The sequence below is a fragment of the Mesorhizobium sp. M0768 genome (assembly GCF_040320195.1).
In the GTDB taxonomy this organism is placed as follows: domain Bacteria; phylum Pseudomonadota; class Alphaproteobacteria; order Rhizobiales; family Rhizobiaceae; genus Mesorhizobium.
On record NZ_JAMYPD010000023.1, the window covers coordinates 1 to 56,563 of the forward strand.

The following is a 56,563-nucleotide window of genomic DNA, read 5'->3' on the forward strand; positions in this document are numbered from 1 at the left end:
GACTTGGAACAGAGGACCTTGCAGACCATCGACAACCCGTTCGGCACGAGGTTGTCACCCATGTCTTAAGTACAATCTGTTACCCATGTCTCCGGGTTGGACAGGACGGATATGGCGGAGGGAGTGGGATTCGAACCCACGGTGGGCTTGCACCCACGCCGGTTTTCAAGACCGGTGCCTTAAACCGCTCGGCCATCCCTCCAAGGTGATTTTTCAATCACTTAGGATATCGCGAGAGGAGCGGGTTCGAGCTGTCGGTACCGGATTGGCACCAGGACGTTCCCCGACCGGTTCGCGCTCCATTCCTGTAAAGCCGCATTCAACGCCAAGTCAACCGTGGCGGCCGCACCTTTCGGCGCGATCCAGGGCGTTGAGCAGCGTCATGGCGAGCTGTGTTTGTGCTGAGTGTGGAAAATCGTTTTTAAAACCCGCACGGACTATTAATCGTTGAGCGCTGATATGTTGGGCGCGTTAGGCACATATAAGTAAATCGTATTCTGGAGTTGATTTTGGCCGTACTTGGCGCTCTCCCGCCCGGTCTTCGCTGTAGACCAGTCCGCGAAACCGACTGGGAGGGAGTGGTTGATTGCCTGTGCAGGGGCTTTCCGGCGCGTAACCGGAGTTACTGGATACACGCTCTGACCCGCTTGTCGCAGCGGCCTGTGGTTGCCGAGTTCCCACAATATGGCTTTGCTTTGGAGCATGCCGGTCGGATCGTCGGCGTTGTGCTCACCCTTTATGCTCGCTATCACGGGTCGGAGAGCGAGGAAATTCGCTGCAATCTTTCAAGCTGGTCAGTCGATGCAGATTTCCGTCCCTATGGCGCCATGTTGGTTGCGGCGGTTCTCAAGCGGAAGGACGTGACCTACACGAACATTTCGCCTGCACAAGAGACATTGAAAGCCAACCGGGCGCTAGGCTTTCGGCTCTTCTCCAGCGGACAATTTACCTTCTTGCCGGCTTTAAGTTCGGCGCAGCGGTCATGTCGCGTGGTCGAAGTGCGTCCCGATCTTCCGGAATTGGCGATGCTGCCCGAGAGTGAGAGATACATACTCTCGGAACACGCCGCGCTGGGCTGCCTGTCGTTGATCTGCATTTGCGACGGAGCAGCGTTCCCCATGGTGTTGATGCCGCGCCGAATGTTGCACGGTGTTATTCGATGCCATCAGGTCATCTATTGCCGCTCGCTTGCGGATTTGAGCCGCTGCGCCGGCGCGATGGGGCGCTTTCTCTTGCGAAGCGGAATCCTGGTTTGCTTTGTCGACGCCAAGGAGCCGATTCCAGGCTTGGTGGGATGGTACCGCCCCAACAAGGGGCTGAAATACTTCAAAGGTCCCAGACCACCCGCACCTGGAGATCTGACGTTCACCGAACTTGTGATATTCGGTCCCTGAATCTGCGCTCGCAGCCACGCCAAGCCAGGGGCAAAGTGCGCCACGAATGGCGTTTCTGATCGATAAGCGATGATTTTCATGCCGATCAGCGAGGCGGTCCGTGCCACAATCTCGCCCGGTTCCGACCACAATCGGTTAATACGGTGATAAACAATTCCTGCGCACAAAAAGGATTGGGGTAGGGCGTCGCCGGCGTTTCTGGAGTGGGTGCTTTGGCATCGCTGACGTTCATGCTGCGGTGCCTTCGTCGATGCTATAGGGGACAATCAAAATATGCAGACCACGGCGCGCCCGCGTCTTCGTCGCGCTTCCGCTTTCGCGCTGTTTGCCTTGTCGGCAGCCTTTCTTGCAGCATGTGCCGGGCCGCAGCAAAGGGCGATGGTCAACAAGAAACCTCGCTCCAAGGAATATTTTTCCGAAGCCGAATACGGCGTGAAAGCCAGCCCGCGCGTCATGTTCAAGACGTCTCGCGGACGCGACCAGCTCGGCAAGCCCTATCAGGTGCGCGGCAAGTGGTATTATCCGAAGGAAGACAAACGTTACGCCAAGGTTGGCCTCGCATCCTGGTACGGTGAGGCCTTCCACGGCCGGTTGACGGCCAACGGCGAAGTCTACGACATGGCAGATCTGACGGCGGCGCATCCGACCATGCCGCTGCCGAGCTATGCGCGGGTCACCAACATGAAGACCGGCAGCTCGGTGATCGTGCGCGTCAACGACCGCGGGCCCTATCATGATGGACGCATCATCGATGTGTCGAAGCGCGCTGCTGAAATGCTCGATTATGCCAATGTCGGTACGGCCGAGGTGAAGGTCGAATATGTCGGCCGTGCGCCGCTCGAAGGCAATGACGGGCAGTATCTGGTGGCTTCGTATCGTCCAGGCAACAGGGCGCCGGATCCGTCGGACGGTCTGCCCAGCGGCGTCATGGTCGCGATGAATGGGCCGTCGCCAAGCCTGCCGGTGAGCGCTGCTGCCGTGCCGTTCCCCGGTCAGCTGACGAATTCCGGGCAGGGATCCGATGCACGGCCTGTCATGGCGGTGCAAGCATCTGCTTCGGGAGACATTGTACTGCCCGATTTCGGCCCGATCGTGCCGGAGCGTCCGGAGATCAACCTGCCGGCGCAATCGCCGTTCACGATGGCGTCGCTGTCTTACGCCGACGAGCGCGTGCAGCGCGCCTCCAACGCGTTTGCCGGGCTGGATGGCACCGGCATGTCGTCCGCCGAGCTTCTTCAATCGTGGAAGCGGCAAGCCCCTCCAGCCGGGTCGCCCACCGCCTATGTCGCGGCGGGTTCATTCGAGAATGCCGCCGAAGCGGAGCGTGTGGCTGCCCAGCTTTCCAGCTTCGGCAAGACCGAAATCCAGCGCTTGGAACTTGAAGGCAAGGACTGGTACACGGTCAACCTCTTTGCCGACGGTCGTGGCAGCCTGGACGAGATGCTCCAGGCAGCGTGGTCGCATGGTGCGCCGGATGCGCTTGCTGTACGCAACTGAGCTTGGGGCTGCCTGGGTTTTTCGCGCGCGATTGATCCGCCAGGCAAAAGCCTGATAGCTTCTGCCAACTTGCAAAAAGCGCCGGCTCACTGGTCGAACCTGATGAAATCTTTTCACCCTTTCACCGGGATTATGGCGCTCGGCCTGCTGCTGCTCTCGCTTGCGCAGGCCTCAGCTCAGCTTTTCGAGACCAAGGCCGCGCAGGCCTTCATGATCGATGCCGAAACCGGAACCGTGCTGTTTTCCAAGGACGCCGACAGGTTGATCCCGCCGGCCTCGCTGGGCAAGCTGATGACGATGGAAGTGGTTTTCGACGCCATCAAATCAGGGCGCATGACGCTCGATGACACCTTCGTGGTGAGCGAGAACGCCTGGCGCAAAGGCGGCGCTCCTTCGGGGACATCGACCATGTTCGCCAAGCTCAAGTCGACGATCCGGCTGGAAGACCTGATCCAGGGCGTGACCGTGCAGGCGGCCAATGACGGCTGTATCGTCATCGCTGAAGGGATGGCCGGGTCCGAAGCAAACTTCGCGGCGCAGATGACCGGGCGTGCCCGCCAGATCGGCTTGCAGAAATCGACTTTCGTCAATTCCACCGGTCTGCCGGCCGATGGGCAGCAAACGAGCGTTCGCGAACTCGCGCTTCTGGCGCTGCATATCTGGCGCAACTACCCGGATCTCTACCGCTATTACGGCCAGAAGGATTTTACCTGGAACAAGATTTCCCAGAGGAACCGCAATCCGCTACTGGCCATGGACATAGGCGCCGACGGGCTCGCGGTCGGTGCCAGCGAGCAATCCGGGTTCGGCATTGTCGGCTCGGTCAGCCACAACGGCACAAGGGTGATCGCGGCGATGAGCGGTCTGGCAAACGACCGTGAGCGGGCTGAGGAAGCGCGAAAGCTGCTCGACTGGGGCGTTCGCTCCTTCGAGAAGACTGAAGTATTCGCCAAGGACGAAGTGGTTGGCGAAGCCCAGGTCTTTGGCGGCGCCAAGTCCGGTGTCGCGTTAAAGGCAAAAGGACCGGTGCAGATCTTCCGGCCGATCACCAACCGCGACAAGCTCACCGCCAGGATCGTCTATGACGGACCGGTGGCAGCGCCGGTGGAGGAGGGGCAGCCGGTGGGTACGCTGCGCGTCTGGATCGGCGATACGCTGAGCCAGGAGACGCCGCTGTTTGCCGCCGAGTCGATCGGTGTCGGTTCGCTGCCGCAGCGCGCGCTCGACGCCGCCAAGGAACTGGCCGTCGGCTGGCTGCGTTAGCACCGTCGCGGTGGACCTTTTTTCCCGCCGGGACTATACGGTCCCCGAAGTATGGACAAAGGCTTTGGCGCGCGGATTTTTCATCACTTTTGAAGGCGGCGAAGGAGCAGGCAAGTCGACGCAGATCGAGCGGCTGGCAAAGAAGATGCGCGCCAAGAAATACGATGTGCTGGTGACACGTGAGCCGGGTGGCTCGCCGGGCGCGGAGGCGGTCAGGCATATCCTGCTTTCAGGCGCAGCCGAGCCGTTCGGCCCCAAGATGGAAGCTCTGCTTTTCGCCGCTGCGCGTTCCGACCATGTCGAACAGGTCATCCGGCCGGTAGTCGCGCGCGGTTCGGTCGTACTTTGCGATCGTTTCATGGATTCCTCGCGCGTCTACCAGGGCGTCACCGGCGGCCTCGACCCGGCATTCATGGACGCATTGGAGAAGGTCGCCATCAACGGCATGGTGCCGGACATGACACTGATCTTCGACATCGACCCCGCCGAGGGCCTGAGGCGCGCTACCGCCCGGCGGGGCAGCAGTGACGGACCGGACCGCTTCGAGAAAGAAACATTGGCCATCCACCAACGCCGGCGCGAGGCGTTTCTCGCGATCGCCTCAGCTGAACCCGAACGCTGCGTTGTCGTCGATGCCTCAGCCGACCTAGATGCGGTGGAGGATGTCGTTACCGCCGCGGTCTTCGCGGCTCTCGAGAGGATGATGCCGGCGCAAAGAAGGCAGGCGGCGCCAGCATGATTTTCGAACGCATCGCGCCCGAACAGCACGACACGCTGGACGGGGTGCCCGAGCCATCCGAGACGCCGCGTCTTGTCGGTCACCTGCAGGCGGCCAACATGCTCGCCACCGCTTACCGCTCGGGAAAGCTGCCGCACGCACTGATCTTTGCCGGACCGGTTGGCATCGGCAAGGCGACGCTGGCCTTTCACCTGGCGCATCATCTGTTGAAGCACCCGGCCTTCGAGCAGGCGCCGGAAAGCCTTGCCGTTCCAGATCCGGCTTCGTCGCTGTTTCGACAGATCGCCACCGGCGCGCATCCTTCGGTGCTGCATCTTACACGCCCGGTGAACGACAAGACCAAGAGCTTCAAGACAGTTGTCACGGTCGACGAAATCCGCAAGGTCAGCCGTTTTCTGTCGCTGACGTCGCATGACGGCAGCTACCGGGTGGTTATCGTCGATCCCGCCGACGACATGAACACCAATGCTGCCAATGCCTTGCTGAAGAATCTTGAAGAGCCACCCGCGCGCACCTTATTCATCCTCATCGTCCATGCGCCGGGCAGTCTGCTACCGACGATCAGGTCGCGCTGCCAGATGGTGCGGTTGGCGCCGCTCGATGCCGAGAGCTTGATGACGGTTCTGGAGGGCATCGAGCCGCCGCCACCGGAGGATCCTGCGGCGCGCGCGGCGCTGGCGGAGCGGTCAGGGGGCAGCGCGCGCAATGCGATCCTGTTGACGCAGTATGGCGGGCTCGAAATCGCCGCCACCCTCGACGCTCTGGTGATGTCCAAGAAGTTAGATGTCGCGGCGGCCTACCGTCTTGCCGAGGCGGTCGCCGGCCGCGACCAGGCGATCCCGTTCGAGATATTCAATCGCCGTGCGCTTGATCTGCTGTCGGCCGGCGCCAGCCAGGCCGCGCTCGCCGGCGATCTCGCGCGAGCCAAAACGCTGTCGGATACTTGGCACGCGGCTTTGAACGCTATATCTGAAACCGAGACCTACAACCTCGACAAAAAGCAGCACGCCCTGACCATGATCGACCGCCTGAATTCTGCAATGCGAATGTGACGGCCGCTGGCGTGGCTTTTGAAGCCCCTGAGTATTGATTCCCAATCAATCGCAGGAACTTCGAAGCCACCACATTGGCGTCGGATGGCAATTGCCGTTTCGATGCGATATCTCACCGCGACATCTTTCATTCAGACATTCATGACGGCTCATCCATGGCACGCGAAAAATACTACGTCACGACGCCGATTTTCTATCCGAACGGCAAGCCGCATATCGGCCATGCCTACAATGTCATCGCCAGCGACACGCTGGCCCGCTTCCAGCGGCTCGATGGCAAGGACGTCTTCTTCGTCTCGGGAACCGACGAGCACGGTTTGAAGATGCAGCAGACGGCGGACGCCGAAGGCCTGACGCCGAAAGCGCTTGCCGATCGCAACTCGGCGATCTTCCGCTCGATGCTCGAAGCGACCGGTTGCTCGAACGACGTTTTCATCCGCACCACCGAAGAGCGTCATTACAAGGCCTGCCAGGCGATCTGGACGCGCATGGCTGAGAATGGCGACATCTACCTCGACCGCTACAGTGGCTGGTATTCGGTGCGGCAGGAAGCCTATTTCGACGAGGCCGAAACCAAGGTCGGTGACGACGGCGTGCGCCGCGAACCGCTCGGCTCGCCTGTCGAATGGACCGAGGAAGAGAGCTATTTCTTCCGCCTTTCCGCCTATCAGGACAGACTGCTCGCGCTCTATGAGAACAGCCCCGAGTTCGTCGGACCGGCGGAGCGGCGCAATGAAATCATCAGCTTTGTCAAATCCGGCCTGAAGGATCTGTCGATCTCGCGCACCACATTCAAATGGGGCGTGCCGGTGCCCGGCGATGAGAAGCATGTGATGTATGTCTGGGTCGATGCCCTAACCAATTACATCACCGCCGCCGGTTATCCGGATCCGACCAATGAGAGATGGTCTTTCTGGCCGGCGAACGTCCACGTCATCGGCAAGGATATCATCCGCTTCCACGCGGTCTACTGGCCGGCATTCCTGATGTCGGCCGGCATCGAATTGCCGAAGCGCGTGTTTGCGCATGGTTTTCTGTTCAACCGTGGCGAGAAGATGTCGAAGTCGGTCGGCAATGTCGTCGACCCGTTCGCGATGATCGAGCACTACGGCCTCGACCAAGTGCGCTATTTCTTCATGCGCGAAGTGCCGTTCGGCCAGGACGGCAGCTACAGCCATGATGCAATCGTCAACCGCACCAATGCCGACCTTGCCAATGGCCTCGGCAATCTGGCGCAGCGCTCGCTGAAGATGGTCGCCAAGAACTGCAGCGGCGCGGTGCCAAAGCGCGGCGAACTGACCGAAGCCGACAGCGCCATCCTCGACCAAGCGGTGGGGGCACTCGCCGTCGCGCGAAAGGCGATGGCGGATCAGGGCATCCATTTGGCGCTGGCGGCGATCTTCGGAGTGGTGGCCGAAGCTGACCGCTATTTCGCCTCTCAGCAACCCTGGGCGCTAAGCAAAAGCGATCCAGAGCGTATGAAGACAGTTCTGTGGACGACGATCGAAGTCGTCCGGCGGGTGACGCTGCTCTGCCAGCCCTTTGTTCCGGGGTCGGCTGCTAAGCTGCTCGACCTGCTGGCGGTGCCGGCAGACAACCGTGACTTTGCGCATGTCCACGCCGACTATGCGCTGGTGCCTGGCACGGCATTGCCCGCGCCGGAGGCGGTCTTTCCGCGTTACGAAAAGCAGGACGCGAACGCCTGATGCTGGTCGACAGTCACTGCCATCTCGACTTTCCGGATTTCGCCGAAGAGCGGGCGGCCATCGTCGCCCGCGCCCTAGCGGCCGGCATCGGCCGAATGGTGACGATCTCGACGAGGGTGAAGCGATTTAACCAAGTGCTTGAGATTGCAGAGACTTTCGATGATGTCTATTGCTCGGTCGGCACCCATCCGCATAATGCGGCCGAAGAGCTTGACGTCACTGTCGATGATCTGGTGCGGCTCTCTGCTCATCGCAAAGTGGTGGCGATCGGCGAGGCCGGGCTCGACTATTTCTACGACCATGCGCCGCGCGACGCACAGGCGCGGGGCTTTCGCACCCACATCGCCGCGGCGCGCGTGACCGGTCTGCCGCTGGTCATCCATTCGCGCGACGCCGACGATGACATGGCTGATATCCTCGAAGAAGAAACAGGGAAGGGCGCCTTCCCCTTCATCCTGCACTGTTTTTCGTCGGGACGCCGGCTGGCCGAGATCGGCGTGGCGCTCGGCGGGTACGTCTCGTTTTCCGGAATCCTGACCTTCAAGAACTCCGCCGAGCTGCGCGCCGTCGCCGCCGATGTGCCGCGCGACCGTCTGCTGGTCGAAACCGACGCGCCATACCTGGCGCCGATCCCGTTTCGCGGCAAGCGCAATGAGCCCGCCTATGTCGCGCATACAGCCAAGGTGCTGGCCGAGACGATCGGCGTCAGCGATGCCGAGATCGCTGACATCACCACGGATAACTTCTTCCGGCTGTTCAGGAAAATGCCGCGCCCGAGCGCGCCGGGCGCCTGACGCATGAGCGACCGGTTACGTCTTACCGTCCTCGGCTGCGGCTCATCGCCGGGCACGCCACGCATCACCGGCGACTGGGGCAATTGCGATCCCGCGAACCCCCGGAACCGGCGCACGCGCACCGCAGCGCTTGTCGAGCGGATCGCGGCGAATGGCGCCCGGACCACGGTCGTCATCGACACCGGCCCGGATTTCCGCGAGCAGATGCTGCTGGCATCCGTCAAGCGCATCGATGCGGTGGTCTATACACATCCGCATGCCGACCATATCCACGGCATCGACGATCTGCGCGGCTTCGTGCTCGAGCAGCGCCACCGGATCGACATCCATGCGGATCAGGCTACCATGCTGCGCCTACGCGAGGCGTTCCGCTACTGTTTCGAAACACCGCAAGGCAGTTCGTATCCGCCGATCGTCAACGCCCATATCATCGACCACCACAGGCCGGTGGTGATCGCAGGCGAGGGCGGCGCCCTCACCCTCGAACCGCTGCTGCAGCTCCATGGCGACATCACCTCGCTGGGTTTCCGCATCGGCGGGCTGGCCTATTGCCCTGACGTCAGCGACTTTCCGGAGGCGACCGCCAAGCGTTTGCGCGGGCTGGACATGCTGGTCATCGACGCGCTGCAATACACCGTCCATCCGAGCCATCTGTCGCTTGGCCAGGCGCTTGGCTGGATCGAAGGACTGGCGCCGAAGAACGCGGTGCTGACGCATATGCATGTTCCGCTCGACTACGCCACGGTAATGGCCGAGACGCCGGCCAACGTCGAGCCTGCTTATGACGGCATGACGATCGAAATCCCTTACGAATCAGCGTGAAGGGCGAGGTTTTTACGGCTGGGTTCGCGGGTTTGGATCTCGCGGAGTGCTATCTTCACGCCACATCCAATCGGCTACGCCAGTTCCATAATCTATCTTATGCGACTAAAGGCTAGCATCCGTTGGCGGCGAGATTAGACCGGTCACTGTTAGACATTCGCAACAGCGCTGTGGAGGCAACGGGCATGCTAGGGTTGGGAATCATGAAGACGCTTCCGCTGCTTGCAGGTCTTGCCCTCACCCTCGCCTGCGCGATCACCGACGCGCGAGCTCAGGATGTCAGTCGTGCGCCAGGCGAGAACGACCTGGCTTTCGCCAAACGTGTTGTTGGGTTCGCCGACAATGCTGATCCGCACACCACAGCCGTGAGCTGGAACGGTCTCCAGACACTCTTCGTCGATTATCAGACCGCCGAGGACTATCCAGAACGCCCGCTCGTCGCGCTGCAACGGCTAGCTGACAACAGATATCGCGCAATCCAGGTCACGATCGGTGAACAAGAGGGCGACACACCGGACATAGCGCTGGGCCTCGCCAACGCCGACCACGACCCGGCAAAGGAACTGATCGTGATACTTTCCTGGGCTCAGATGCACTACGATGTCGAAGGGACGCTCTACGAAGTTCGCATCTTCCATGGCCCCAAGCCAGGCCAGAAGGCGCTGACTCAATTGAAAGCGAGCCGGAAGTTCGATGCCACATGCGATTGCCATTGGCGCGACGGCGCAACGAAGCGCTTCCGCTTCAAGACGATCGCAGCGGTCAAGGCTGAACTGAAGCGCCTGGGCTATTAGCCGCCGGCGAGGGCTCGCTTCCCGGATGTTGCCTTCGCCACCTCGCCTATGCTGACCCGCAATCGTCACCAGCCCCAGCACAGGCACAGGTCGAGTCGCTCGTCAGAACTCCATATCACCGAAGTCCCCGCCATTGTCGGAGCTGGCATCGCCTGCCTGATCGGCTTCGTCCGGCTGCGGTGTCGGCTGTTCAGCTGCCTTCGCTTCGCTGCCGCCAAACACGCCGGCGATCGCGTTGCCGAGCAGCACGCCGCCCGCCACGCCCATCGCGGTCTGCGCGGCGCCGGCAAGAAAACCGCCGCCTGCCCGCTGTGGCGTGTCCTGCGGCCCTTCAGTTGCAATGGAGGCGGTGCGCCCTACCCGCGGAACCGAGCCTGAGCGCCTGCCGCCGCTGCGGCCGAAGAAGCCGCTGAGCGGTCCACCGCCGGCCGGCTGCCGCGCCTGCTCCTCCAGTTCTTCTATGCGCGCCTGAACTGCGTTCAGGGCCTGCTCCTGAACCACGATCGTCTGGGCCATGTAATATGGCGCCCCAGGCTGCTGGGTGATCTGGTCCTGAATGAAGCGCTCTGCTTCGGCATCGCGCGGCGGCGCCTGGCGCTCGGCGCTTGCCAACCTCTCGAAGAGCTGTCCGATCGCTTGCTGATCGTTTCTGTCCATGATGTCCAACTCCGGTCTTGGTTCAACGCCGGCTATTCGCGCTCGCCGGTGAAGTTCAACAGCAGTTGGAAGATGTTGATGAAGCTCAGATAGAGCGAGAATGCACCGAAGACAGCGAGTTTCTGCTGTGATTCCGCGCCGAAGTTTTCCGCATACTGCTCCTTGATCGTCTGGGTATCCCAGGCGGTGAGGCCGATGAAGACGGCGATGCCGATCACAGAGATCGCGAATTGGAGCGCGGTCGAGCCCAGGAAGATATTGATGATGCTGGCGATCACCACGCCGATCAGGCCCATGATCAGGAACGACGAAAACTGCGTCAGGTCGCGTTTGGTCGTGTACCCGTAAAGGCTGGTCGCGCCGAACATGGTGGCGGCGATGAAGAAGGTGCGTGCGATGCTGGTGCCGGTAAAGACCAGGAACACGGAAGCCAGCGACAGGCCCATGACCGCGCAGAATGCCCAGAACATCGCCTGGGCGCCGGCTGCCGACATCGCCTGCATCCGAAACGAGAACAAGAGCACAAAGGCCAGCGGGGCCAGCATCACCACCCATTTCAGCGGTGTGGAGAAGATCGGCACGTAAAGGGCGGGCGTGGAAGCCACCACGAACGCGATCACGCCCGTAACGACGAGGCCAAGGCCCATATAGTTATAGACGCGCAGCATGTGCCGGCGCAGGCCTTCATCGTAGACAGCTCCGGCTCGGGCTCCGGCCCCGATATATCCGAGATTGTTCATGTGGTTCTCCTTCTTGCAGGTCGATCAGTAAAGCGTTTTGGCGAGCGCTTCGGCCGTGCGATCGAGACCGCCGACATCGCTGCGTCCGACGACCGCGTAGGCGATCTCGCCGATCTGGAAATAAGCCGAGGAAACTTCGCCCGAGGGAACGACGGTCGGCTTGACGACGTCGAATGTTCCGGGCCTGATCGCGAACAACGAGACCAGCCCCATCTCTTTCGTCTCGACAGCCATCTCGATGCTCGGTCCGAATTGCGATGGATAGATCTGCACGTCACGGACCGTCCAGTCCGCTGGCAGCGATGGCATCACGATCGCCGTCGCGGCGCGGATTTCGTCGGCATTGTAGCCGGGTGCTTCGGGTTGCGACGACATCGCCTCACGCACGAGCGTCGTGCGGTGCGCCCGGACCGCGTCCTCCACATAGGCCGGCGGATGGGTCGAAGCGACGACTTCCGTCACCGATATCGGTCCGATGAGGCCGTTCGCAAGCCAGCCGGCAGCGACGAAGACAGCGACTGCCGCAGCTCGCTGCAAAGCACCAAGGACGCGGCCGCGCGCCAATCCCCGCTCCAGCCGCCGTGCAGCATCGGCCGTCGCGGGCCGCGCCATGCCTTTCGATCCGGCAAGCGCCACGCGCAATTCGTCACGCATCCGTAAGTCGGACATCACCCGCGCGGCCGCGTCCGGGCGGGCCGAAAGGAACGCCTCGACCTCGATGCGACGAGCCACGTCCAGCTGATCGTCGACATAGGCGTCGAGATCGGCGTCGGTCACGGGATCGCGCAGTTGGTTCATGATCCACCTCCGACGATCTTCAGATGGCCTTTCGCGCGTGCCGGCACCGCGTCCTCCATCTCGCGCAGGGCCGCACGCGCCCTGCCGATGCGCGACATCAGCGTGCCAAGCGGCACGCCACTCACCTCAGCGGCCTGGCTGTAGCTAAGCCCCTCGATGGCGACGAGATGCAACGCCGAACGCTGCTCCTCCGGCAATTCGAAAAACGCTTCGCGCACCTGCGCCAGACGGACCGAATGTTCCTGCGGAGCCTGGACATTCGCCTCGGCGAGATAGCCGGCCTGTTCGATGCGCATTGCTTCGGATTTGCGGGACCGCAGACCGTCGATGAATGCATTATGGACGATCGACAGCAGCCATACGCGAAGATTTCCGCCGGAGCGGAAGCTGCCGCGTCGCTCATAGGCACGCACCAGCGCATCATGCACCAGATCCTCTGCATCGGCGCTGTCGCGCGTCAGCGAGCGTGCATAGCGGCGCAGCGAACCGAGCTGTCCCAGAATATCGAAGCGTGGCATCGGCCGTTTCATGTCCTGTTTACGGAGCAGGTCGGGATGTTAATCCCGCTCTCCCCGAAATTTTCTTACGGCTCGCCGCGTTCTCGTCCTGGGAGATATCGGGCCCGCTCTCGCCCGCCAGATAGTATCGGCCGCCTTCGAGGCAAACCGGCGCCGAGTTGGCGCATATGAAACTGCTGGCAAAGCACGGCCGGTTTGCGTATCACTCCGCCGCCAACGGAACCTTATCGATGTTCGAAAATCTCCAGCCCGCGCCTGCCGACAAGATCCTGGCCTTGATCGGCCTCTATCGCGCCGACCCGCGTCCCGACAAGGTCGATCTTGGGGTCGGCGTCTATAAGGATCGCGACGGCAAGACGCCGGTGATGCGCGCGGTGCGCGAAGCCGAAAAGCGGCTGCTGCAGGGCCAGGATACCAAGACCTATCTCGGCCTTGCCGGCGATACCGCCTTCAACGCGGCGATGGCCAGGTTGGTGTTCGGCCCAGCCGCCGACATGACGCGCATTCGTGCGGCGCAGGCGCCAGGCGGCTCCGGCGCGCTGCGGCTGGTAGCAGAGCTGCTGAAAAGGACCCGCACCGACGCGATGGTCTGGCTGTCGGATCCGACATGGCCGAACCACATGCCGGTGATGCGCGCCGCTGGCCTGCAGATACGCGAATATCCCTATTTCGACGCTGCTTCTGGTGCGGTTCGCTTCGACGACATGCTGAATGCATTGAGAACCGCGAATCCTGGCGACGTCGTATTGTTGCATGGCTGCTGCCATAACCCGACAGGCGCCAATCTAGACATCTCGCAATGGGCTGCCATTGCCGATCTTGTCGTTGAGCGCGGCCTGCTGCCCTTTGTCGACATCGCCTATCAGGGCTTTGGCGAGGGACTTGATGCGGATGCCGCCGGCTTGCGCCTTCTGGCGGCAAAAGTTCCGGAAATGGTCGTTGCCTCCAGCTGCTCGAAGAACTTTGCCGTCTATCGCGACCGAGTCGGTGCAGCGCTGATCATGGCGAAAGGTGGCGCGCAGGCGGATTTGGCGATGGGCCAGATGCTGTCGGCGGCGCGCGCCATGTATTCGATGCCGCCGGACCACGGCGCGGCGGCGGTGCGCATCGTGCTTGAAGACCCCGCATTGCGTTCCGACTGGGAGGCAGAGCTTGAAGAGATGCGGCTGCGCATGCTGCGGCTGCGCGTCCAGTTCGCCGAGGCGCTGCGGCGGCAGTCCAACTCCGACCGTTTCGATTTCGTCGCCAGCCATCGCGGCATGTTTTCCCGGCTTGGCCTGTCGGAGGCGCAAGTCGAGCGGCTGCGCGCCGAGCATGCCATCTATATGGTCGGCGACAGCCGCATCAACGTTGCCGGCCTGCCCGAGGACGGCATGGATGCGCTCGCCAAGGCGATAGTCTCCGTGCTCGACTGATGCTTTTGCTAACTAGGATCTTCCGGAAACCGGCTTCCACTTTCGTATCATGGTCTGGCGGCCCGTCTGTGGACAAGGCGCCCTCACCGGCTGAAGCCGTTGGCCGCACAGCCGTGTACAGGATAGCGTTTCCCAGATGAAACCCTCGAAAGACATTTCCCGACTGATCGAGATCATGGCAGCGCTGCGGGCGCCGGAAACCGGCTGCCCGTGGGATATCGAGCAGGACTTTTCGACAATCGCGCCGTACACGATCGAGGAAGCCTACGAAGTGGCGGACGCCATTGCGCGTGGCGATCTGGACGATCTGCGGGATGAACTCGGCGATCTCCTGCTGCAAGTGGTCTACCACGCGCAAATGGCCGAGGAGGCCGGCGAATTTTCATTCGGCGATGTGGTCCAGGCCATCACCACAAAAATGATCCGCCGCCACCCCCATGTCTTCGGCGACAACAAGGCGCGCAGCGCCGGCATGGCCAAGGGCATGTGGGAAAAGATCAAGGCAGAGGAAAAGGCGGAGAAGCGCAGTGCGCGCCTCACCCGTGGGCTCGACCCGGAAGACCATGGCAAGGGCTTTCTCGACAGCGTGCCGGTCGCCCTGCCCGCGCTGACCCGGGCGCTCAAGCTGCAGGAAAAGGCCGCCCGCGTCGGCTTCGACTGGAGCGAGGCGGCGCCGATCCTCGACAAGATCGAGGAGGAGATCGGCGAACTACGCGAGGCGCTGGCCAAAGGCGACACTGCGCCGATCAAGGACGAGTTCGGCGACATGCTGTTTGCGGTCGTCAATCTCGGCCGGCACCTCAAAATTGATTCCGAAGCGGCACTCAGCGGCACCAACGAAAAATTCCGGTCGCGCTTCCACTATGTCGAGCGGACGCTGCAAGCGTCGGGAAACAGCCTGGAAGAGGCGACACTGGACGAGATGGAAGCGCTCTGGCAGCAGGCAAAAAGCGCGAAGTAAACGCCTCTACCCGTTGTTTTGACGGCGCAATCGGCTTTCGATCTCCTGCCGAGCGCTGTGTGTAGCTTTAAGCGCGACGGTTACGCTGCCATCCTCATTGTCGTCGCGCGAGATGATGTCGCCGTTGCGGTAAAGCCAGTCGACGACGCCGAGTTGGTCGGGCTTGAGTGTGACGGTGAAGGTCTCCAGTTCGCCCGACATCATCGTCTCGATGATCGCCTTCAGCGCATCGATGCCCTCGCCGGTTACCGCCGATATGGCGATCGGCGGTGCCTTCTTGCCGTCAGCACCATCGGCAAGCAGCCGCGCCCGGTTGCCCTCGTCGAGCCGGTCGATCTTGTTCCATACTTCGATGACGCGCTTGCTATCGCGGGCATCGACGCCGAGATCGGCAAGGATGCGCTCGACATCTTCGGCCTGCGCGGCCGTATCGGGATCGGAGATGTCGCGCAGATGAATGACGAGGTCTGCCTCGACCACTTCCTCCAGCGTCGCCCTGAAGGCCGCGACCAGATGCGTTGGCAGGTCGGAAATGAAGCCGACCGTATCGGAAAGGATGATCGGCGTGCCGTGCGGCAGACGCACGCGGCGCAGCGTCGGGTCGAGCGTGGCAAACAGCATGTCTTCGGCCAGCACCCCTGCTCCGGTCAGCCGGTTGAACAGAGTCGACTTGCCGGCATTGGTGTAGCCGACGATCGCCACTACCGGAAATGGCACCTTCTTGCGCTTGGCGCGGTGCAGGTCGCGGGTGCGGCGCACAGTTTCGAGCTCGTGCTTCAGCTTGGTGATCTTGTCCTGCAGCACACGCCGATCCGACTCGATCTGGGTCTCGCCAGGGCCGCCGAGAAAGCCGGCGCCGCCACGCTGGCGCTCGAGGTGGGTCCAGCTCCGCACAAGGCGGCCTTTCTGGTAGTTGAGATGGGCAAGATCGACCTGCAGCGTGCCTTCCTTGGTGCGGGCGCGCTCGCCGAAAATCTCCAGGATCAGCCCGGTGCGGTCGAGCACCTTGGCGTTCAACTCTTTTTCGAGGTTGCGCTGCTGTACCGGGGTCAGCGGATGATCGACAATGACCACTTCCGCGTGGCCCTCTTTGACGATCTCAGCGAACTCCGCCACCTTGCCGCTGCCGAGCAAGGTCGCCGGGCGTGGATCGTTGACGGTCACCACCGCCGTGTGGACCAGGTCGAGGTCGATGGCGCTGGCGAGGCCGACGGCCTCGTCGCGACGAGCCTCGGCGGAACGGGTCAGGCGGGGGCGGTTGGTGTCGTCGTCGCCACGCGGCTGCCGGGTAAGCACCGGCACGATTACCACCGCCCGGGTCGGGCCGTTGGCCTCTGTCCCGGTCTGATGTGCTGGTTTTCCGCGAACGCGGCGGTCCGCGTCTTTCTCACGTGCCAATCAGGCGCCCTGGCTTTCCTCACCATCGAACATCTGAACCGGCTGGCTCGGCATGATCGTGGAAATAGCGTGCTTGTAGACAAGCTGGGAATGGCCGTCGCGACGCAGCAGAACGCAGAAATTGTCGAACGAAGTGACCACGCCGGTCAGCTTCACGCCGTTGATGAGAAAGATGGTGAGTGGATTTTTGCTCTTGCGAACTGAATTCAGGAACAGGTCCTGAAGATTTTGCGATCGTTCCGCCATTGTTCTTGTCTTTCGCCGATCCCCTTCGGTTTGCAGGCCAATGCGCCAAATTAGCCGGCACATGTCAAGCACGCAAACACCATCTTGCCGTCAGTAACGACAAGCAGAACGAGATATATTGATGTTCATTCCATCTGTGCGGTTATCAGGCTGGACTTTTTTCCGCAACGTCAAAAAAGGCCTGCCGTAATGAAACTGTTATCGAGCCCGGGTGGCCGTTGGCGACGGGAGCGCCATCGATCGCCACCACCGGCATGGCAATCGTGGTCGCGGAGCTGATGAAAACCTCGCGCGCGGCCTTGGCTTCGGCCACCGAAAAACCGCGCTCCTCGATCTTCAGGCCGAGCTTGGCGGCCACGTCGAACAGCGTCGTACGGGTGATGCCGCGCAGGATGCCGTGCTCGGCCGGCCGCGTCACCAGCACGCCATCCCCGGTGATGATCCAGGCGTTCGACGATCCACCTTCCTTGACGGTGCCGTCGACATCGACGAACCAGGCCTCCTGAGCGCCGGCTTCCTTGGCTTTCTGCTTGGCCAGCACGTTCGGCAGCAGGCCGACCGACTTGATATCGACCCGATCCCACCGGTTCTCCGGCACTGTGATAACCCGGATCCCGCTCTCGGCCCGCTTCGCGGCAGCTGCAGGATCGGCTTTTTTGGCGGTCACCACCAGCGACGGTTTCGTCTCCGCCGGCGGGAAGAAAAACTCGCGGCTGGCGACGCCGCGTGTCACCTGGACATAGACCAGGCCGTCGACGACATGGTTGCGGCGCACCACCTCGCGCATGACGAGCGGCAGCACGCTGCGCGTGACCGGCCAATCGATCGAGAGTTCGGCAAGTGAGCGGTTCAATCGGGCGAGATGGCGGGGCATGTCGACGATGAAGCCTCGTGCCACCTCGCAGACCTCGTAGACGCCGTCGGCGAATTGATAGCCACGGTCCTCGATATGCACGGAAGCTTCGGCGTGAGCGACGTAGCGCCCGTTCACATACGCAATGCGCGGCATGGCTAACCCCTGAAAGAAGTCCAGCTTTCTTATGCGATTCCAAGACCGCCGTAACCGATAATTGCGTGGGCCACGACTGGTTTGGCTGTCAGACGCCCAGCGACTTCAGCTTGCGGTGCAATGCAGAGCGTTCCATGCCGATAAACTCTGCCGTCTTCGAGATATTGCCGCCAAAACGGTTGATCTGGGCGATCAGATAGTCCTTCTCGAATTGTTCGCGCGCTTCCCGCAGCGGCAGCGCCATTATGTGCTGATCGGATTTGTTTGGAGTGCGCGGCATGACGTCGCCGATCTCGGCAGGCAGGAGATCGGCGGTGATCGGCGCATCGACATCGTCGCCGCGCGCCAGGATCATCAGCCGCTCGACATTGTTGCGCAACTGGCGAACGTTGCCCGGCCAGTTATGCGCCTGCAGCACCGCCAGCGCGTCGTCGCCGATGCGGCGCGGCTTGATGCCGGCCTGGCGAGCGATCTGCTTCATGAAATTGTCGACCAGATAAGGAATGTCCTCGCGACGCTCGGCCAGTCCCGGCACCATGACCGGAACCACGGCCAGGCGATGATAAAGGTCCTCACGGAAACGGCCGTCGGCGATCATGGCTTCCAGGTTCTGCGAGGTCGACGAGACGATGCGCACGTCGACCTTGACCCGCTTGGTGCCCCCTACCCGCTCGAACTGCTGTTCGACCAGCACGCGCAGGATCTTGTTTTGCGTCTCACGCGGCATGTCGGCCACTTCATCGATGTAGAGAATGCCGCGATGGGCTTCCTCCAGCGCGCCGACCTTGCGTTCGACGCCGTTCGATTCGGTGCCGAACAACTCGATCTCCATACGCTCAGGCGTGATGTTGGCGGCGCTCAGCGTCACAAACGGTGCACTCTTGCGCGCCGACAGTGCGTGGATGGCGCGCGCCGCCAGTTCCTTGCCCGAGCCGGAGGGGCCGATAATCATGACGCGGCTGTTGGTCGGCGCGACGCGCTCGATGGTCTGGCGCAATTGGCTCATTGCCGACGACATGCCGATGAGGTCGAAAGTCTCGCCGCTGCGCAGCTTGAGATCCGAAACCTCGCGTCTCAATTTGGAGGTTTCGAGCGCCCGTTCGGCAATGAGGATCAGCCTGTCGGCCTTGAATGGCTTTTCGATGAAATCATAGGCGCCGCGGCGGATGGCCGAGACTGCCGTTTCGATGTTGCCGTGGCCCGAGATCATTACCACCGGCAGGTTCGGGTGCATCGTCTTGATCTCGTCCAGCAAGGCCAGGCCATCGAGCCGCGAGCCCTGCAGCCAGATGTCGAGGAAGATCAGCCTGGGTGCCCGGTCGGCGACCGCCGCCAGCGCGCTGTCGGCATCAAACGCCGTGCGTGTTTCGTGACCTTCGTCGCTCAGGATACCGGCGACGAGTTCGCGGATGTCTTCCTCGTCATCGACGATGAGAATATCAGACGCCATTACCGACCTTTTCAGTTTCTTTTTCGTGTTCCGTCTTGCCCTCGCCGCGTACCGGAACGGTGGCGGCAACCGGCAGGATGATGCTGATCATTGCACCCCGCCCATCGTGGAAGTCCGCTGGTGCATCGTGCAATTCGAGTCGCCCGCCATGGTCCTCCACGATCTTCTTGACGATAGCGAGGCCAAGCCCGGTGCCTTTCTCGCGTGTCGTCATGTAAGGCTCGAGCAAGCGCTGCCGGTTCTCGCGCGGCAAGCCCCTGCCGTTGTCGATGACGTCGATTCGAATCGCGCCATTCTGACGCCCGGCTTGAATCCGGATTATGCCGTGCGGACGATCCTCTGCATCAAGTCCGTCGATGGCTTCGGCAGCATTCTTGATGACGTTGCCGAAAGCCTGCGCCATCAGCCGGCTGTCGAACGTGCCTTTGAGCGGCTCATTGCCGAAGACGCGCTCGAAGGTGATGTCGGCCCGGCTCACTTCGACCAGGAACGAGGCTTCGCGCAACGAATCGCGCAGATCGATGGCCTTCATTTCCGGTTTCGGCATGCGGGCGAACGCCGAGAACTCGTCGACCATGCGGCCGATGTCCTCCACTTGCCGGATGATGGTGTCGGTGCATTGATCGAAAACCTCACGGTCCTCGGTGATGACTTTGCCGTAACGCCGCTTGATACGCTCGGCCGAAAGCTGGATCGGCGTCAGTGGATTCTTGATCTCGTGGGCGATGCGTCGCGCCACGTCGGCCCATGCGGAGGAACGCTGTGCCTGGACCAGATCGGTAATGTCATCGACTGTAACGACGTAGGATTTATCCTCCGAACCGTCGTCGCCGGCTTCGATCGTGATCTGTACGTTGAAGGTCCGTTCAGTGCCGGCACGATAGAAGGTGACCTGTTCGCGATAGACCGGCTTGCCCGACTTGCGGCCGATCTCGAAGACGCGGCCGACATGCGGCAGCACGGCCGAAAGGTTCTGCCCAAGCGCTGCCGTGGCGGATATGGCCAGCATCGTTTCCGCCGAACGGTTGACGATGGTGACGATGCCATATGGATCGACGCCGATGACCCCGGCGGTGACGCCGGCAAGCACCGCCTCCGAAAAGCGCCGCCGCTCGTCGATCAAATCCTTGGCCGACAGGATCTCGTTGCGCTGCGATTTCAGCTCCATCAGCATCTTGTTGAAGGTGTCGCCGAGCGAGGCGACGTCACCGTCGGAGGGGCGGACAGGCACGGCCACGTCGAGATTGCCGGTAGCGACCTCGTCGGCCGCGCCGATGAGCTGACGAATCGGCCGCACCAGGCGGTCGGCCACCGCAATGCCGGTCCAGATGGCAGACAGGATGATGATCAGCGTCAGCGACAGATAGGGAAGCGCGAAAGCCACTTGCGAGGTGCGGCGATTGTCTTCGAGACCGCGATATTCGGCGGTGTTGGATTTGACGATCTGCCGTGCCTTGATCACCTCGGGATCGACGAGGCGGATGGTGTAGAGATAGAGCCCGTCGATCTCGCGCAGCTTGACGATCGCACCCATGATGTTGCGGGTGCGCGGCTCTATCAGCACCGGCTTGCCGTCGGCAGCGCTTGCCACGGCGCCCTCAGGCGGCTCCGGCATGGCAAAGTCCGCGTCGGTCTTGGCGCTCATAACGAAGGAACCATCGGGCTTGATGAGTGCTGCGTGCGCCAGCGAGCGTCCCACCGCCTCCTTGTTCATGAGATCGAGGAACCCGGTGCGATCGAGACCGTAGAGCGTGCGCGAAGCGTCGAGGTCGTAAGCCATCGACAACGTCGTGCCCTGAAGATTTCGCGCGTTTTCCTGCACATAGGCGTCGGCGATCGACAACGACGAATTGACGATCGTCTTGGTGCGGATCTCGAACCAGCGGTCGAGGCCGATGTCGAGCGTGATCGACGCGATGATCGCCACCATGATCGCGGGGATGGCGGCGACCAGCGCAAACATCGCGACTATGCGGACATGCAGGCGCGACGCAGCCTTGCCGTGCCGGCGTGCCATCAGGATGCGATGCACCTCGCGGCCGACCAGCAAGATCAGAAACAGGACGAACGCCGCATTAAGCGCAATCAGCGCCAGCGTCGTCCTCGCGTCGGGCGTGATCGGCGTCGCGCCGACCAGAATGGCGAAGGAGATCGCCGCCGTCACCAGCGCACCGGCAACGGCGATCACGCCCGGCAGCGCAAGCAGCCGGCGACCGTCTCGCGCGCCGGTATTGCTGAAAAGCGATTTGCTCAGTGTCGGTGCGTGCAGGGCCATGTCGCCGTCTAGAGCCAGTGATTGCGTCGGATGTATGCAACGCATTGTGGCGATTATGCAACAAGTGTGGCCGAGACGGAAATCTTTCGGCAATCGATCCCCTGGAAAGCGCTCTTAAAGGGATTCGTCTAGACCTGCCTGGACGACTTGTAGACGTTGACGCCGAGTTCGCGAATCTTCTTGCGCAGCGTGTTGCGGTTGAGCCCCAGCAATTCCGCAGCCTTGATCTGGTTACCGCGCGTTGCGGTCATCGAGGCGAGGACCAGCGGATATTCGACCTCGGAGAGGATTCGCTGATAGAGCCCGGCCGGGGGCAAGTCGCCGGCAAACGAGGCAAAATAGCGTTGCAGGAAATGCTCCACCGCCTGGCCGATGGAAAGGTCGTCGGGAATGAGGTTGCCGCCACCTGGAACGACAGGCCTTTCGCCGGTCTTCAACTCCGCCTCGATGATCTCCGCGGAGATCTCGTCCTGCGAATACAGTGCGGCCAGCCTGCGGATGAGATTTTCGAGTTCGCGCACATTACCGGGCCATGGGTAGCGCTTCATCAGCTCGATGCCGCCGGTGGAAATGCGCTTGGTCTGCAAGCCTTCACTGACGCCGAGCTTGAAGAAGTGGCGGACGAGGTCCGGAATGTCCTCCGAGCGCTCGCGCAGCGCCGGCAGCCTGAGCGGCACAACGTTCAAGCGGTAGAACAGGTCCTCGCGGAAAAGCCCCTGATTGATCAGCGTGCGCAGGTCCTTGTTGGTGGCAGCCACGATGCGCACGTCGGTCTTGATCGGCGTGCGGCCGCCGACCGTGGTGTATTCGCCCTGCTGCAGCACACGCAGCAGCCGCGTCTGCGCTTCCATCGGCATGTCGCCGATCTCGTCGAGGAAGAGCGTGCCGCCTTCGGCCTGCTCGAAACGGCCAGTGGAGCGGTTCTGTGCGCCAGTAAAGGCGCCCTTCTCGTGCCCGAATAGTTCCGATTCGATCAGGTCGCGTGGGATCGCCGCCATGTTGATGGCGACGAAGGGGCCACCACGACGACGGCCATATTCATGCAGCGCGCGCGCCACCAGTTCCTTGCCGGTACCCGATTCGCCCGAGATCATCACCGTCAGGTCGGTCTGCATCATGCGCGCCAGCATGCGGTAGATGTCCTGCATGGCCGCCGAGCGGCCGACCAGCGGCATCGTTTCAGGCGGCTCGTCGGCACGCGTATCGATCTTGGGCCGCCGCGGCTCGGAAAGCGCGCGGTTGACGATGTTGAGCAGTTCCGTCAGGTCGAACGGTTTCGGCAGATATTCATAGGCTCCGGTTTCGGAGGCCCGGATCGCGGTCATGAACGTGTTCTGCGCACTCATGACGATGACCGGCAGTTCCGGTCGCGCCTTCTTGATGCGCGGCAGCATGTCGAAGGCGTTCTCGTCGGGCATGACAACGTCGGTGATGACCAGATCGCCCTCGCCCGCCGCCACCCAGCGCCACAGCGTCGAGGCATTGGAGGTGACGCGCACGTCGTGACCGACGCGCGAAAGCGCCTGGTTGAGGACTGTGCGGATGGCCGCATCGTCGTCAGCGACGAGAATATTGCCGCGAACGGTCATTTGCGGTCTCCTTCACCGTCGTCGTCGGTGCCAAACTGGGTTTCTTTCCATGCCGGCATCAGGATACGGAAGGTGGTCCCGCGCGGCGTCGATTCGCATTCAATGATGCCGCCATGCTCGCCGACGATCTTTGCGACCAGCGCCAGACCGAGACCGGAGCCGTTCGGCTTGGTGGTGATGAAGGGATCGAACAGGATCGGCAGGATATCCTCGGAGACACCCGAACCGTTGTCGCGCACGCAGAATTCCAATGGCAGCGACACGCGGTCCTGTGTTCCGGGCACAGAAACGCGAATGCCCGGGCGGAAGGCGGTCGACAGCATGATCTCGCCCTGTGGATCGCTGCCGATCGCCTCGGCGGCATTTTTTACCAGATTGAGGAAGACCTGGATGAGCTGGTCGCGATTGGCAAAAACCGGAGGCAATGATGGATCATAATCCTCCAATATCTTGATCCGTTTGGCAAAACCGTTCTTGGCGATTGCCTTGACATGGTCGAGCACGACATGGATGTTGACGGGGTAGCGGTCGATCGGCCGCTCGTCCGAAAACACCTCCATGCGGTCGACCAGCGAGACAATGCGGTCGGTCTCGTCGGTGATCAGCCTGGTCAGTGCGCGATCCTCGTCGGACGCCGACAGTTCAAGCAGCTGCGCGGCACCACGAATGCCGGACAGCGGGTTCTTGATCTCATGGGCAAGCATCGCGGCAAGGCCGGTGACCGAGCGCGCCGCACCGCGATGCGTCATCTGCCGGTCGATCTTGTCGGCCATTGAGCGTTCCTGGAACATTACCACGACGGAGCCTGGAAATTCCGTCACAGGCGCGACGTAGAGATCGACCACCTTCTCGATGCCGAGCCGCGGCGACGACACGTCCACCCGGTATTCGTTGACTGGCGCCCGGCGCTCGCGCACCTGGTCGACAAGCGTCAGCAGCGGGCTGCCGAAAGGAATGAGCTTGTGCAGCGTGTTGCGGGCGAGCATCGTGGCGCTCGAACGGAAAAAATCCTCGGCATCGGCATTGGCGAAGGTGATGAAGCCTTGCGGATCGACCATGATCACCGGCCGACGAATGGTGTTGAGCACAATATGCGCGGCGTCCGCCATATCCGTGCTCTGTGTGACGGTGGCGTTCATGCCGCACTCCGCAGGTTCGCCGCTTCGGGAGCGCTCGAAAATACGTCGCGCAGCAAGGCTATGACGCGCCCAGGCTCGAAAGACGTGAGTATGGCCTTGCGCCGGTCGTCGCTTGTGGCGGCGTGGCGGTCGAGATACCAACCGAGATGCTTGCGCGCCTGGCGCACTCCGCTTTCCTCGCCATAAAGCGCCAGCATGTCTTCGTAATGGGCAATGACGTAGTCGGACAGCGCTTGCGGGCTTTCCGGCATGCCGGATACCGGCTCGGCCAGCGCGGCCGCTACAATGCTGCCGGCCGTCCAAGGCGCGCCATAGTGCGCGCGGCCGACCATCACCGCGTCGGCGCCAGACTGCTCGAGGATCGACGCTGCCTCCGCCGGCGATCCGACATCGCCATTGGCAACCACAGGGATCGAGACGGCCTGCTTGACGCGTGCGATGGCACGCCAGTCGGCCCTGCCCTGATAGAACTGGCAACGCGTGCGGCCGTGTACCGTCACCATCATTACCCCGGCCTGCTCGGCGCGTCGCGCCAGCATTGGCGCGTTGAGCGCGCCTTCGTCCCAGCCGAGCCGCATTTTGACCGTGACCGGCACGTCGACCGCGCCGACTACCGCTTCGATCAGCGACAGCGCGTGGTCGAGGTCTCGCATAAGTGCCGAACCGGCATAGCCGCCCGTCACCTTCTTGGCCGGACAGCCCATGTTGATGTCGATGATGTCGGCGCCTTCGCCGGCTGCGATTCGCGCGCCCTCGGCCATGTGCGCCGCCTCACGGCCGGCAAGCTGGACCATGTGGATAGGCAGCCCGGAATGACGGATGCGCAGGCCGGAACCAGCCCTGCCCTTTGCAAGCTCGCCGCTCGCCACCATTTCCGATACGACCAGCCCGGCGCCATGCGCATGGGCGCGTTGCCGGAACGGTTCGTCGGTGATGCCCGACATGGGCGCGAGAAATACGCGATTGCGGATTCTCACGCCACCCACATCCAGCGGCGAAGCCAATTTGGTCACATCAGGCATGCACAAAAACCAAGCACCTTCGGTTGCTGCACATTCTCTAGCCAGAACGGCGGCAATGTGCAACGCGCAATGTCGTGACATTAAGGCGCATTTGGGAAAAAAGGATCGCCGGATAGCATCAATCCTAGGTCTTCCGAAAGCGATACCACTTTTCGGGATCATGCGCTAAGCGTCTCGGCATGAGAGATGTGAGCGAAAAGCAAGCTGCGGACGACAAGGTCGCGGTGGTCATCGTTGCCGCCGGCCGCGGCGCGCGCGCCGGACAGGCCAATGGGCCGAAGCAGTACCAGCAGATTGGCGGCGGCGCCGTTATCGCACGCACGCTCGACGCCTTTCTGACGCATCCGAAAATTGGAGCTGTCGTCGTTGCTATACATGCCGAAGACGACGCGCTTTTCCGCCGCGCCGCCGGCGCGAACGCCGACCGTGTCGTCGCGGTGACTGGCGGTACGTCACGGCAGGAGTCCGTCCGCCTTGGACTGCTGGCGTTGAGAAGCCATGCGCCGGGCCGGGTGCTGATCCATGATGCGGCTCGGCCGTTTGTCGACGCGGAACTGATAGACCGCACGATCGCCGCCATTGGCGAGCGCCAGGGAGCACTGCCTGCCTTGCCCGTTGCCGATACGCTCAAGCGCGAAACGGCCGAAGGCATGATCGGCGAAACCGTGTCCAGGGCCGGGCTTCATGCCGCACAGACACCGCAAGGCTTTCCGTTCTGGCCGATCCTGGCTGCGCACGAAAAGGCTCATCATCTGGGCAAAGCGGATTTCACCGACGATGCGGCAATCGCCGAATGGGCGCATATTCCGGTGAAGATCGTTCCCGGCTCGCCGGATAATGTCAAACTGACCTGGGCACGGGATATTGCAATGGCGGATCAGCGGCTTTCCAGCGCCCCACGTTTTCCCGACATCCGAACCGGCAATGGCTATGACGTGCATGCGTTCGAGCCCGGCGACCATGTCACCCTGTGCGGCGTCGCCATTCCACACGACAGGAAGTTATCCGGCCATTCGGATGCCGATGTCGGTCTCCATGCCTTGACCGACGCCCTGCTGGCCACCTGCGGCGCCGGTGACATCGGCACGCATTTCCCGCCCTCCGACCCGCAGTGGAAGGGGGCCGCTTCACGCATCTTCGTCGAACACGCGGTGAAGCTGGTGCGCGCGCGCGGCGGGCGCATCGCCAACGCCGACATCACCCTGATCTGCGAGGCGCCGCGCGTCGGCCCACATCGCGAGGCGATGACCGAAGCGCTTTCGGCAATGCTGCGAATTTCGCGCAATCGCATCTCGATCAAGGCGACAACCAATGAGAAGCTCGGCTTCGTCGGCCGTGAGGAAGGCATAGCGGCCATCGCGACCGCCAGCGTTGTGTTTCCAGGGGATGTCCCCGAGTGAGCAATAGCGATCTCGCAGATGCCCTGCTTCAGGCCTGCCAGCAGCGCGGCATCATGCTGGCGACGGCGGAGAGCTGCACCGGCGGCATGATCATCGCCGCGCTGACCGACATCGCCGGCTCTTCCGCGGTGGTCGATCGCGGCTTCATCACCTATTCCAACCAGGCCAAGACCGAGATGCTCGGCGTCTCGGCCGCTACACTCGAGGCGCACGGCGCGGTCTCGCGCGAGACTGCGGTGGAGATGGCGGCCGGAGCCTTGGCGCATTCGCCGGCCGGGCTCGCCCTGGCGGTGACCGGCATCGCCGGTCCGGACGGCGGCTCTGCGGAAAAACCTGTCGGCCTGGTCTGGTTCGGCGTTGCCGTGGCTGGCCGGCCGGTGGTCAGCGAATGCCAGCTGTTCGCCGACAAGGGCCGTGATTTCATCCGCCGGGAGACGGTCCGTCATGCGCTTGAACTGGGTCTGCGCGCGCTCGCTGCGGATCAGGCCGTCGATGGCGCGCCGTAGATGATTTCGGCCCGTTTCTCGAACGCCTCGGAGAACATGCGGAAGGCGCGGTCGAACATGGTTCCCATCAACGCACCCAAAATGCGGCTCTTGAACTCGTAGTCGATAAAGAAGCAGACGTTGCAACCAGCGCCGTCCGCCGGGTCGAAGCGCCAGACATTGCTCAGATATTTGAAAGGGCCGTCGATGTATTTGACATCTATGGCGTTCTCGTCCGGCTTCAGCAGCACCTGCGTGGTAAAGGTCTCGCGGATCGCCTTGTAGCCGATGCTCATGTCGGCGATGAGCAAGGTGCGCCCGTCGCGTTCCTTGCGTGAGCGAACCGTCAGTGCCTCGCAAAGCGGCAGGAATTGCGGATAGGATTCGACATCGGCGACCAGAGCGAACATCTGCTCCGGCGTATGCGCAACGCGGCGATGGGCTTCGAATTGTGGCATAAAACCAGTGTTAGGCGGACTTTTTGAGAAACGCTTCGCGCGCCGCGCGCAACCTGGCAAAGTCGTCCCCGGCATGGTGCGACGAGCGCGTCAGCGGGCTCGACGCTACCAGCAGGAAGCCCTTGGTCCTGCCGATCGTCTCAAAGGACTTGAATTCCTCCGGCGTGACGAAGCGGATCACCGGATGGTGCTTCTTCGACGGCTGCAGATATTGGCCGATGGTCATGAAGTCGACATTGGCCGAACGCAAATCGTCCATCAGCTGCAGAATTTCGTTCCGCTCCTCGCCAAGGCCGACCATGATGCCGGACTTGGTGAAGATCGAGGGGTCAAGCTCCTTGACCCGCTGCAAGAGCCTGATCGAGTGGAAATAGCGCGCGCCCGGCCGAACCGTCAGATAGTTAGACGGCACGGTCTCGAGATTATGGTTGAAAACATCCGGCCTGGCCGCCACCACGATCTCCAGCGCACCGTCCTTGCGCAGGAAATCGGGCGTCAGGATTTCGATCGTCGTCGACGGGGTTGCTGCCCTGATCGCACGGATGACATCAGCAAAATGCTGGGCCCCGCCGTCGGCCAGATCGTCGCGATCGACGGAGGTGATGACGACATGGCTCAAGCCCATTTGCTTGACCGCATGCGCGACGCGCGCCGGCTCGTCGGGATCGAGTGCGGTCGGGATGCCGGTGGCGACATTGCAAAAGGCGCAGGCCCGCGTGCAGATCTCGCCCATGATCATGAAGGTGGCGTGCTTCTTCTCCCAGCACTCGCCGATATTGGGGCAGCCCGCCTCTTCGCAAACCGTCACCAGTTTGTGAGACTTCACGATTTCGCGCGTCTCGGCATAGCCTTTCGACATCGGCGCCTTGACGCGGATCCAGTCAGGCTTGCGCAGTACGTCCTGATCCGGCTTGTGCGCCTTTTCGGGATGCCGCAGGCGCGGCGCATTGGCAATCGTGTCGAGGACGGTGACCATGTGAAACCCGGCTCATTGGCAAGCGCTTGTCCAGCGCTCGCTCTACCCACGTCATCTAGGACTTTTCGGCGAAAAGAAAAAGGCCGCGATCACGCATGCCGCGGTGGCCTTTTTCGCATAGCAAGTGCCGACAGAGGTTAGCGGCGCACCAGTCGTCCGACCGCAATCAGAATGCAGGCACCGATGAAGCCGGTGATCAGATAGGCGATCCAGCCGACGCCGAAGATGCCGATGTTCAGGGCCTGCAAGATGGCATTCAACACTATTGCGCCGACAATGCCGAGAACGATGTTCATGAGGATGCCGGTATTGCTCTTCATGACCATCTCGGCGAGCCATCCCGCCAGGCCGCCGATGATGATGGCTGCAACCCAGCCCACGCCGTTCATTTCCATATGCCCTCTCCTTGTATGATGGATGATGCCTGCGAAACGAATTGCTCTGCCGTCGAGTTCCTCTGTGTCTTCCGTGTGAGACTCGCCCAACTAATTTATCATGCATTCAGTGCGCGGCCATAGGCGTCGAGTACACTCTCCTTCATCATCTCCGACAGCGTCGGGTGCGGGAAGATCGTGTGCATCAGCTCTTCCTCGGTGGTCTCCAGATTCATCGCCACGACGAAGCCCTGGATCAGTTCGGTTACTTCTGCGCCGACCATGTGGGCACCCAGCAACTGGCCGGTCTTCTTGTCGAAAATGGTCTTGACGAAGCCTTGGTCTTCGCCCAGCGCAATCGCCTTGCCGTTTGCGGCGAACTGGAAGCGGCCGACGCGGATGTCCTTGCCATCGGCTTTCGCTTTGGCTTCCGTCAGTCCGACCGAGGCGACTTGCGGATTGCAATAGGTGCAGCCCGGGATCTTCAGCTTGTCGATGGCATGCACGCCGGGGAAATTGGCGATCTTTTCCACACAGACCACGCCCTCATGCTCGGCCTTGTGGGCGAGCATCGGCGGTCCGGCAACGTCGCCGATGGCGTAGACGCCCGGCACATTTGTCTTGCCGTAGCCGTCGACGACGACGCAACCGCGGTCCGTCTTCACGCCGAGCGTCTCGAGGCCGAGGTTTTCGATGTTACCCTGTACGCCGACGGCCGAGATCATACGATCGGCGGTGATCTTCTCGACCTTGCCGTCCTTCATCTCGACATGCGCCGTGACCGAGTTAGTGCCCTGCTCGACCTTGGTCACCTTGGCTTCTAGAATGATCTTCATGCCCTGCTTCTCGAACTGCTTCTGCGCGAATTTCGAGACCTCGGCGTCCTCGACCGGCATCACAGCCGGCAGCAGTTCGACCACCGTCACCTCGGCGCCCATGGTGCGGTAGAACGAGGCGAACTCGATGCCGATGGCGCCCGAGCCCATCACCAGCAGCGATTTCGGCATCTCTTTCGGCACCATGGCCTCGAAATAGGTCCAGATCAACTTGCCGTCCGGCTCGATGCCGGGCAATGCGCGCGGCCTCGCTCCGGTCGCCAGAATGATGTGCTTGGCGCTGTAGGTGCCCTCGCCCTTGACGCCCTTGGGCGCCGGCGGCTGCGGCTCCATCGGCTTCTTCGACGATTTCGACACGACGATCTCGCCAGGTTTGGTCAGCTTGGCTTCGCCCCAGATGACGTCAACCTTGTTCTTTTTCATCAGGAAGCCGACGCCGCCGTTGAGCCGCAGCGAGACCTTTCGCGAGCGATCGACGACGGCGGCTGTGTCGACGCTGACCTTGCCATCGATCTTCAGGCCGTAGTCCTTCAGATGATCCGAATAGTGCATGATCTCGGCGGAGCGCAGAAGCGCTTTGGTCGGAATGCAGCCCCAGTTGAGGCAGATGCCGCCCAAGTGCTCGCGCTCGACGATCGCCGTCTTGAAGCCAAGCTGGGCCGAACGCACTGCAGTGACATAGCCGCCGGGGCCGGAGCCGATGATGATGACGTCGTAGTTCTCAGCCACGGCTTTCTCCTTCACAATTCCAACATGAGGCGCACGAGCGGCGCCAGCGCTTGCCCGACGTTCCGCGTGTTTTCTGCGTCCAGGTGGACGCCGTCGAGCGGCGTGGTTTTGGCTACCGTGCCGGCATCGAAGAAGCCGCAGCCGGCCTCGTCGGCAAGGGCGGAATATTGCGGCGCCAGCCGCTTTGACGCGTCATCGCCGCCGGCGAACATTTCCTTGAACTCGGCGTTTTCCGTGCGGCTGACTACGGGCGGCGCGACGATCAGGATCTGCGGCGCCGGCCAATCGAACGGGTAATCGTGACCGCGCACGATATCGATCAGGCGTTGCATGCCTTGCTTGGCCGCGACCGGATTACCATGAATCCACGGCTTCATATCGTTGGCGCCGAGCATGATGACGATCAAGTCGATCGGTGCGTGCGTCGTCAGGATGGTTGGCAACAGCCTTGCGCCATTACGGTCCGCCCCGGCCAAGTGATCGTCGAAGGCGGTGGTTCGGCCATTCAGGCCTTCGGCGATGACCTCGACGCCGCTGCCCAACGCTGCCTGCAGCACGCTCGGCCAGCGATCTTCCAGCGGATGCCGGCCGAGGTTTGCCGCGTCATAGCCCCAGGTAAGCGAATCGCCGTAGCAGAGGACCGTCTTCATGTGCCTGCCCCGCCGAAACCCGGTTGCGAGCGCGCCAATCGCCAGCGGACGAAAAGCCACTGGACCAGCACCGTAGCGATGCCTGGCAGGACGAGACCGGCGACTACGGGAAGATCGCCCGACCCCTGGCTCTTGCCTGGGGGCTGGGAGAAAGTCCAGCCGATCAGGGCAACTCCAACGAGCACAAAAAACGCTACCCCTATGGTCGCCGTCAGGTTTGTTGCCCGTCGTGGGTCCGACATGAATTGTGCGATGAAGAACGCGACCGTCACGAGGACGGTGACGAGAGCAGAGATCATGAACACAAGGATGTACTCTACGTCGGCATTGGTGGCGACGGCGAGCCACTGCGCCACCAATCCGCCCGCCAAACCGGAAAGAAAGAAGGCAAAAAGGCTGGTGAAGAATTTCCGCACCGCCCTGTTCCCCTCTCTTAAACCAGCATGCCCATCGGGTTTTCGACCATGCGTTTGAAGGCGACGAGCAGCTCGGCGCCGAGCGCACCGTCGACGGCGCGGTGATCGGTCGACAACGTCACCGACATGACCGTGGCGATCTTGATCTCGCCGTTCTTGACCACCGCGCGTTGCTCGCCGGCGCCGACCGCCAGGATCGTCGCATGCGGCGGGTTGATGACGGCAGAAAAATCCTTGATGCCGAACATGCCGAGATTGGACACCGCCGTGGTGCCGCCCTGATATTCTTCCGGCTTCAGCTTGCGGCTGCGGGCGCGGCCGGCAAGATCCTTCATCTCGCTGGAGATGACGGACAGCGTCTTTTCGTCGGCACGCCGGATGATCGGGGTGATCAGGCCGCCGGGGATCGATACGGCAACGCCGACATCGGCATGCTTGTGCTTGACCATGGCGTTTTCTGTCCACGACGCATTGGCGTCCGGTACCGCCATCAGCGCCATGGCCAGAGCCTTGATGACCATGTCGTTGACCGAAAGCTTGTAGGCCGGCGTTTCGCCCTTCTCGGTCTTCTTCACCGGGGCGGCCGCATTGATCTGCGTGCGCAGGGCCAGAAGCGCGTCGAGCTCGCAGTCGAGCGTCAGATAGAAATGCGGGATGGTGGTTTTGGCCTCGACCAGCCGCCGCGCAATGGTCTTGCGCATATTATCGTGGGGGACCAGCTCGTAGGAGCCTTCGGCAAACAGTTTGAGCACCTGCTCGTCCGACATTGCCTTGGGCGCTGCGGCCGCAGGTGCCGGAGCGCCAGCGGGCGCCGCTTTTGCTGCTGGTGCCGCCTTGGCGCCGCCACTGGAAATTGCGGCATCGACATCGGCCTTTACCACGCGGCCGCGGGGGCCGGAGCCTGTCAGCGCCGCGACATCTATACCAGCTTCGCTGGCGATGCGCCGGGCCAGCGGCGAGGCGAAGATGCGCTCACCGTTTGCGTGGCCGTTGGCGACCGGCACCGCTTCCGCCTCAGGCGCAGGTGCGGCAGGCTCCTGCTTCGACGCTTCGGGTTTTGATGTTTCCGCTTTGGCGGCTTCCGCTTTCGGAGCCTCAGCCTTTGCCGGCGCGGCGCCGTCACCGCTTTTCGCGACGGCCGCCGCATCCTCGCCCTCAGCCGCCAACACCGCGATCAGCGCATTGACCTTGACGCCTTCAGTGCCGGCCGGAACCACCAGCTTGGCAACCGTGCCTTCGTCGACGGCTTCGACTTCCATCGTTGCCTTGTCCGTCTCGATCTCGGCAATCACGTCGCCCGGCGAGACCTTGTCGCCTTCCTTGACCAGCCACTTGGAAAGGTTGCCCTCTTCCATTGTGGGCGAAAGCGCCGGCATGGTGATGTTGATCGGCATTTTGTCCTCCCGCCCTGCTCAGCGATACGTGACGGCTTTGACCGCCTCGACGACCTCGCCGACATTGGGCAGCGCCAGCTTTTCGAGGTTCGCCGCATAGGGCATCGGCACGTCCTTGCCGGCAATTGTAATGACCGGTGCATCGAGGAAATCGAAGGCGCGCTGCGAGACCTGATTGGCGACATGGTCGCCGACCGAGTTCTGCGGAAAGCCTTCCTCGACCACCACGAGGCGATTGGTCTTTTTGACCGAGGCGATGATCGTGTCGAAGTCGAGCGGGCGGATGGTGCGCAAGTCGATTATCTCGGCATCGATGCCCATGCCGCGCAACTCCGCCTCGGCCTTGATCGCGTAGGTCATGCCGATGCCGAACGAGACGATGGTCACGTCCTTGCCGGATTTGTGAATGCGCGCCTTGCCGATCGGCAGCACGAAATCGTCCATCTTCGGCACGTCGAAGGAGTGGCCGTAAAGGATTTCGTTCTCGAGGAAGATGACCGGGTTCGGGTCACGGATCGCCGCCTTGAGCAGACCCTTGGCGTCGGCGGCGGTATAGGGCATCACCACCTTCAGGCCGGGAATATGGCTGTACCAGGCGGCATAGCATTGCGAATGCTGCGCGGCGACGCGGGCAGCCGCGCCGTTCGGGCCGCGAAAGACGATCGGGGCGCCCATCTGGCCGCCGGACATGTAGAGCGTCTTGGCGGCTGAATTGATGATCTGGTCGATCGCCTGCATGGCGAAGTTGAAGGTCATGAATTCGACGATCGGCTTCAGGCCGGCCATCGCCGCGCCAACACCAACGCCGGCAAAGCCGTGCTCGGTGATCGGCGTGTCGACTACGCGCCGCGGACCGAATTCCTGCAACAGGCCTTGTGTGATCTTGTAGGCGCCCTGGTACTCGGCGACTTCCTCGCCCATGACGAAGACGTCGCCGTCGCGGCGCATTTCCTCCGCCATTGCATCGCGCAAGGCTTCACGCACTGTGGTCGAGACCATTTCGGTGCCGGCCGGGATGTCCGGATCGGCGGCAATTTCCAGCTTGGGCGAGGCGGCAACAGGTGCTGCCGCTTCGTTCTTGGCCGGAGCAGCCGCGGGCGCTTCCGCTTGCGACTCAATAGCCTCCTCGCCGATACCTTCGCCTGCCTCGTCGATGTCTTCGCCATCGACGGCCAGCACGGCGATCAGCGTGTTGACTTTGACACCCTCGGTGCCGGCAGGAACCACGATCTTGGCAAGCGTACCGTCGTCCACGGCTTCGACTTCCATCGTTGCCTTGTCGGTCTCAATCTCGGCAATGGCGTCACCCGCCGCGACCTTGTCGCCCTCTTTCTTCAACCACTTGGAAACATTACCCTCTTCCATGGTCGGCGAGAGGGCGGGCATGAGAATTTCGATCGGCATGTCCTTGCCCTCTCGTTAAAGTACGATGTCGGTCCAGAGCTCGGACGGATCCGGCTCCGCGTCGTTCTGGGCAAATTCTGCGGCATCGGCGACAATGTCGCGGACTTCCTTGTCGATGGCCTTGAGCTCGTCCTCACTTGCCCATTTCTTGTCGAGCAACCGCGCTTTGACCTGCTCGATCGGGTCACGTTCGGAGCGCATTTTCTGCACTTCTTCCTTGGAGCGGTATTTTGCCGGATCCGACATCGAATGGCCGCGGTAACGATAGGTCTGCATTTCGAGAATGAGCGGCCCGTTGCCGGCGCGGCACCATTCGGCGGCGAGGTCGCCGGCTGCCTTTACAGCGCGTACATCCATGCCGTCGACCTGGATGCCTGGAATCTTGAAGGACGCGCCGCGATGCGAGAAATCCGTCTCGGCCGACGAGCGCGAGACCGAGGTGCCCATGGCGTAGCGGTTGTTCTCGATGATATAGATCACCGGAAGCTTCCACAGCGAGGCCATGTTGAAGCTTTCGTAGACTTGGCCTTGATTCGCGGCGCCATCGCCGAAATAGGTCAGCGTCACATTGTTGTTGCCGCGATAGCGGTTGGCGAACGCAATGCCGGTGCCGAGCGACACTTGCGCGCCGACGATGCCGTGGCCGCCGTAAAAATGCTTCTCCTTGGAGAACATGTGCATCGAGCCGCCCTTGCCTCTGGACAGGCCGCTACGGCGCCCGGTCAGTTCGGCCATGACGCCGCGCGGCGACAACTCCATGGCCAGCATATGACCATGGTCGCGATAGGCGGTGATCATCTGGTCGCCATCGATCAGCGCCATCTTCATGCCGGTAACGACGGCTTCCTGGCCGATGTAGAGGTGGCAGAAACCGCCGATGAAGCCCATGCCGTAAAGCTGGCCGGCCTTTTCCTCGAAGCGGCGGATGAGCAGCATGTGCCGGTAGGCGGCAAGCTCCTGGTCTTTGGTGAATTCAACAGGCTTTGGGGTGGAAAGGCCCGGCGTTTTGCCGTCCGATTTGGATTTGGCAGGCGCTTTTCTGGTGGCGGTGGCCATGCATCACTCCCTGTTGGCGTCTCTTGGCGGACAGCGAGGGAGATCAGTTCTCCCACCGATTTGAGGCAGGCTAACATGCAGGGAAGGCTTTCGCCATGCCGAAAACGCATGGCTGTCATGCATCTAAGCAATTAAAATCATTGCAAATATCACCGATTAACTGAACTCCGGTTATCTTGCGACCGGCAGCATGATGGTGATCTCGTCCGCGTGGGACAGATTAAGCGCCTTGCGCGCCTGCTCGTCCAGCATGTCCTTCTCCAGGGTGCCCTCATGCATCAGCTGAACGCGGCGCTCGAGATCGATCCGGCGCGCCCTGACGGCATCGAGCCTGCCCTGCAATTCGGCAGTCTCAGCTTCGAGCTGATACTTGGAATAGATGCCGAACTCGCCATGATAGGCATGGAAGCCGAAATAAGTCAGGAACACCACGCAGAGCGAGGGGATGATCAGCCGGCCGGTGTTTCTTTGCTTGTGCTGGCGTGTCCACATGGTCCGAATCCTCTACGCCGCCTTTGTCGCCCGATTGTGCTTAATGGACGGTTACAGCCTGTTGGATTCAGAGCCAGGAAGCAAAAAAGGGCGGGAATGTCCCCGCCCTCGCCGCCACGGATTTTCTCTCGAAATCAGCTTTTCACGATCGACTTGCCGGCATATCGCGCCTGCTTGCCGAGCTCCTCCTCAATGCGGATGAGCTGGTTGTACTTGGCCATGCGATCCGAGCGTGACAGCGAGCCCGTCTTGATCTGCCCGCAATTGGTAGCAACGGCGAGGTCGGCGATGGTCGAATCCTCGGTCTCGCCCGAGCGGTGCGACATCACCGCGGTATAGCCGGCCTTGTGCGCGGTCTCGACGGCGTCGAGCGTTTCGGTAAGCGAGCCGATCTGGTTGACCTTGACCAGGATCGAATTGGCGACGCCCATGCGGATGCCGTCGCGCAGCCGCGCCGTGTTGGTGACGAACAGATCGTCGCCAACCAGCTGCGTTTGCTTGCCGATGAGATCGGTCAGTATTTTCCAACCGTCCCAGTCATCCTCCGCCAGGCCGTCCTCAATGGTGATGATCGGGTAGTCGGCAGCAAGTTTGGCCAGATATCTGGCCTGCACCTTCGGGTCGCGGGTTTTCCTCTCGCCTTCATAGACGTAGTTGCCATCCTTGAAGAATTCGGTCGCCGCGCAGTCGAGGCCTAGCGCAACCTCCTCGCCGGGCTTGAAGCCAGCCTGCTCGATCGATTCCATGATGAAGTCGAGCGCGGCCGGCGCGCTCTTCAGGTTGGGGGCAAAGCCGCCCTCGTCGCCGACATTGGTGTTATGGCCGGCGTCCTTCAGCTTCTTTCGCAGCGTATGAAAGATCTCCGAGCCCCAGCGCACGCCGTCGCGCAGCGTCGGCGCGCCGATCGGCAGGATCATGAATTCCTGGAAATCGATCGGGTTGTCGGCATGCGCGCCGCCATTGATGATGTTCATCATAGGCACCGGCAGCACATGGGCCTTGGTGCCGCCGACATAACGATAGAGCGGCAGGTCGGCGGCTTCGGCCGCAGCCTTGGCCACAGCCAGCGACACGCCGAGGATGGCATTGGCGCCGAGCCGGCTCTTATTGGGCGTACCATCGAGCTCGATCATGGTCTGGTCGATATGAATCTGATTCTCTGCCTCCATGCCGCCGATCGCCTCGAACAGCTCGCCGTTCACCGCCTCGACCGCAGTGAGCACGCCCTTGCCGAGATAGCGGGGGCCGCCATCGCGCAGTTCGACCGCCTCATGCGCGCCGGTCGAGGCGCCGGACGGCACCGCGGCGCGACCCATCGAGCCGTCTTCGAGCACGACGTCGACCTCGACGGTCGGATTTCCGCGGCTGTCCAGGATTTCACGCCCGACAATGTCGATGATGGCCGTCATTGCGATGTCCCCGATTGATCGATTGAAGCGTCGCGCACCTCTTAGCCAAAGCGCCGCAAAACGCAATCGGGGCACTTGCAAATATTGCCCGTGCGCCACGGATTCACGAAGCACGAAGCGCTGTCATCATTTGTCATACGCGGCATGCCGGTTTCTGGTTTATGGCTGTTGTCGCGCGGGGCGAAACAGGAGGAGTTTCGCCATGTCCCAGTTGAGCGGTATTGTGAGTTTGTTCCTGATCGCGGCTGCGTTCCTGACGTCGTGCGACAATCAGCAACCCCCGCAGGGATCGTCGCCTTTGCCGGCCCTGCAGATTGCGCAGTAGCATCCCGCCACATCGAAAGGCCCCCGATTTCCCGGGGGCCTTTTTGATTCCAGGAGACTTAGTCAGTGCCAGTAAGGCTCGACCTTGTAGTAGTTGTATGAGGCATCACGCGCGGCCTCGCCGTCGGCGCCGGTCAGCTCGTTGATCGAATAGGAAGGAGCGGCCATCAGCTGGTCTTTGGTGAACGGCACGACATAGCCGCCCTTGTTCTCGTCATAGTCAAGGCTCGCCCACGGAATGGCGTGGTATTTCTCGCCGATGCCGAGAAATCCACCAAAACCGATCACGGCAAACATGATTCCGTTCGACAGTTTGTCGAGCATGACGTCCTCGATGTCGCCGATATGAGTGCCTTCCGTATTGTAGACCGATGTGCCGATAACCCGCGAAGCGGCGATGGCTTCGGTGTGTCCCGTCTGGGTCGTCATGGTGTGCTCCTCGTCGTCGTTGACATTAGATTTTGACAATGAGGGCCGCGGGCTAAGGTTCCAGGCGGGTTCGAAATTCTTCAAAGTTTTCCTGGCGGCGCTGCTGTGGCGCAACTGCTGGTTCAACCCACGCTTTTGGCAATGCGATCGAACGCCATCAGCCGTTCAAGCAATGCGGGAAGATCCTTTAGCGGCACCATGTTGGGACCGTCGGAAGGCGCGTTGTCGGGGTCCTGGTGCGTCTCGATGAAGACGCCGGCGACGCCAACCGCGACGGCCGCGCGCGCCAGCGTCTCGACAAAGCGCCGGTCGCCTCCAGACGAACCGCCCTGCCCACCCGGCTGCTGCACGGAATGGGTGGCATCGAAAATCACCGGCGCGCCGATCTCGGCCATGATCGGCAGCGCCCGCATGTCGGACACCAGGGTGTTGTAACCAAAGGATGCGCCGCGCTCGGTGACCAAGACATTGGCGTTGCCGGAGCCGATGATTTTGGCGACGACGTTCTTCATGTCCCACGGCGCGAGGAATTGCCCCTTCTTCACATTGACCACCTTGCCGGTTTTTGCCGCAGCAATCAGCAAATCGGTCTGGCGGCTGAGGAAGGCAGGAATCTGCAGGATATCGGCATGAAGCGCGACGATCGCGCATTGTTCCTCAGTGTGGACGTCGGTCAGGATCGGCAGCGCAAAGTTCTTGCGCAAGTCGTCGAAGATCGGCATTGCCGCTTCAAGTCCCGCGCCGCGCGTGCCGCCAAGCGAGGTGCGATTGGCCTTGTCGTAGCTGGTCTTGTAGACGAGCCCAATGCCGAGCCTGTCGGTCAATTCCTTTAGCGCACCGGCCATGTCGAAAGCGTGCTGCCGCGATTCCAGCTGGCATGGACCAGCGATCAGCGATAGGGGCGCGCTGTTGCCGAAAATGACTTTGCCGACCGCAACGGAAGAGTTCGGCATCAGTGGATTGAGCTTGTTCATGCGATCTCCCGGAAAATGAAGGCTGCGCCCTGCCCTGGCGCCGGCGGCACGATGGTATCACCGCCGCGCATGTGGTGTTCGACAGAATTGGCTGCAAGCAGCTTGGCGACGGCATCGCCGTGCCTAATCGAAAAGACGATCCCGGCAAAGCGGAGTTCAGATGGTGCGCCGGCAGGAATGCCGAAGCGTGCCGAATAGGCTGCAGGATCCAGAACGGTCACGACGGCATTCGGCAGCTCATAGACAGTGCCGCCGCCCTGCGCCTCGATTCCGGCTGCGATCGAAATCAAACGGCCTTGTTCGAAAGGTTCGCCAGTGACTGCCACGACTTCGACAATGCCGGTTGCGCCATTAGCGTGGGCCTGCAACGCAGTGCGGTCGACGTTCGGCGCATTGATCCGCTCGCAAGCGAAGAGAAAAGCGTCCGCTGTCTTGCCTGTAGCCGCGAAGGCCAGTTTGAACGATGCGGTGTCGCTCTTTCCCGCCGCATCGGTGAAGGCGCGCGAAAAGCTTAGCGCGTCTCCCGCCGACAGACCGGCTTCCATGTAGCGCGCGTGGTCCGCGGCGGCGCTTTCGGTGCCCAGCGCCACGGCAGAAAATCCTTCATCGCCGTTTTCTTCGCGATACGTGCGATCACGCACGACAAAGACATTGCGGTTCGCGATCGCCGTTGCCACGGCCTGCCGGTCAGCGACCGCGAGCGGCTCGAGATAGGTGCCGTCGGTGAGAAAGACACAGCAGTTTTGCGTTCCGAAAGGGTGGATACCTGTCGGCGCAACGGTAAAGCCGAGCAGGGCCAAGCGCGCCCGCGCAACATCGAGGCTTGCTGTCGGCAGCACCAGGTGATCGAGCGGATGAGGCCTTGCGGGGGTGTTTTCGGTCATGTCCCGCGCGATGTGCCTCATTCCTGAAAATGGTTCAAGGGCTTAGCCGGTGCCTCAGCGGCGATCGCAGGCCTCGGCCGCGAGGAGCCGACTTGCCGCCCGCAAAAATCATCCTAGCTCATTGCTATGGGAAGAGACCTTTTCATCGCCCTAGCCGTTATTGCGATAGCAGTTGTCGCCGTGCTGATCTGGAACGCGCCAAAGCGGCCGGGCGTCGATCCGACCGAAACCTCCGCGGCTCAGACGGAGTGAAGCGGGCTACGGCGCGGAGCCCCTCCGCGACGTCAAATCTGCCTTGGGAGGCGGTCAACTTGCAACGATGTCGGCCGAATAGCGTAATTCGCGCAGAGGTTTGACCCGGCTGGTCGTCTCTGCATAGAGCGGATGCGCCTTGTAGGCGGCGAGCGCCGCTTCGTCCTCGAACTCGGCGTAGACGACCACATCGATCTCATCCGAGAGCGGGTCGACCTTGGTGTTGAGCGTTACCTCGAAATGACGCGAATGAGGTATCTTGCCAAGCGCCAGGAGGCCCGTGCGCACTGCCTCGACATCCGCTTTATGCCGTGCGCTGAAGAAAACGATATGCCGGATCAACCCAGCCTCCTCGACCGTTGGACCGGCGTTCTTTTGTGTCAGCGGCAGCGTGCCGTCAATCGGCAGGTTTGTCGCGTCTGCGAACCGTAGGTGCGAAGAGAAACTACACCATGCTCGTTACATAGTGCACGATGCGGGTCACCTCCCTGACCGTCCTGTCGAGGTAGCGGCCTTGGTTGTAAATGCCGTCCCAGATCAGGAAAAAGGTGACAGTCGTGATGACGATGACATAACGCATGACTAAAACTAGCGCATATGGACGGTTGCAACCATAGCGATTCCAACGCTGCTGGGGACCCTTCCCCGAATTTAATGGCCTTTGTGGTCTGTCTGCTGCGATGCTTGCTGGCCAGAATGGCGCTACCGCCACAGGGCGCCTTGGAAAGATAACCCCGCTCGGCTTCGACGACCGCTTCCCGCCTCGATCGACCGACTGCCACACCATTATTCCGGCGGGATTTCGACGGACGCGCTGGATCCGGTCATGCCGCCGTCAAGCGGCGTTTCGCACCACCTGCTTGAAGAGGCCCCCTGTCTCAAACGGATTGGCCGTATCGGGGCAGTATCTTAACGCTGAGACAGTTTCGAGCCGACGTTCAAATCCTCGCCTCAAAGAGTGATGCGGTATTTTGCAAAGCCCGCTTCGCCCTCGCCCGCCGGCTCGATCTTCAGCGACTTCACTTGCGCAATAAACTCCTTCGCCTTGGCGCCGGTCTCGAATACGACGCGGGTTCCCGGCAGTGGCGCAAACGACCAGTTGGCGTCCGCCGACGGGTTGATGGTGCCTTTGCTGACGATATAGCGCACGATCACATCGCGGTTGGTGTCGGGCGCTTCGTAGATGATCTTCGAGGCATTGATCTCCGGGAAATTGCCCCCGCCGCCGGCTCGGTAGTTGTTGGTGGCGACGACGAATTTCCGCTTGGGGTCAATCGGTTTGCCGTCGAACATCAAGTCAATGATGCGGGTCGAGCCAGCATTCACCAGCCCGCCCTTTGAATCATATTTCGGTGGCTGCGACAGATCGATCTTGTATGTGACGCCGTCGATCACGTCGAAATTATAGGATGGGAAGTCAGTGTTGATGAGCGCCTGGTCGGCTTTGCCCGGTTCGATCCGGTTGAAGATGCCGGCCGACATTTCCAGCCATTCCTTCACCTCTGCCCCGGTGATTTCAACGGCGCGCACCGTGTTTGGATAGAGGTAGAGATCGGCGACGTTCTTGATGGCGATATCGCCCACCGCCACGTCGGTGTAATAGTCGGCGCCGTTGCGCCCGCCGGCCTTGAACGGTGCCGCCGCCGACAACAGCGGCATATCCTTCCACTCTGTGTTCTTCAGGATGTCCTTCAAATACCAGGTCTGCGCCTGGCTGACGATCTGCACCGATGGATCATCGGCGACCAGCGCAAAATAGGAATAGAGCGGCGCCGAGGTTTTGCCGACCGGCCGGCGCACATAGGCAAGCGTCGCCTCGTGGTCCTGTTTGAGCGCGTCGATGATGCGCTGGTCGTCCGCGACGGTCGGCTTGTTCGTTTTGTCGACCCGCTCAAAGATCGGCCTGGCCTCAGAGGTCGCCGAGACGATTTTCCACGTCGATCCGTCGCGCTCCAGCAACAGATCGATCAGCCCCATGTGCGAGCCCCAGAAGCCGGCCATGACGGCGGGCTTGCCTTGCAACGTGCCTTTCGCCGTATCGACGGCTTCCAGCGACTGAAAGTCCTTCTTGCCGGGGAAGACCAGATGCTGGTGACCGGTGAACACCGCATCGATACCTTCGACACCGGCAACGAAGAAGGAGGCGTTCTCCATCATGTCACTTTGCTTCACGTCGATGCCGGAATGGGAGAGCGCAATGACGATGTCGGCGCCTTCTTCCTTCATTTGCGGCACCCACGCCTTGGCCGCCTCGACGATGTCGCGTGTTTTGACGCTGCCCTCGAGATTTTTCAGGTCCCAGACCATGATCTGCGGCGGCACGAAGCCGATGATGCCGATCCTGATCGGTTGCTCGGCGCCCGACCCGTCTTTGATCTTCCTGTCGAGGATGACGTAAGGCTTGAGATAAAGCCTGTCGTCGCGCGGGTTCGCGGCGAGCTCCGTGCCGCGGATCAAATTCGCGCAGACAAACGGGAAATTGGCACCGGCCAGCACCTTGTCCATGAACGACAGGCCGTAGTTGAACTCGTGGTTGCCGAGGGTCGAGCATTCGTAGCCGAGCAGGTTCATGCCCTTCATGACCGGATGCAGATCGCCATCCTTCATCCCCCTCTCGTAGGCGATGTAGTCGCCCATCGGGTTGCCTTGCAGAAGGTCGCCATTATCGATCAGCATCGCGTTGGTTGCTTCCTTGCGCACGGCTTCAATCAACGATGCCGTTCGCGACAGCCCCATCGTGTCGTTAGCTTTGTCGGCGTAGTAGTCGTAAGGCAGCACATTCACGTGGATGTCGGTCGTCTCCATAATCCTCAGATGCGCCTGATTGGCTTGAGCCCGGGCGGAGAACGGGTGCAGCATGATCAGCGCTCCGCTGGCGGCGACGCCGGCGAGGAAATCGCGGCGTGAGACGAGGTGGCGCAATTGGGACATTCGTTTTCTCTTTCTTCCACGACGTGACAAGTCCTGCCCGAAGCAAAGCTTCGCGCCGAAATCCAGTCGAGTCCAGAAGCCGATTCCATCAAGAGGAGGTGACGCGCCGATGAATGTCCGGCAGCGAACAATCAGCCCTTATCGTCGTCGCCCTGCGTGATCAGCCGCGCGCTGCGCTGACCGGTGAAGTAGATCCATAGCCAACTCAGGGAAACCGCAAGCCGGTTACGAAAGCCGATCAGGAAGTAAATATGCGCCAAGCCCCATAGCCACCAGGCAAGCCGGCCGGTAAGCTTGATCCAGCCGAAATCGATGGCCGCCGCGCGCTTGCCTATCGTCGCCAAATCGCCGTCATGCCTGTAGCTGAAAGGACGCGGTGTCGCGTCACCGGCAAGCCTTGCCTTGATCGCCGTGGCGACGTGCCGTCCCTGCTGCTTGGCGGCGGGCGCGACGCCCGGCACCAGCCGGCCATCCGGCCGCAGGACGTGCGCTGCGTCACCGATGACGAAAATCTCCGGGTTTCCCGGCACACTCAAGTCGGGCTCGACAAGCACCCTGCCCGCGCGGTCCGCTGCCGCGCCGAGCCATTCGGCGGCCGGCGAAGCGGCGACGCCCGCCGCCCACAGGATTGTCCTGGCCGGCAAATGTGTGTCGCCGAAGACGACACCCTCGGCATCGCAGCGCGTAACCGCTCGGCCAAGTTCGACGGTCACGCCGAGCCGTTCGAGCGCCTTCATTGCATAATCGGAGAGTTCCGGCGCGAAATTGGCAAGAACGCGGTCGCCGGCCTCAATCAGCACCACACGCGTCTGCCGCGTGTCGATGTTGCGGAACTCGCCGCGCAGCGTGTCGTGCGCCAGTTCGGCAATGGTGCCGGCCAATTCCACGCCGGTCGGCCCGCCGCCGACGATCGCCAGCGTCAGCAGTGCCTGGCGCTGGGCGGGATCGGTTTCCCGCTCGGCCTGCTCGAAAGCCAAAAGAATACGCCGTCGAATGGTCGTGGCGTCCTCCAGCGTCTTCAGGCCCGGGGCGAATGGCTCCCATTCGTCATGGCCGAAATAGGCGTGCCGCGCGCCGGTGGCCAGCACCAGCGTGTCGTAAGCGACGGTGCCGCCGTCCTGCAGCAGCACCCGCTTGCCGGTGCGGTCGATGCCAGTCACAGTGGCAAGCAGCGTCGTCACGTCCTTGCGTTTGCGCAGGAGATGGCGGATCGGCCAGGCGACTTCGGAGGTTGCCAGCGCCGTCGTCGCCACCTGGTAGAGCAGCGGCTGAAAGAGGTGATGATTGCGCCTGTCGATCATGGTGATGCGCACCGGCGCGCCGGCAAGTGCGCGGGTGAATTCGAGGCCGCCGAAACCGGCGCCTACGACGACGACGTGATGGTTGGCTGTGTTCATCTCACTCATCCCTCTCGCCAAGGCTGATGTAAGTATCGTTGTGCAGTGCAGCAATGCCTGCGCTGCAACTGCCTGGGAGTCGTCGCTTGATGTCGTGAATACGCATGCTGCGGACTCGTTCCCGGATATAGCCTGCGTCCAGGATACTACTTGGTTGGAACTGTATATTGCAGGTGAAGCATGGCTAGCGATGAAGACGAAGGCTCAGCGCAGTACGCCTCGCCTCCTTGTTTTATGCACGAGCTCGATCCGGAGTTCCAAGCGCCGCTATCCGACTGGACCGACGTAAGGCGCTGGCGCAAGGCCGAGCGCGAGCGGTTGATCGCATCCCGCCTTGCCGTTTCAGGCGACACGCGCGCAGCTATGTCGCAGCGCATTGCCGAAGGGCTCGACGCGGTGATCGGCGACATCGCCGGCCGTTTGGTCAGCCTCTACTGGCCGTTTCGCGGCGAGCCGGACCTGCGCCCGTGGATGGAAACCGTTAACGCGCGGGGCGGGCGCACGGCGTTGCCCGTCGTCGTCGAGAAAGACCGGCCGCTTGTCTTTCGCGCCTATGCCCACGGAGACCGGCTGGAGAAGGGCGTCTGGAATATCCCGATACCGGCTGACGGTGATCCGGTGTTGCCCGACGTCGTCATTTCGCCGATCGTCGGCATCGATCCCGGGCAGTTCCGCTTGGGTTATGGCGGCGGCTTCTTCGATCGCACGCTTGCCGCGATGCCGTTCAAGCCGCTGGTCATCGGCGTCGGCTACGAGTTGCAGCGCATCGTCACCATCTACCCGCAGCCGCACGATATTCCGATGGACCGTGTGGTGACTGAGGCATCCAAGGCCTAGGCGAGTTCGGGGCCTAGGCGAGTTCAGGCTTCATTCCCACGGCTGTGCGATCGACGATTTCGCGCAAGGCAAAGGACGAATTGATCTTCGTCACATGCGGCATTGCCGACAGCCACTCCTTGTGGATACGTTCGTAGTCGACGAGATCCTTTGCCGCTATGCGCAGGATGTAGTCATATTCGCCCGACATCAAATGGCAGGACAAGACGTTCGGGCAGCGCTTTATCGCTGCCTCGAAATCCGACAACGTCTTCTCGAATTGCCCGGACAGCGATATATGCACGATCGCCGTCATCTGGTGCCCAAGTGCAGCGTTGGACAGCCGGGCGTGATAGCCGCGGATGGTTCCGGATTTCTCCAGATTGTCCAGCCGCCGCGAGCAGGCCGACTGGGACAGGCCGACCTTCTCGGCGAGCGCTGCGTTGGGTATCCGCCCATCCTTCTGCAACGTCTCGAGAATGGCGATATCAATCCTGTCGAGCGGCATTTTTGCGGGTTCCTGCGACAATTCTAATGTTTCGCGCAACGATTATCGAACAGTGGCTTCTCAGGCAAGCGCATTCGCAAACACTTACCGAACGATTCGTGGTTCACTATCTCTAGACAGGGAACGAGCCCCAAAGGGCCGGATCAGGAGAAGAACGATGCGCATCGGCTGCCCCCGGGAAATCAAGAATCACGAATATCGCGTCGGCCTGACGCCGGGTTCGGTCCGCGAATATGTCGCGCATGGCCATGAAGTGCTGATCGACCCCGGCGCCGGCGCCGGCATCGGCGCCGACGACAACGCGTATCGTGCCGCCGGCGCCACGATCGCCAAGACGGCAGCCGACGTTTTTGCCAAGTCCGACATGATCGTGAAGGTCAAGGAGCCGCAGCCCAACGAATGGGTTCAGCTCCGCGACGGCCAGATCCTCTATACCTATCTGCATCTTGCCCCGGATCCGGAGCAGACCAAGGGCCTGCTGGCCTCCGGCGTGACCGCGATAGCCTACGAGACCGTCACCGACGAGCGCGGCGGTCTGCCGCTCTTGGCGCCGATGTCGGAAGTTGCCGGCCGCCTGTCGATCCAGGCGGGTGCAACGGCGCTGCAAAAGGCCAATGGCGGCCGCGGCGTGCTGCTTGGCGGCGTGCCCGGCGTGCTCCCCGGCAAGGTAACCGTGCTCGGCGGCGGCGTCGTCGGCCTGCATGCTGCACGGATGGCCGCCGGCCTTGGCGCCGACGTCACCATCATTGACCGCTCGATCCCGCGCCTGCGTCAGCTCGACGACATCTTTGGCGGCCGCGTCCACACCCGCTACTCGACCGTCGAGGCGCTGGAAGAAGAATGTTTTTCGGCTGACATCGTCGTCGGCGCCGTGCTGATCCCGGGGGCAGCAGCGCCCAAGCTGGTGACGCGCGAGATGCTGTCGGGCATGAAGAAAGGCGCCGTGCTGGTCGACGTCGCCATCGACCAGGGCGGCTGCTTCGAGACCTCGCACGCCACCACCCATGCCGAGCCGACCTATGAGGTCGACGGCGTCATCCACTATTGCGTCGCCAACATGCCGGGTGCGGTGCCGGTCACCTCGGCCCACGCGCTCAATAATGCGACGCTGCATTATGGCCTGCAGCTCGCCGACAAGGGCCTCAAGGCGCTGGTAGACGACCACCATCTGCGCAACGGGCTGAACGTCCACAAGGGCAAGATCACGAATCGCGCGGTGGCCGAAGCGCTCGGTTACGAGCTGGTCGAACCGAAGGCCGTTCTCGCCGCCTGAGCTGTCCGAATCTGCCTCTCCAGTGCCCGTCGGATTCGTCCGACGGGTTTTTCTTATGTCGAAAAACTGAAAAGTGTCGGGCGCGCGGAATAACCGGACAACAAAAAAGCGGAGCCAAAGCCCCGCTTCCTCGGTAGTCGAAAATTCCCGCCGGTTCATCCGCGGTCGGCAAATCGATCGACGGTGTCTTTCTACCGCTTGTATGCGACGGGAGTACGACAGCCCCAAGCCGGTGCAACTGTCCGGTTACGCGCGGTCGATCCGGCACTGATAGCAATTGTTGCGCGCCGAGCGGATGTGGACGTAAGCGATGTCGTCGCGTTCGAATAACGTCTCTGCCCGTGCGGCAATGGCGTCGGTCGGAATGACGCCGCCGCTGCCGTAAACGATGCGGTCGTCCTTGCCATAACCGCGCACAATGTAATCGCTGCTTTCGAGCATTTCGGGAAGCATTTTCCCCTCGGCGGCGCGTTCGCATTCTTTCGCATGCAGAAAGATCGGCCCCGTTTCGGCATAAGGCTGCAGCTCCGGAAAAGGTCGATAGGCCAAAACAAGATAGGCCTCTCCCAAAGCAATATTTTTCAAGCAATGACGGCAAGGCACGCCGTCGCCATCCGAAATTTGCCGCTCTGGCTTCAAGCCATAAGCATCCGGCCCGCCGCGCTGAAGTGCCCGGACAGCATTGGTTGGCAAGGCTTTGAATTTTAGCGTCATGACAAAATCTCCGGTGTCGTCGACCGGAAATTATGCTCGCAAGACAGCGTTTCCCACCCGATTCCTGCCGAAATGGATCAATCCATCAGCGCGTCGAGACCACGAACCAGACCTTTGATCTGCTGTACCCGTCTGATGGCGAGCAGCGTGCCCGCCACGTAAGGCGCTGCGGACGAGCCGGCGTCGTGGCGTATGGTCAGCCGCTCGTCTGGCAAACCGAACAGCGCCTCGCAGGACAGGATGTAGGACGGCAGGCGAAGCGCGTGCACTTGCACCCCCTCGCCTGCGCCGACCGCACCACCGCGTGTGGCCGGCACGCCGGAGACCTCGGAGACCGGCTTTGCCGTTGAGGCCTTGCGGATGTCGGCCAGCGCTTCAGCAAGCTCTCGTGCGGTTCCGGAGGGCGCGTCGGGCTTCTTTGCACTAGCATAATCGATGACCTCGACATCCGGCACGTATTTTGCCGCCATAAGTGCAAACCGCTTCATCAGCGTGGCGGTGATGGAAAAGTTGCCAGCGGCAACAACGCCGACGCCATTGGCGCGCGCCGCGGCGTCGATCTCGGCATAGTCGGCAGCTCCCAGTCCCGACGTGCCGATCACCGTGTGCCGTCCGTTGTCGATGGCGAGCAGCACATGGTCTTTCACGACATGCGGCTTGGTAAAGTCGACCAGCACGTCCGACGGCGCCTCCAGCGCCTCGGCCAGCGAGGCCGAAACGGCAATACCATTAGCCGGCATACCAACCAGCAGACCGGAATCCTGCCCCGCGCCGCTGCGTGATACAGCCCCGGCCAGCGCCATGTCGCCTTGCGCCCCGATCGCCGGAACCAGCGCTTTGCCGACCCAGCCGGTCGCGCCGGCCATTACCACGCGTATTGCCATCGTGCGATCCTCCATCACCCATCGGGTTTTTAGACGATAGCGATATGGAAAGAGCCAAGCTCATTCAAGTCGAGCTCGCCTTTGAGTGTTGATCCAGAGACTCTGGGACATTGCAAAGACAAGCTGAAGCGCGGATGAACGGGCCTGAAAATCAGGGCCGCATGACGCTGGCCGCGCGCTCGGCAAAAGACATCGGATGTACGACCTCCTTTTTTTGCGCCACTGGCGTAAAGCCGAGTTTTTGATAGAGCGGCAGTGCTGCTGGGTGATCGAGGGTGCAGGTCTGCACCGTCACCCGCTTTGGCCCGTGCGACCATGCCGCGGCGATTGCCGCACCGAGGAACCAGCGGCCGATGCCTTGCCCGGTCGCGTGCTCCATCATTCCGAAATAAGCGAGTTCCACTTCCTCCGGCAAATGCGGCTTGAGGTCGAAGAAGCCGGCCGGCGCACCATCCAGATAAAGCACCCTGATGTCGCGGTCCTCCCGGTGGATGCCCGCCGCAAGCTCCTCGTCGCTCAGCCTCAGCACATTGACCCAGTGCCATTTGCGGCCCACCCGATCCATCAAATAGCGGTAGAAATGCAGCGGAATGTCTTTGGTCTTGAGCAGCGCGATCTGGCGGTTGTACGGCAGCGGCGGCGAATACGCAGGCGGCACATGCATTTCGAGAAACGTCACGGTGACGTCGATGTCTTCCAGCGATCCGTCTTCCATCCCCGTCAGTCCTTGCCCGTCACGACGGGCGTGTCGGAAAGCCCGCCCCATTCGGTCCATGAACCGTCATAAAGCCTGTTGTCGGCATGGCCAAGCGTCTCCAAAGCCAGCGTGACAGCTGCCGCGGTGACGCCCGACCCGCAGGAGGTGACGACCGGCTTCGACAGGTCGATGCCGGCTCCTTCGATCACTTTTCGCAGCCTGTCCTTCGGCAACAATTCGCCGTTTTCCGAAAGCGCCGAAAACGGCACGTTGTGCGCGCCCGGCATATGGCCGGAGCGGATGCCGGGGCGCGGCTCCGGCTCGGTGCCGGCAAAACGGCCAGGCGAGCGCGCGTCGGCGATCTGGCTCTCCCCCGTCTCGACGATCCGGCGCATGTCGGCAAGGCTGGCGACGCGGGCGGCATCGAAGTTGGCATAAAACACGCAAGGCGCGATCTTCGTCGGCTCCGCCGTCACCGGCCGTCCGGCGGCTTTCCAACGATCGAAGCCGCCGTCGAGTATATAGACCTGGAACACGCCCATGACGCGAAACAACCACCAGGCGCGCGGTGCAGAAAAGAACCCTGGCCCGTCATAGACAACAATCGTGTCATCGGCCGAAATACCCATCGCGCCGACATATTGCGCGAAATGCTGCGGCGACGGCAGCGTGTGCGGCAGAGCCGCGTCGGGGTCCGAAACCGCATCCTGGTCGAGGAAGCGGGCGCCTGGAATATGCGCTACGTCGTACTCGGCGCGCGCGTCACGCTTTTGCGCCGGCAGATACCAGGACGCGTCGACAATCGTCAGGCCGGGTTCGCCGAGCCGCTTCTGTAACCAATCGGCATCGATGGTGAAAGGACTGTCGTCGGCCATCTTTTCTCTCCTGTCCCGCCCGTCGCAGTCCTATATCAGGCTGGCGGCATAGGACCAAAGCGAATGCGGAAGCGCCGGTTCTCGCGGCCCTTCTTCTCGATCTTGCCGATATGGATCTCGCCGATTTCGCTGGTGCTCTTTACATGGGTGCCGCCGCAAGGCTGGCTGTCGATCGAAGCGTTCTCGCCGATGCAGACCAATCGGATCCTTCCCGTGCCGGCCGGGGGCCGCACATTCTTGGATTTCACCAAGCCCGGATTGGATGCCAGTTCCTCGTCGGAAATGAGCCGGGTGAAGATCGGGTGGTCGGCTCGCACCAGCTCCATCAGTCTGGCCGTCACGTCTTCCTTGGTAAAGCCGGCGTCCGGGATGTCGAAATCGATACGGCTGTCGTCCTCGGAAACCGCGGCGCCGGTGATCGGGAATGGACAGACGACGGTAAGCAGGTGGCAGGCAGAATGCATGCGCATCAGCAACTGCCGCCGCGGCCAGTCGATGGCGAGCCTCATGCGCTCGCCCACCTTTGGAACTGCCTGCTCCGGCGCCGGCACATGGATGATCTCGTCCTTGGTTTCGCCGGTGATCGTAGCGGCAATCGCTATGCCGGTGCCGTCGGCGCGTTTGAGGCTGCCGGTGTCGCCCGGCTGCCCGCCCGATGTGGCGTAAAACACCGTCCGGTCCAGAATGATGCCGCCGCGATCATTGACTGCGACGACGGTGGCGTCGGCCGTCCCCAGATAGGCGTCGTCACGAAACAGCGCTTCGGTCTTGTGCGCCATCACGCAACCCTTTCGAACGGTACCGAAATCGTGCTCTGTTGCTCCATCCATCCCGGCACCGGCAGCTTTTTTTCGCGCAGGAATTCAGGATTGAACAGCTTCGAATGGTAGCGCGTGCCGTAGTCGCAAAGCATGGTCACGATGGTGTGGCCGGGGCCTAGCTCGCGCGCCAGGCGAATGGCGCCGGCAATGTTGATGCCCGTCGAACCGCCAACGCAAAGCCCCTCCTCCTGGATCAGGTCGAATACGATCGGCAGCGCGTCCTCGTCGGGGATCTGGAAGGCAAAATCGGGTGTAAAGCTTTGGAGGTTGGCGGTGATCCGCCCCTGCCCGATGCCTTCGGTGATCGAACTGCCCTCGGATTTCAGCTCGCCGCTGGTGTAGAAGGAATAGAGCGCTGCCCCCAGCGGATCGGCCAGCGCGATCTTGACCTGGTTGTTTTTGGCCTTCAGCCCGAAACCGACGCCTGCCAGAGTGCCGCCGGAACCGACCGCCGATACGAAACCATCCACCTTGCCGTCGGTCTGGTTCCAGATTTCTTCGGCCGTGGTGCGGATATGGCCGTCACGGTTGGCGACATTGTCGAACTGGTTGGCCCAGATCGCGCCGTTCGGCTCGCTCTTGGCCATCTGCTCGGCCAGCCGGCCCGACAGCTTCACGTAGTTGTTCGGGTTCTTGTAAGGCACGGCCGGCACTTCGATCAACTCGGCGCCGAGCAGTTTGATGGTATCCTTCTTCTCCTGGCTCTGGGTGTCGGGAATGACGATCACCGTGCGGTAGCCGAGCGCCTTGGCAACCAGTGTCAATCCGATGCCGGTATTTCCGGCCGTCCCCTCGACGATGACTCCGCCGGGCCGCAGCAGCCTGCGCTGCTCCGCGTCGCGGATGATAAACAGGCCGGCGCGGTCCTTTACCGACTGCCCGGGATTCATGAATTCGGCCTTGCCCAGGATCTCGCAGCCGGTTGCTTCCGAGGCCTTGTTGAGGCGGATCAGGGGCGTGTTGCCGATCACGTCGATCACAGAACGGGGCATGGAGATTCCTTTGTGGGTGCGGCGAAACCCTAGAAACCCGAAGCTTCGGTTTCAAGGCAAGAATTTGCCTGGTCCAGTCGCATTTCGCACACTGCAATTGCTGCAGCCAGGAGCGCCCGATCGGTATTCATTTCAACCATGTACCGAAAAGCACTCTTTTCATTCGATTTCTTCACCGGTAGAGCACAGGCTAAGAAGAGCCGGCGGGGCGCAACATGACACTCTATCGGGCCAATCCGAAGCATGGCGTCGCCTGGATTACGGGCGGCAGCAGCGGTATCGGCCGTTCGCTGGCCAAGGATCTTGCCGCTCGGGGCTATGTCGTCGCGGTGACTGCGCCAGATGACCATCCGATCGATACGCTCATCGTCGAAACGGCGCAGATGGCGGGCCGTGTCGCAGCCTTTCCTTGCGACGTGACCGACGAAAAACGCATGGCAAAGACGGTTGCGGCGATCGAGAAAGATCTCGGTCCGATCGTGTTGGCAGTGTTCAACGCGGGAAGCTATATCGCAACGCCGGGCGAGGATCTTGTGGCGCGCAATTTTCGTCGCTCTTTCGAAGTCAATTATTTCGGCATCATCAACGGCCTGCTGCCGGTCATCGAACGCATGCGCGTGCGCTCGCGCGGCCACGTCGTGCTGATCGGTTCGGTCACCGCCTATTTCGGCTGGCCCACCACCGCCGCCTATGGCGGCACCAAGGCGGCCGTCAATATCCTGGCCGAGTCGCTGAAATACGATTTTGACAAGATGAACGTCCGCATCCAGGTGATTAATCCGGGCTTTGTCGACACGCGGCTGACCGAAAAGAACTTCCTGCCGATGCCGGGCTTGATGCCTGTCAATCTGGCCTCGCGCCGCATCGCGCAAGGCATCGAATACGGCGGCTTCGAAGTCACTTTCCCACGCCGCCTGAGTTGGACGCTGAAGCTGCTCAGGATGCTGCCGAGGCCGTTCTGCCGATGGGTGATCAGCACGGTCACCCGCTGGAATGCGCGGCCGCTGAATTTCGACCGCAAGCCGCCAGTCGAGTAGGATCGGTGATGGGCGAGCGATCGTGTTTGCGGGTCGCTGGGGCGCCGCACATGAATTGGTGCCGGTCGACGATACCGGCGACCCGGACAACCACGCCATTGCCGGCGACGCGCTGTCGCCATCGACCACGGTTTTCCTCGCGCAGCGGATCGTCGTGTGGATCGAGGCGGTGGTAAAGTGAACCAAAGGCCCCCAAAGCAAAAAGGCGACCGAAGCATCGCTCCGGTCGCCCTCTTCAATCGTATTCGACCAAGCCAGGCTTGGCCGACCGCAACACGGTCAGATTATGCGGCCCGCGCTGCTGGCCGCTTGCCGCCGAAGCGGCGCTTGTTATTGCCCTTGAAGGGCTTGGCGCCTTCCGGCTTGCGCTCGCCCGCAAAGGCCGGCTTGTCGCCGAACCGCTTCTTGCCGAAGCCGTTGTTTGCGCCGCTGGGCCGCCTGCCGTCGCGACGGCCATTGTGGTCGTTGCGATCATTGGCCGGTTCGAAGCTGCGCTCGTTCTTCTCGGCGGGATTGCGCTGCGGATCGGGGCTGCCGAGATGGTCGGCAACGATCGGCAGCTTGGTGCGGATGATGCGCTCGACCTGACGCAGCTTGCTGTTTTCAGACGGGTCGCAGAGCGTGATGGCGATGCCGTCCATGCCGTTGCGGCCGGTGCGGCCGATCCGGTGGACATAGCTCTCCGCCTCGTCCGGCAGGTCGAAATTCACCACATGGCTGATGCCGGGCACGTCGATGCCGCGTGCCGCAATGTCGGTCGCCACGAGAATGCGCACCGAACCCTCACGGAAATCGTTGAGTGCCTTCTGACGGGCATTCTGCGACTTGTTGCCGTGGATGACAGCGGCCTTGAAGCCGTCGCGCTCGAGATCCTTGGTCACCCTGTCGGCGCCATGCTTGGTGCGCGAGAAGATGATGACGGACTTCATCGCCTCACCGGCAAGCATGTTGGCCAGCACCTGGCGCTTCTGCTTGGTGCGGGCAAAGACGACACCCTGCACGATTTCGGCGGCCGCGGTGCTGTGAGGAGCGACTTCGACGCGAATCGGGTTCTTCAGCAGGCCTTTCGCCAGTTCGGCGATTTCGGCCGGCATGGTCGCCGAGAACAGCACCGTCTGACGGTCCGGCGCCGTCGCCCTGGCGATACGCTTGACGTCGTTGATGAAGCCCATGTCGAGCATGCGGTCGCCTTCATCGAGCACCAGCCATTTGGTGTCGGCAAGCACGAGGTCGCCTTCACGCACAAGGTCGGTCAGCCGACCGGGCGTTGCGATCAGGATGTCGACGCCGGGCGCAACCTTCTTCACCTGGCTGAAGCGCGAGACGCCGCCCAGCACGAGCGCGGTCGATACATGCGCGCCCTTGGCGAGCAGCTTGATCATCTCCTCGATCTGCACCGCGAGTTCACGTGTCGGCGCCAGGATCAGCGCGCGGGCCGTCTTCGGCCGGCGCTTGGTGCCAAGTGCGATGATCTTCGACAGGATCGGCAGCGCGAACGCCGCCGTCTTGCCCGAGCCGGTCTGGGCGATGCCGAAAATGTCGCGGCCTTCGAGCTGCGGCGGAATCGCCTGGGCCTGGATCGGCTTCGGATCGGTAAAACCGGCGGCATTGGTGGCCTTGAGCAGTGCGCCGGTAATTCCAAGTGCGGCGAAACCGTTCAGTTCCCCAGTGTCCTTACCGATCAAAGTGTTTTCATTGGTCAAAATATTCTTCTTTCATGCGGCTTCTGGCCGCAAACATCGATGGCGGCAGGGCGCAACCTGCCGTCGAAAATTGTCATGAAACGACAAGGCGGGCGGACATTATCGTCCGCACGGCTGCGCTGTCGTGCCCGCAGGCATCATGCCACGGGGCTTTTTCGCCACCTTGCCGATCTGTCGGGAAGAGGGAAAACAGACGCAACCAGTCTCATTCGTCGAGAAGGCCGGACTATCCCGGCCCAAGCGCCTATGCCGCCGCATATGGCCCAGTTCCCATCGAAATGCAAGGGGCCCGATGCTGCAGCGCAGCAAAAGCCATAAGGAAGCGGCGCTTGCGCTCTCTCGCGGGCATGATTACCACAATGCAGCTTTCCGTTTCGGGGACCGGTCATGAAGGACGTGCTGAAGGAACTCGAGCGCCGCCGCGAGATCGCCCGCATGGGCGGCGGCCAGGCCCGCATCGACGCCCAGCACAAGAAGGGCAAGCTGACCGCCCGCGAACGCATAGACGTCTTTCTCGACGAGGGCTCGTTCGAGGAGTTCGACATGTATGTCGAGCACCGCTCGACCGATTTCGGCATGGAGAAAACCAAGATCGCCGGCGACGGCGTCGTTACCGGCTGGGGCACCGTCAACGGTCGCCCGGTCTATCTTTTCGCCAAGGATTTCACCGTGTTCGGCGGCTCGCTGTCCGAGGCCCATGCCGAAAAGGTGGTCAAGGTCCAAGAGATGGCACTGCGCAATCGCGCGCCGATCATCGGTCTCTACGACGCCGGCGGCGCCCGTATCCAGGAAGGCGTGGCGGCGCTCGGTGGCTATGCCGAGATCTTCCAGCGCAATGTGCTGGCCTCCGGCGTCATCCCGCAGATCTCGGTGATCATGGGGCCTTGCGCCGGCGGCGACGTCTATTCGCCGGCGATGACCGACTTCATCTTCATGGTCCGCGATACCTCTTACATGTTCGTCACCGGGCCGGATGTAGTGAAGACCGTTACCAACGAGACGGTCACCGCCGAAAGCCTCGGCGGCGCTTCCGTCCACACGACGAAGTCCTCGATCGCCGACGGAGCCTACGACAATGACGTCGAGGCGCTGCTGCAGATGCGCCGGCTGGTCGATCTGCTGCCCGCTTCCAACACGGCGGAAATTCCCGAGATCGAATGCTACCAGTCGGTCACCGATCACGATCTGTCGCTCGACAGGCTGATCCCCGACAATGCCAACAAACCCTACGACATCAAAGAGTTGATCCTTAAAGTTGCCGACGAGGGGGACTTCTTCGAGATCCAGCAGAATTTTGCGAAAAACATCGTCACCGGCTTCGGCCGTGTCGAGGGCCGCACCGTCGGCTTCGTCGCCAACCAGCCGATGGTGCTGGCCGGCGTGCTCGATTCGGATGCCAGCCGCAAGGCGGCTCGTTTCGTGCGCTTCTGCGACTGCTTCGCGATCCCGATCGTCACCTTCGTCGACGTGCCGGGCTTACTGCCCGGCACCGCGCAGGAATATGGCGGGTTGATCAAGCACGGCGCCAAGCTTCTGTTCGCCTATGCCGAAGCGACCGTGCCAAAGATCACCGTCATCACCAGAAAGGCCTATGGCGGTGCCTATGACGTCATGGCGTCAAAGCATTTGCGCGGTGACATGAACTATGCGTGGCCAACGGCGCAGATTGCGGTGATGGGCGCCAGGGGCGCAGTC

57 protein-coding genes and 1 tRNA gene (1 of these 58 cut by a window edge) are annotated in these 56,563 nt (G+C 61.9%); 19 read left to right on the plus strand and 39 right to left on the minus strand.

From position 1 onward, the window contains the following. Positions 1-112 precede the first annotated feature (112 nt). Positions 113-202, minus strand: a tRNA-Ser gene (locus NKI08_RS24560). 460 nt (positions 203-662) lie between these two features. On the opposite strand from NKI08_RS24560, the gene NKI08_RS24565 reads away from it, so the two are divergent. The 9 genes from NKI08_RS24565 (at position 663) to NKI08_RS24605 (ending at position 10,061) form a co-directional block, all read left to right on the plus strand. After that, positions 663-1,394, plus strand: coding sequence for a hypothetical protein (locus tag NKI08_RS24565; RefSeq protein WP_352772824.1), 732 nt, complete (start codon positions 663-665; stop codon positions 1,392-1,394). A gap of 273 nt (positions 1,395-1,667) precedes the next feature. Further along, positions 1,668-2,891, plus strand: coding sequence for a septal ring lytic transglycosylase RlpA family protein (locus NKI08_RS24570; protein ID WP_352772827.1), 1,224 nt, complete (start codon positions 1,668-1,670; stop codon positions 2,889-2,891). Positions 2,892-3,023: 132 nt separating this feature from the next. Next, positions 3,024-4,154, plus strand: a complete 1,131-nt coding sequence (locus tag NKI08_RS24575) for a D-alanyl-D-alanine carboxypeptidase family protein (protein WP_352772951.1) — start codon at positions 3,024-3,026, stop codon at positions 4,152-4,154. A gap of 64 nt (positions 4,155-4,218) precedes the next feature. Next, complete coding sequence (gene tmk / locus NKI08_RS24580; protein ID WP_352772830.1) at positions 4,219-4,893, plus strand: dTMP kinase; 675 nt, start codon at positions 4,219-4,221, stop codon at positions 4,891-4,893. Then, the gene (locus NKI08_RS24585) at positions 4,890-5,945 is read left to right on the plus strand and encodes a DNA polymerase III subunit delta' (protein WP_352682722.1); all 1,056 of its coding nucleotides are present in this window, start codon (positions 4,890-4,892) and stop codon (positions 5,943-5,945) included. The genes tmk and NKI08_RS24585 overlap by 4 nt, the downstream gene beginning before the upstream one ends. 122 nt (positions 5,946-6,067) lie before the next feature. Beyond that, on the plus strand, positions 6,068-7,651 hold the full coding sequence (gene metG, locus NKI08_RS24590) for a methionine--tRNA ligase (RefSeq protein WP_352772954.1): 1,584 nt from the start codon (positions 6,068-6,070) through the stop codon (positions 7,649-7,651). Further along, positions 7,651-8,445, plus strand: coding sequence for a TatD family hydrolase (locus NKI08_RS24595; RefSeq protein ID WP_352772834.1), 795 nt, complete (start codon positions 7,651-7,653; stop codon positions 8,443-8,445). Before metG ends, NKI08_RS24595 begins: the two co-directional genes overlap by 1 nt. 3 nt (positions 8,446-8,448) lie before the next feature. Beyond that, positions 8,449-9,267, plus strand: coding sequence for an MBL fold metallo-hydrolase (locus NKI08_RS24600; protein ID WP_352542013.1), 819 nt, complete (start codon positions 8,449-8,451; stop codon positions 9,265-9,267). 203 nt (positions 9,268-9,470) lie between these two features. Then, complete coding sequence (locus NKI08_RS24605) at positions 9,471-10,061, plus strand: hypothetical protein (RefSeq protein ID WP_352772837.1); 591 nt, start codon at positions 9,471-9,473, stop codon at positions 10,059-10,061. A 102-nt stretch (positions 10,062-10,163) separates the two neighbouring features. Here NKI08_RS24605 and NKI08_RS24610 read toward each other — a convergent pair whose 3' ends face one another. From NKI08_RS24610 to NKI08_RS24625, 4 genes are read right to left on the minus strand one after another with little or no spacing between them, the layout of a single operon-like run. Continuing rightward, on the minus strand, positions 10,164-10,718 hold the full coding sequence (locus NKI08_RS24610) for a DUF2076 domain-containing protein (RefSeq protein WP_352772840.1): 555 nt from the start codon (positions 10,716-10,718) through the stop codon (positions 10,164-10,166). Positions 10,719-10,750: 32 nt separating this feature from the next. Next, on the minus strand, positions 10,751-11,458 hold the full coding sequence (locus NKI08_RS24615; protein WP_352772843.1) for a Bax inhibitor-1/YccA family protein: 708 nt from the start codon (positions 11,456-11,458) through the stop codon (positions 10,751-10,753). A 24-nt stretch (positions 11,459-11,482) separates the two neighbouring features. Then, complete coding sequence (locus tag NKI08_RS24620; protein ID WP_352772845.1) at positions 11,483-12,256, minus strand: anti-sigma factor family protein; 774 nt, start codon at positions 12,254-12,256, stop codon at positions 11,483-11,485. Beyond that, positions 12,253-12,786: a sigma-70 family RNA polymerase sigma factor gene (locus NKI08_RS24625; RefSeq protein ID WP_502896622.1), complete on the minus strand. Its 534-nt coding sequence runs from the start codon at positions 12,784-12,786 to the stop codon at positions 12,253-12,255. The genes NKI08_RS24620 and NKI08_RS24625 overlap by 4 nt, the downstream gene beginning before the upstream one ends. A gap of 218 nt (positions 12,787-13,004) precedes the next feature. Between NKI08_RS24625 and NKI08_RS24630 the strand changes: the two genes are divergently transcribed. Together NKI08_RS24630 and mazG are read left to right on the plus strand one after the other, a co-directional pair. Then, positions 13,005-14,189: an amino acid aminotransferase gene (locus NKI08_RS24630; protein WP_352682713.1), complete on the plus strand. Its 1,185-nt coding sequence runs from the start codon at positions 13,005-13,007 to the stop codon at positions 14,187-14,189. Between the two features lie 136 nt (positions 14,190-14,325). Then, positions 14,326-15,150 carry a nucleoside triphosphate pyrophosphohydrolase gene (gene mazG / locus NKI08_RS24635; protein WP_352772849.1) on the plus strand — a complete coding sequence of 275 codons (825 nt, stop codon included), beginning with the start codon at positions 14,326-14,328 and terminating at the stop codon, positions 15,148-15,150. Between the two features lie 6 nt (positions 15,151-15,156). Here mazG and hflX read toward each other — a convergent pair whose 3' ends face one another. From hflX to dusB, 8 genes are all read right to left on the minus strand, one after another. Next, positions 15,157-16,548, minus strand: a complete 1,392-nt coding sequence (hflX, locus tag NKI08_RS24640) for a GTPase HflX (RefSeq protein WP_352502925.1) — start codon at positions 16,546-16,548, stop codon at positions 15,157-15,159. Next, a complete protein-coding gene (hfq, locus tag NKI08_RS24645; protein WP_006202172.1) occupies positions 16,549-16,794 on the minus strand; it encodes an RNA chaperone Hfq in 246 nt (81 codons plus the stop codon). A 145-nt stretch (positions 16,795-16,939) separates the two neighbouring features. Continuing rightward, positions 16,940-17,803 (minus strand): D-amino-acid transaminase, encoded by an 864-nt coding sequence (locus NKI08_RS24650; RefSeq protein WP_352772853.1) that lies wholly within the window; start codon positions 17,801-17,803, stop codon positions 16,940-16,942. 88 nt (positions 17,804-17,891) lie between these two features. Further along, a complete protein-coding gene (gene ntrX / locus NKI08_RS24655; protein ID WP_352471845.1) occupies positions 17,892-19,253 on the minus strand; it encodes a nitrogen assimilation response regulator NtrX in 1,362 nt (453 codons plus the stop codon). Then, positions 19,243-21,528 carry a sensor histidine kinase NtrY-like gene (locus tag NKI08_RS24660; RefSeq protein WP_352502927.1) on the minus strand — a complete coding sequence of 762 codons (2,286 nt, stop codon included), beginning with the start codon at positions 21,526-21,528 and terminating at the stop codon, positions 19,243-19,245. The genes ntrX and NKI08_RS24660 overlap by 11 nt, the downstream gene beginning before the upstream one ends. Before the next feature lie 128 nt (positions 21,529-21,656). After that, positions 21,657-23,117, minus strand: a complete 1,461-nt coding sequence (ntrC, locus tag NKI08_RS24665; RefSeq protein WP_254817199.1) for a nitrogen regulation protein NR(I) — start codon at positions 23,115-23,117, stop codon at positions 21,657-21,659. Then, on the minus strand, positions 23,114-24,256 hold the full coding sequence (locus tag NKI08_RS24670) for a two-component system sensor histidine kinase NtrB (RefSeq protein ID WP_023675075.1): 1,143 nt from the start codon (positions 24,254-24,256) through the stop codon (positions 23,114-23,116). Before NKI08_RS24670 ends, ntrC begins: the two co-directional genes overlap by 4 nt. Further along, positions 24,253-25,278: a tRNA dihydrouridine synthase DusB gene (gene dusB / locus NKI08_RS24675; RefSeq protein WP_352772857.1), complete on the minus strand. Its 1,026-nt coding sequence runs from the start codon at positions 25,276-25,278 to the stop codon at positions 24,253-24,255. The genes NKI08_RS24670 and dusB overlap by 4 nt, the downstream gene beginning before the upstream one ends. Before the next feature lie 179 nt (positions 25,279-25,457). Here dusB and NKI08_RS24680 point away from each other — a divergent pair, with 179 nt between their 5' ends. Beyond that, positions 25,458-26,678 carry a bifunctional 2-C-methyl-D-erythritol 4-phosphate cytidylyltransferase/2-C-methyl-D-erythritol 2,4-cyclodiphosphate synthase gene (locus NKI08_RS24680; RefSeq protein WP_352772860.1) on the plus strand — a complete coding sequence of 407 codons (1,221 nt, stop codon included), beginning with the start codon at positions 25,458-25,460 and terminating at the stop codon, positions 26,676-26,678. Beyond that, positions 26,675-27,184 carry a CinA family protein gene (locus NKI08_RS24685; protein ID WP_352772862.1) on the plus strand — a complete coding sequence of 170 codons (510 nt, stop codon included), beginning with the start codon at positions 26,675-26,677 and terminating at the stop codon, positions 27,182-27,184. Before NKI08_RS24680 ends, NKI08_RS24685 begins: the two co-directional genes overlap by 4 nt. Here NKI08_RS24685 and NKI08_RS24690 read toward each other — a convergent pair. From NKI08_RS24690 to eno, 11 genes are all read right to left on the minus strand, one after another. After that, on the minus strand, positions 27,160-27,621 hold the full coding sequence (locus NKI08_RS24690; protein ID WP_352471840.1) for a type II toxin-antitoxin system RatA family toxin: 462 nt from the start codon (positions 27,619-27,621) through the stop codon (positions 27,160-27,162). The genes NKI08_RS24685 and NKI08_RS24690 overlap by 25 nt on opposite strands. Before the next feature lie 10 nt (positions 27,622-27,631). Then, positions 27,632-28,597, minus strand: a complete 966-nt coding sequence (gene lipA / locus NKI08_RS24695) for a lipoyl synthase (RefSeq protein WP_352471839.1) — start codon at positions 28,595-28,597, stop codon at positions 27,632-27,634. Between the two features lie 137 nt (positions 28,598-28,734). Continuing rightward, positions 28,735-28,992 (minus strand): GlsB/YeaQ/YmgE family stress response membrane protein, encoded by a 258-nt coding sequence (locus tag NKI08_RS24700; RefSeq protein WP_023675081.1) that lies wholly within the window; start codon positions 28,990-28,992, stop codon positions 28,735-28,737. Between the two features lie 98 nt (positions 28,993-29,090). Next, on the minus strand, positions 29,091-30,536 hold the full coding sequence (gene lpdA, locus NKI08_RS24705; protein ID WP_352471838.1) for a dihydrolipoyl dehydrogenase: 1,446 nt from the start codon (positions 30,534-30,536) through the stop codon (positions 29,091-29,093). 11 nt (positions 30,537-30,547) lie between these two features. Next, positions 30,548-31,186: an SGNH/GDSL hydrolase family protein gene (locus tag NKI08_RS24710; protein ID WP_023675083.1), complete on the minus strand. Its 639-nt coding sequence runs from the start codon at positions 31,184-31,186 to the stop codon at positions 30,548-30,550. Next, entirely contained in the window at positions 31,183-31,602 is a 420-nt protein-coding gene (locus NKI08_RS24715; protein ID WP_352772867.1) for a hypothetical protein, read from the minus strand. The genes NKI08_RS24710 and NKI08_RS24715 overlap by 4 nt, the downstream gene beginning before the upstream one ends. Positions 31,603-31,619: 17 nt before the next feature. After that, entirely contained in the window at positions 31,620-32,996 is a 1,377-nt protein-coding gene (locus NKI08_RS24720; protein WP_352772870.1) for a pyruvate dehydrogenase complex dihydrolipoamide acetyltransferase, read from the minus strand. A gap of 18 nt (positions 32,997-33,014) precedes the next feature. Then, on the minus strand, positions 33,015-34,400 hold the full coding sequence (locus NKI08_RS24725) for a pyruvate dehydrogenase complex E1 component subunit beta (RefSeq protein WP_352772873.1): 1,386 nt from the start codon (positions 34,398-34,400) through the stop codon (positions 33,015-33,017). Positions 34,401-34,415: 15 nt separating this feature from the next. After that, positions 34,416-35,456 (minus strand): pyruvate dehydrogenase (acetyl-transferring) E1 component subunit alpha, encoded by a 1,041-nt coding sequence (gene pdhA / locus NKI08_RS24730; RefSeq protein WP_352772876.1) that lies wholly within the window; start codon positions 35,454-35,456, stop codon positions 34,416-34,418. Between the two features lie 171 nt (positions 35,457-35,627). Beyond that, positions 35,628-35,948, minus strand: coding sequence for an FtsB family cell division protein (locus tag NKI08_RS24735; protein WP_023675088.1), 321 nt, complete (start codon positions 35,946-35,948; stop codon positions 35,628-35,630). Between the two features lie 134 nt (positions 35,949-36,082). Next, positions 36,083-37,357 (minus strand): phosphopyruvate hydratase, encoded by a 1,275-nt coding sequence (gene eno, locus NKI08_RS24740; protein ID WP_352471834.1) that lies wholly within the window; start codon positions 37,355-37,357, stop codon positions 36,083-36,085. A gap of 202 nt (positions 37,358-37,559) precedes the next feature. Between eno and NKI08_RS24745 the strand changes: the two genes are divergently transcribed. Next, positions 37,560-37,682 carry a hypothetical protein gene (locus NKI08_RS24745; protein WP_084642452.1) on the plus strand — a complete coding sequence of 41 codons (123 nt, stop codon included), beginning with the start codon at positions 37,560-37,562 and terminating at the stop codon, positions 37,680-37,682. Positions 37,683-37,744: 62 nt separating this feature from the next. Here the strand turns inward: NKI08_RS24745 and NKI08_RS24750 are convergent, their stop codons facing one another. The 7 genes from NKI08_RS24750 to NKI08_RS24780 all read right to left on the minus strand — a co-directional run bounded on the left by NKI08_RS24750 (position 37,745) and on the right by NKI08_RS24780 (position 44,548). Beyond that, a complete protein-coding gene (locus NKI08_RS24750; protein ID WP_023675091.1) occupies positions 37,745-38,110 on the minus strand; it encodes a PRC-barrel domain-containing protein in 366 nt (121 codons plus the stop codon). A gap of 122 nt (positions 38,111-38,232) precedes the next feature. After that, positions 38,233-39,084 carry a 3-deoxy-8-phosphooctulonate synthase gene (gene kdsA / locus NKI08_RS24755; protein ID WP_352613583.1) on the minus strand — a complete coding sequence of 284 codons (852 nt, stop codon included), beginning with the start codon at positions 39,082-39,084 and terminating at the stop codon, positions 38,233-38,235. After that, on the minus strand, positions 39,081-39,968 hold the full coding sequence (locus NKI08_RS24760) for a VOC family protein (protein WP_352541999.1): 888 nt from the start codon (positions 39,966-39,968) through the stop codon (positions 39,081-39,083). Before NKI08_RS24760 ends, kdsA begins: the two co-directional genes overlap by 4 nt. 306 nt (positions 39,969-40,274) lie before the next feature. Continuing rightward, entirely contained in the window at positions 40,275-40,562 is a 288-nt protein-coding gene (locus NKI08_RS24765) for a Dabb family protein (RefSeq protein WP_254817185.1), read from the minus strand. Between the two features lie 103 nt (positions 40,563-40,665). Continuing rightward, positions 40,666-40,800: a hypothetical protein gene (locus NKI08_RS24770; protein WP_292655342.1), complete on the minus strand. Its 135-nt coding sequence runs from the start codon at positions 40,798-40,800 to the stop codon at positions 40,666-40,668. Between the two features lie 371 nt (positions 40,801-41,171). Further along, entirely contained in the window at positions 41,172-43,151 is a 1,980-nt protein-coding gene (locus tag NKI08_RS24775; RefSeq protein ID WP_352471831.1) for a bifunctional 2',3'-cyclic-nucleotide 2'-phosphodiesterase/3'-nucleotidase, read from the minus strand. 131 nt (positions 43,152-43,282) lie between these two features. Continuing rightward, the gene (locus tag NKI08_RS24780) at positions 43,283-44,548 is read right to left on the minus strand and encodes an NAD(P)/FAD-dependent oxidoreductase (RefSeq protein ID WP_352772882.1); all 1,266 of its coding nucleotides are present in this window, start codon (positions 44,546-44,548) and stop codon (positions 43,283-43,285) included. Positions 44,549-44,728: 180 nt separating this feature from the next. On the opposite strand from NKI08_RS24780, the gene NKI08_RS24785 reads away from it, so the two are divergent. Then, a complete protein-coding gene (locus NKI08_RS24785) occupies positions 44,729-45,385 on the plus strand; it encodes a 5-formyltetrahydrofolate cyclo-ligase (protein WP_352772885.1) in 657 nt (218 codons plus the stop codon). A 13-nt stretch (positions 45,386-45,398) separates the two neighbouring features. Here the strand turns inward: NKI08_RS24785 and NKI08_RS24790 are convergent, their stop codons facing one another. After that, positions 45,399-45,872 (minus strand): Lrp/AsnC family transcriptional regulator, encoded by a 474-nt coding sequence (locus tag NKI08_RS24790; protein WP_023675099.1) that lies wholly within the window; start codon positions 45,870-45,872, stop codon positions 45,399-45,401. Positions 45,873-46,029: 157 nt separating this feature from the next. On the opposite strand from NKI08_RS24790, the gene ald reads away from it, so the two are divergent. After that, positions 46,030-47,145, plus strand: a complete 1,116-nt coding sequence (gene ald, locus NKI08_RS24795) for an alanine dehydrogenase (RefSeq protein WP_352772888.1) — start codon at positions 46,030-46,032, stop codon at positions 47,143-47,145. 246 nt (positions 47,146-47,391) lie between these two features. Here ald and NKI08_RS24800 read toward each other — a convergent pair whose 3' ends face one another. From NKI08_RS24800 to NKI08_RS24825, 6 genes are all read right to left on the minus strand, one after another. Next, positions 47,392-47,859 carry a DUF1203 domain-containing protein gene (locus NKI08_RS24800; protein ID WP_352471826.1) on the minus strand — a complete coding sequence of 156 codons (468 nt, stop codon included), beginning with the start codon at positions 47,857-47,859 and terminating at the stop codon, positions 47,392-47,394. A 77-nt stretch (positions 47,860-47,936) separates the two neighbouring features. After that, positions 47,937-48,743: a 4-hydroxy-tetrahydrodipicolinate reductase gene (gene dapB / locus NKI08_RS24805; protein ID WP_352448952.1), complete on the minus strand. Its 807-nt coding sequence runs from the start codon at positions 48,741-48,743 to the stop codon at positions 47,937-47,939. Between the two features lie 151 nt (positions 48,744-48,894). Further along, a complete protein-coding gene (locus NKI08_RS24810) occupies positions 48,895-49,458 on the minus strand; it encodes a GNAT family N-acetyltransferase (RefSeq protein WP_352448953.1) in 564 nt (187 codons plus the stop codon). Positions 49,459-49,463: 5 nt separating this feature from the next. Further along, positions 49,464-50,315, minus strand: coding sequence for a 3-mercaptopyruvate sulfurtransferase (sseA, locus tag NKI08_RS24815; RefSeq protein WP_023675104.1), 852 nt, complete (start codon positions 50,313-50,315; stop codon positions 49,464-49,466). A gap of 35 nt (positions 50,316-50,350) precedes the next feature. Continuing rightward, entirely contained in the window at positions 50,351-51,094 is a 744-nt protein-coding gene (locus NKI08_RS24820; protein ID WP_352772893.1) for an alanyl-tRNA editing protein, read from the minus strand. After that, positions 51,094-52,128 (minus strand): cysteine synthase A, encoded by a 1,035-nt coding sequence (locus tag NKI08_RS24825; RefSeq protein ID WP_352772896.1) that lies wholly within the window; start codon positions 52,126-52,128, stop codon positions 51,094-51,096. The genes NKI08_RS24820 and NKI08_RS24825 overlap by 1 nt, the downstream gene beginning before the upstream one ends. A gap of 215 nt (positions 52,129-52,343) precedes the next feature. Between NKI08_RS24825 and NKI08_RS24830 the strand changes: the two genes are divergently transcribed. Both NKI08_RS24830 and NKI08_RS24835 read left to right on the plus strand, forming a co-directional pair. Continuing rightward, positions 52,344-53,165, plus strand: a complete 822-nt coding sequence (locus NKI08_RS24830) for an SDR family oxidoreductase (RefSeq protein WP_352502944.1) — start codon at positions 52,344-52,346, stop codon at positions 53,163-53,165. A gap of 22 nt (positions 53,166-53,187) precedes the next feature. Continuing rightward, positions 53,188-53,346 (plus strand): hypothetical protein, encoded by a 159-nt coding sequence (locus NKI08_RS24835; protein ID WP_502893806.1) that lies wholly within the window; start codon positions 53,188-53,190, stop codon positions 53,344-53,346. A 103-nt stretch (positions 53,347-53,449) separates the two neighbouring features. On the opposite strand, the gene NKI08_RS24840 is transcribed toward NKI08_RS24835, so the two are convergent. Further along, positions 53,450-54,868, minus strand: coding sequence for a DEAD/DEAH box helicase (locus tag NKI08_RS24840; RefSeq protein WP_352772899.1), 1,419 nt, complete (start codon positions 54,866-54,868; stop codon positions 53,450-53,452). A gap of 387 nt (positions 54,869-55,255) precedes the next feature. Here NKI08_RS24840 and NKI08_RS24845 point away from each other — a divergent pair, with 387 nt between their 5' ends. Next, positions 55,256-56,563, plus strand: the 5' portion of a protein-coding gene (locus NKI08_RS24845) for an acyl-CoA carboxylase subunit beta (protein WP_352772902.1). It continues 225 nt past the right edge of the window; the window shows 1,308 of its 1,533 coding nt (coding positions 1-1,308); the start codon lies at positions 55,256-55,258; its stop codon lies beyond the right edge, outside the window.

Coding starts and splice junctions, on each gene's coding strand:
- NKI08_RS24830 (WP_352502944.1), top strand. CDS start 52,344: ATGACACTCTATCGGGCCAATCCGAAGCATGGCGTCGCCTGGATTACG.
- NKI08_RS24775 (WP_352471831.1), bottom strand. CDS start 43,151: ATGTCCCAATTGCGCCACCTCGTCTCACGCCGCGATTTCCTCGCCGGC.
- NKI08_RS24770 (WP_292655342.1), bottom strand. CDS start 40,800: ATGCGTTATGTCATCGTCATCACGACTGTCACCTTTTTCCTGATCTGG.
- NKI08_RS24680 (WP_352772860.1), top strand. CDS start 25,458: ATGAGAGATGTGAGCGAAAAGCAAGCTGCGGACGACAAGGTCGCGGTG.
- NKI08_RS24760 (WP_352541999.1), bottom strand. CDS start 39,968: ATGACCGAAAACACCCCCGCAAGGCCTCATCCGCTCGATCACCTGGTG.
- mazG (WP_352772849.1), top strand. CDS start 14,326: ATGAAACCCTCGAAAGACATTTCCCGACTGATCGAGATCATGGCAGCG.
- NKI08_RS24620 (WP_352772845.1), bottom strand. CDS start 12,256: ATGAACCAACTGCGCGATCCCGTGACCGACGCCGATCTCGACGCCTAT.
- kdsA (WP_352613583.1), bottom strand. CDS start 39,084: ATGAACAAGCTCAATCCACTGATGCCGAACTCTTCCGTTGCGGTCGGC.
- NKI08_RS24735 (WP_023675088.1), bottom strand. CDS start 35,948: ATGTGGACACGCCAGCACAAGCAAAGAAACACCGGCCGGCTGATCATC.
- NKI08_RS24810 (WP_352448953.1), bottom strand. CDS start 49,458: ATGGAAGACGGATCGCTGGAAGACATCGACGTCACCGTGACGTTTCTC.
- dusB (WP_352772857.1), bottom strand. CDS start 25,278: ATGCCTGATGTGACCAAATTGGCTTCGCCGCTGGATGTGGGTGGCGTG.
- NKI08_RS24610 (WP_352772840.1), bottom strand. CDS start 10,718: ATGGACAGAAACGATCAGCAAGCGATCGGACAGCTCTTCGAGAGGTTG.
- NKI08_RS24585 (WP_352682722.1), top strand. CDS start 4,890: ATGATTTTCGAACGCATCGCGCCCGAACAGCACGACACGCTGGACGGG.
- eno (WP_352471834.1), bottom strand. CDS start 37,357: ATGACGGCCATCATCGACATTGTCGGGCGTGAAATCCTGGACAGCCGC.
- hfq (WP_006202172.1), bottom strand. CDS start 16,794: ATGGCGGAACGATCGCAAAATCTTCAGGACCTGTTCCTGAATTCAGTT.
- NKI08_RS24785 (WP_352772885.1), top strand. CDS start 44,729: ATGGCTAGCGATGAAGACGAAGGCTCAGCGCAGTACGCCTCGCCTCCT.
- NKI08_RS24750 (WP_023675091.1), bottom strand. CDS start 38,110: ATGACGACCCAGACGGGACACACCGAAGCCATCGCCGCTTCGCGGGTT.
- NKI08_RS24725 (WP_352772873.1), bottom strand. CDS start 34,400: ATGCCGATCGAAATTCTCATGCCCGCCCTCTCGCCGACCATGGAAGAG.
- ntrC (WP_254817199.1), bottom strand. CDS start 23,117: ATGACCGTTCGCGGCAATATTCTCGTCGCTGACGACGATGCGGCCATC.
- NKI08_RS24615 (WP_352772843.1), bottom strand. CDS start 11,458: ATGAACAATCTCGGATATATCGGGGCCGGAGCCCGAGCCGGAGCTGTC.
- sseA (WP_023675104.1), bottom strand. CDS start 50,315: ATGGCCGACGACAGTCCTTTCACCATCGATGCCGATTGGTTACAGAAG.
- NKI08_RS24720 (WP_352772870.1), bottom strand. CDS start 32,996: ATGCCGATCAACATCACCATGCCGGCGCTTTCGCCCACAATGGAAGAG.
- NKI08_RS24780 (WP_352772882.1), bottom strand. CDS start 44,548: ATGAACACAGCCAACCATCACGTCGTCGTCGTAGGCGCCGGTTTCGGC.
- NKI08_RS24820 (WP_352772893.1), bottom strand. CDS start 51,094: ATGGCGCACAAGACCGAAGCGCTGTTTCGTGACGACGCCTATCTGGGG.
- NKI08_RS24670 (WP_023675075.1), bottom strand. CDS start 24,256: ATGAACGCCACCGTCACACAGAGCACGGATATGGCGGACGCCGCGCAT.
- lipA (WP_352471839.1), bottom strand. CDS start 28,597: ATGGTCACCGTCCTCGACACGATTGCCAATGCGCCGCGCCTGCGGCAT.
- ntrX (WP_352471845.1), bottom strand. CDS start 19,253: ATGGCGTCTGATATTCTCATCGTCGATGACGAGGAAGACATCCGCGAA.
- NKI08_RS24650 (WP_352772853.1), bottom strand. CDS start 17,803: ATGCCGCGCATTGCGTATGTGAACGGGCGCTACGTCGCTCACGCCGAA.
- NKI08_RS24600 (WP_352542013.1), top strand. CDS start 8,449: ATGAGCGACCGGTTACGTCTTACCGTCCTCGGCTGCGGCTCATCGCCG.
- NKI08_RS24800 (WP_352471826.1), bottom strand. CDS start 47,859: ATGACGCTAAAATTCAAAGCCTTGCCAACCAATGCTGTCCGGGCACTT.
- NKI08_RS24595 (WP_352772834.1), top strand. CDS start 7,651: ATGCTGGTCGACAGTCACTGCCATCTCGACTTTCCGGATTTCGCCGAA.
- pdhA (WP_352772876.1), bottom strand. CDS start 35,456: ATGGCCACCGCCACCAGAAAAGCGCCTGCCAAATCCAAATCGGACGGC.
- dapB (WP_352448952.1), bottom strand. CDS start 48,743: ATGGCAATACGCGTGGTAATGGCCGGCGCGACCGGCTGGGTCGGCAAA.
- NKI08_RS24690 (WP_352471840.1), bottom strand. CDS start 27,621: ATGCCACAATTCGAAGCCCATCGCCGCGTTGCGCATACGCCGGAGCAG.
- NKI08_RS24825 (WP_352772896.1), bottom strand. CDS start 52,128: ATGCCCCGTTCTGTGATCGACGTGATCGGCAACACGCCCCTGATCCGC.
- NKI08_RS24745 (WP_084642452.1), top strand. CDS start 37,560: ATGTCCCAGTTGAGCGGTATTGTGAGTTTGTTCCTGATCGCGGCTGCG.
- NKI08_RS24630 (WP_352682713.1), top strand. CDS start 13,005: ATGTTCGAAAATCTCCAGCCCGCGCCTGCCGACAAGATCCTGGCCTTG.
- ald (WP_352772888.1), top strand. CDS start 46,030: ATGCGCATCGGCTGCCCCCGGGAAATCAAGAATCACGAATATCGCGTC.
- NKI08_RS24570 (WP_352772827.1), top strand. CDS start 1,668: ATGCAGACCACGGCGCGCCCGCGTCTTCGTCGCGCTTCCGCTTTCGCG.
- NKI08_RS24605 (WP_352772837.1), top strand. CDS start 9,471: ATGAAGACGCTTCCGCTGCTTGCAGGTCTTGCCCTCACCCTCGCCTGC.
- NKI08_RS24625 (WP_502896622.1), bottom strand. CDS start 12,786: ATGAAACGGCCGATGCCACGCTTCGATATTCTGGGACAGCTCGGTTCG.
- NKI08_RS24575 (WP_352772951.1), top strand. CDS start 3,024: ATGGCGCTCGGCCTGCTGCTGCTCTCGCTTGCGCAGGCCTCAGCTCAG.
- NKI08_RS24700 (WP_023675081.1), bottom strand. CDS start 28,992: ATGGAAATGAACGGCGTGGGCTGGGTTGCAGCCATCATCATCGGCGGC.
- NKI08_RS24660 (WP_352502927.1), bottom strand. CDS start 21,528: ATGGCCCTGCACGCACCGACACTGAGCAAATCGCTTTTCAGCAATACC.
- NKI08_RS24790 (WP_023675099.1), bottom strand. CDS start 45,872: ATGCCGCTCGACAGGATTGATATCGCCATTCTCGAGACGTTGCAGAAG.
- NKI08_RS24710 (WP_023675083.1), bottom strand. CDS start 31,186: ATGAAGACGGTCCTCTGCTACGGCGATTCGCTTACCTGGGGCTATGAC.